This is a genomic window from Veillonella ratti (assembly GCF_003992115.1).
Lineage (GTDB): Bacteria > Bacillota > Negativicutes > Veillonellales > Veillonellaceae > Veillonella_A > Veillonella_A ratti.
In genome coordinates this window covers 1-55,689 of sequence record NZ_RQUX01000015.1, presented here as the reverse complement: position 1 = coordinate 55,689, position 55,689 = coordinate 1, and the positions used below count along the sequence as shown (strand labels likewise).

52 protein-coding genes and 4 tRNA genes are annotated in these 55,689 nt (G+C 43.0%); 11 read left to right on the top strand and 45 right to left on the bottom strand.

From position 1 onward, the window contains the following. Positions 1-199: 199 nt before the first annotated feature. The 10 genes from EO124_RS07445 to speC form a co-directional block, all read right to left on the bottom strand. Positions 200-275 (bottom strand) — tRNA-Val (locus EO124_RS07445). Between the two features lie 3 nt (positions 276-278). Further along, positions 279-353: transfer RNA gene (locus EO124_RS07440), tRNA-Glu, on the bottom strand. A 4-nt stretch (positions 354-357) separates the two neighbouring features. Next, positions 358-433 (bottom strand) — tRNA-Asn (locus tag EO124_RS07435). A gap of 384 nt (positions 434-817) precedes the next feature. Further along, positions 818-2,074, bottom strand: a complete 1,257-nt coding sequence (locus EO124_RS07430) for a Glu/Leu/Phe/Val family dehydrogenase (RefSeq protein ID WP_021841772.1) — start codon at positions 2,072-2,074, stop codon at positions 818-820. 332 nt (positions 2,075-2,406) lie between these two features. Continuing rightward, positions 2,407-3,162 carry an exodeoxyribonuclease III gene (locus tag EO124_RS07425; protein ID WP_021841771.1) on the bottom strand — a complete coding sequence of 252 codons (756 nt, stop codon included), beginning with the start codon at positions 3,160-3,162 and terminating at the stop codon, positions 2,407-2,409. Between the two features lie 82 nt (positions 3,163-3,244). Continuing rightward, a complete protein-coding gene (locus EO124_RS07420; protein WP_127058986.1) occupies positions 3,245-3,532 on the bottom strand; it encodes a hypothetical protein in 288 nt (95 codons plus the stop codon). A 30-nt stretch (positions 3,533-3,562) separates the two neighbouring features. Further along, the gene (locus EO124_RS07415) at positions 3,563-4,201 is read right to left on the bottom strand and encodes a DUF421 domain-containing protein (protein WP_206512554.1); all 639 of its coding nucleotides are present in this window, start codon (positions 4,199-4,201) and stop codon (positions 3,563-3,565) included. A gap of 8 nt (positions 4,202-4,209) precedes the next feature. Continuing rightward, positions 4,210-4,665 carry a DUF3290 domain-containing protein gene (locus EO124_RS07410; RefSeq protein ID WP_127058985.1) on the bottom strand — a complete coding sequence of 152 codons (456 nt, stop codon included), beginning with the start codon at positions 4,663-4,665 and terminating at the stop codon, positions 4,210-4,212. A 15-nt stretch (positions 4,666-4,680) separates the two neighbouring features. Next, the gene (locus EO124_RS07405) at positions 4,681-5,247 is read right to left on the bottom strand and encodes a TIGR01440 family protein (RefSeq protein WP_127058988.1); all 567 of its coding nucleotides are present in this window, start codon (positions 5,245-5,247) and stop codon (positions 4,681-4,683) included. 20 nt (positions 5,248-5,267) lie between these two features. Beyond that, complete coding sequence (gene speC, locus EO124_RS07400; RefSeq protein WP_127058984.1) at positions 5,268-7,484, bottom strand: ornithine decarboxylase; 2,217 nt, start codon at positions 7,482-7,484, stop codon at positions 5,268-5,270. 297 nt (positions 7,485-7,781) lie between these two features. On the opposite strand from speC, the gene hydA reads away from it, so the two are divergent. Beyond that, positions 7,782-9,182, top strand: a complete 1,401-nt coding sequence (hydA, locus tag EO124_RS07395; protein WP_127058983.1) for a dihydropyrimidinase — start codon at positions 7,782-7,784, stop codon at positions 9,180-9,182. 109 nt (positions 9,183-9,291) lie between these two features. On the opposite strand, the gene EO124_RS07390 is transcribed toward hydA, so the two are convergent. From EO124_RS07390 to EO124_RS07375, 4 genes are all read right to left on the bottom strand, one after another. Continuing rightward, positions 9,292-10,095, bottom strand: a complete 804-nt coding sequence (locus EO124_RS07390) for a MetQ/NlpA family ABC transporter substrate-binding protein (RefSeq protein WP_127058982.1) — start codon at positions 10,093-10,095, stop codon at positions 9,292-9,294. Between the two features lie 316 nt (positions 10,096-10,411). Beyond that, the gene (locus EO124_RS07385) at positions 10,412-11,872 is read right to left on the bottom strand and encodes an amino acid permease (protein ID WP_127058981.1); all 1,461 of its coding nucleotides are present in this window, start codon (positions 11,870-11,872) and stop codon (positions 10,412-10,414) included. Between the two features lie 88 nt (positions 11,873-11,960). Beyond that, the gene (ilvA, locus tag EO124_RS07380) at positions 11,961-13,175 is read right to left on the bottom strand and encodes a threonine ammonia-lyase (protein ID WP_127058980.1); all 1,215 of its coding nucleotides are present in this window, start codon (positions 13,173-13,175) and stop codon (positions 11,961-11,963) included. A 4-nt stretch (positions 13,176-13,179) separates the two neighbouring features. Further along, entirely contained in the window at positions 13,180-13,995 is an 816-nt protein-coding gene (locus EO124_RS07375) for a nitroreductase family protein (protein ID WP_127058979.1), read from the bottom strand. A gap of 632 nt (positions 13,996-14,627) precedes the next feature. On the opposite strand from EO124_RS07375, the gene EO124_RS07370 reads away from it, so the two are divergent. Beyond that, positions 14,628-15,257 (top strand): ABC transporter ATP-binding protein, encoded by a 630-nt coding sequence (locus tag EO124_RS07370; RefSeq protein ID WP_127058978.1) that lies wholly within the window; start codon positions 14,628-14,630, stop codon positions 15,255-15,257. Between the two features lie 32 nt (positions 15,258-15,289). Then, positions 15,290-16,057, top strand: coding sequence for an ABC transporter permease (locus tag EO124_RS07365; RefSeq protein WP_127058977.1), 768 nt, complete (start codon positions 15,290-15,292; stop codon positions 16,055-16,057). Between the two features lie 283 nt (positions 16,058-16,340). Here the strand turns inward: EO124_RS07365 and EO124_RS07360 are convergent, their stop codons facing one another. From EO124_RS07360 to EO124_RS07345, 4 genes are all read right to left on the bottom strand, one after another. Beyond that, positions 16,341-16,994, bottom strand: a complete 654-nt coding sequence (locus tag EO124_RS07360) for a hypothetical protein (protein WP_127058976.1) — start codon at positions 16,992-16,994, stop codon at positions 16,341-16,343. A 15-nt stretch (positions 16,995-17,009) separates the two neighbouring features. Continuing rightward, positions 17,010-17,507, bottom strand: coding sequence for a hypothetical protein (locus EO124_RS07355; protein WP_127058975.1), 498 nt, complete (start codon positions 17,505-17,507; stop codon positions 17,010-17,012). Beyond that, a complete protein-coding gene (locus tag EO124_RS07350; RefSeq protein WP_127058974.1) occupies positions 17,464-17,661 on the bottom strand; it encodes a hypothetical protein in 198 nt (65 codons plus the stop codon). The genes EO124_RS07355 and EO124_RS07350 overlap by 44 nt, the downstream gene beginning before the upstream one ends. A gap of 165 nt (positions 17,662-17,826) precedes the next feature. Then, positions 17,827-18,504: a Crp/Fnr family transcriptional regulator gene (locus EO124_RS07345; RefSeq protein WP_127058973.1), complete on the bottom strand. Its 678-nt coding sequence runs from the start codon at positions 18,502-18,504 to the stop codon at positions 17,827-17,829. A gap of 120 nt (positions 18,505-18,624) precedes the next feature. On the opposite strand from EO124_RS07345, the gene EO124_RS10200 reads away from it, so the two are divergent. Both EO124_RS10200 and EO124_RS07340 read left to right on the top strand, forming a co-directional pair. Continuing rightward, positions 18,625-18,789, top strand: coding sequence for a hypothetical protein (locus EO124_RS10200; RefSeq protein ID WP_164726583.1), 165 nt, complete (start codon positions 18,625-18,627; stop codon positions 18,787-18,789). Next, on the top strand, positions 18,773-19,519 hold the full coding sequence (locus EO124_RS07340) for an arginase family protein (RefSeq protein ID WP_164726582.1): 747 nt from the start codon (positions 18,773-18,775) through the stop codon (positions 19,517-19,519). The genes EO124_RS10200 and EO124_RS07340 overlap by 17 nt, the downstream gene beginning before the upstream one ends. Positions 19,520-19,699: 180 nt before the next feature. Here the strand turns inward: EO124_RS07340 and EO124_RS07335 are convergent, their stop codons facing one another. The 5 genes from EO124_RS07335 to EO124_RS07315 form a co-directional block, all read right to left on the bottom strand. Then, positions 19,700-23,983 (bottom strand): autotransporter domain-containing protein, encoded by a 4,284-nt coding sequence (locus EO124_RS07335; protein WP_164726581.1) that lies wholly within the window; start codon positions 23,981-23,983, stop codon positions 19,700-19,702. Between the two features lie 356 nt (positions 23,984-24,339). After that, a complete protein-coding gene (locus tag EO124_RS07330) occupies positions 24,340-25,770 on the bottom strand; it encodes a cation:dicarboxylate symporter family transporter (RefSeq protein ID WP_127058970.1) in 1,431 nt (476 codons plus the stop codon). Between the two features lie 297 nt (positions 25,771-26,067). Continuing rightward, positions 26,068-26,778 (bottom strand): LutC/YkgG family protein, encoded by a 711-nt coding sequence (locus EO124_RS07325; RefSeq protein ID WP_127058969.1) that lies wholly within the window; start codon positions 26,776-26,778, stop codon positions 26,068-26,070. A 12-nt stretch (positions 26,779-26,790) separates the two neighbouring features. Then, positions 26,791-28,227, bottom strand: a complete 1,437-nt coding sequence (locus EO124_RS07320; RefSeq protein ID WP_127058968.1) for a LutB/LldF family L-lactate oxidation iron-sulfur protein — start codon at positions 28,225-28,227, stop codon at positions 26,791-26,793. 19 nt (positions 28,228-28,246) lie between these two features. Next, entirely contained in the window at positions 28,247-28,984 is a 738-nt protein-coding gene (locus tag EO124_RS07315) for a (Fe-S)-binding protein (protein WP_127058967.1), read from the bottom strand. Positions 28,985-29,417: 433 nt separating this feature from the next. Here EO124_RS07315 and EO124_RS07310 point away from each other — a divergent pair, with 433 nt between their 5' ends. Genes EO124_RS07310 through EO124_RS07300 form a run of 3 tightly spaced genes read left to right on the top strand, consistent with a single transcriptional unit; the run spans position 29,418 to position 34,158 of the window. After that, positions 29,418-30,899: an S-layer homology domain-containing protein gene (locus EO124_RS07310; protein ID WP_127058966.1), complete on the top strand. Its 1,482-nt coding sequence runs from the start codon at positions 29,418-29,420 to the stop codon at positions 30,897-30,899. 13 nt (positions 30,900-30,912) lie between these two features. After that, positions 30,913-32,631 carry an ArnT family glycosyltransferase gene (locus tag EO124_RS07305; protein WP_127058965.1) on the top strand — a complete coding sequence of 573 codons (1,719 nt, stop codon included), beginning with the start codon at positions 30,913-30,915 and terminating at the stop codon, positions 32,629-32,631. A gap of 39 nt (positions 32,632-32,670) precedes the next feature. Beyond that, a complete protein-coding gene (locus EO124_RS07300) occupies positions 32,671-34,158 on the top strand; it encodes an S-layer homology domain-containing protein (protein WP_127058964.1) in 1,488 nt (495 codons plus the stop codon). An 873-nt stretch (positions 34,159-35,031) separates the two neighbouring features. Here EO124_RS07300 and EO124_RS07295 read toward each other — a convergent pair. The 13 genes from EO124_RS07295 to EO124_RS07235 all read right to left on the bottom strand — a co-directional run bounded on the left by EO124_RS07295 (position 35,032) and on the right by EO124_RS07235 (position 47,384). Beyond that, a complete protein-coding gene (locus EO124_RS07295; protein ID WP_021841966.1) occupies positions 35,032-36,207 on the bottom strand; it encodes an NAD(P)-dependent malic enzyme in 1,176 nt (391 codons plus the stop codon). A gap of 12 nt (positions 36,208-36,219) precedes the next feature. Continuing rightward, on the bottom strand, positions 36,220-37,002 hold the full coding sequence (gene speD, locus EO124_RS07290) for an adenosylmethionine decarboxylase (RefSeq protein ID WP_127058963.1): 783 nt from the start codon (positions 37,000-37,002) through the stop codon (positions 36,220-36,222). 142 nt (positions 37,003-37,144) lie between these two features. After that, on the bottom strand, positions 37,145-37,678 hold the full coding sequence (locus EO124_RS07285; protein ID WP_127058962.1) for a metallophosphoesterase family protein: 534 nt from the start codon (positions 37,676-37,678) through the stop codon (positions 37,145-37,147). A 144-nt stretch (positions 37,679-37,822) separates the two neighbouring features. Next, a complete protein-coding gene (locus EO124_RS07280) occupies positions 37,823-38,410 on the bottom strand; it encodes an XTP/dITP diphosphatase (RefSeq protein WP_127058961.1) in 588 nt (195 codons plus the stop codon). Positions 38,411-38,531: 121 nt separating this feature from the next. Next, positions 38,532-39,269, bottom strand: coding sequence for a ribonuclease PH (rph, locus tag EO124_RS07275; RefSeq protein WP_127058960.1), 738 nt, complete (start codon positions 39,267-39,269; stop codon positions 38,532-38,534). Between the two features lie 125 nt (positions 39,270-39,394). After that, positions 39,395-40,720 (bottom strand): histone deacetylase family protein, encoded by a 1,326-nt coding sequence (locus tag EO124_RS07270; protein WP_127058959.1) that lies wholly within the window; start codon positions 40,718-40,720, stop codon positions 39,395-39,397. Then, a complete protein-coding gene (locus EO124_RS07265) occupies positions 40,710-42,479 on the bottom strand; it encodes a hydantoinase/oxoprolinase family protein (RefSeq protein WP_127058958.1) in 1,770 nt (589 codons plus the stop codon). Before EO124_RS07265 ends, EO124_RS07270 begins: the two co-directional genes overlap by 11 nt. A gap of 170 nt (positions 42,480-42,649) precedes the next feature. Next, entirely contained in the window at positions 42,650-43,303 is a 654-nt protein-coding gene (locus EO124_RS07260; RefSeq protein ID WP_021841957.1) for a coenzyme F420-0:L-glutamate ligase, read from the bottom strand. Positions 43,304-43,316: 13 nt separating this feature from the next. Beyond that, positions 43,317-43,856 carry a hypothetical protein gene (locus tag EO124_RS07255; protein WP_127058987.1) on the bottom strand — a complete coding sequence of 180 codons (540 nt, stop codon included), beginning with the start codon at positions 43,854-43,856 and terminating at the stop codon, positions 43,317-43,319. Between the two features lie 25 nt (positions 43,857-43,881). Next, complete coding sequence (gene murI / locus EO124_RS07250; RefSeq protein ID WP_127058957.1) at positions 43,882-44,700, bottom strand: glutamate racemase; 819 nt, start codon at positions 44,698-44,700, stop codon at positions 43,882-43,884. Next, positions 44,693-45,115 (bottom strand): acyl-CoA thioesterase, encoded by a 423-nt coding sequence (locus EO124_RS07245; RefSeq protein ID WP_127058956.1) that lies wholly within the window; start codon positions 45,113-45,115, stop codon positions 44,693-44,695. Before EO124_RS07245 ends, murI begins: the two co-directional genes overlap by 8 nt. 129 nt (positions 45,116-45,244) lie before the next feature. Beyond that, the gene (locus tag EO124_RS07240) at positions 45,245-46,234 is read right to left on the bottom strand and encodes a molybdopterin-binding protein (protein WP_127058955.1); all 990 of its coding nucleotides are present in this window, start codon (positions 46,232-46,234) and stop codon (positions 45,245-45,247) included. 454 nt (positions 46,235-46,688) lie between these two features. After that, positions 46,689-47,384, bottom strand: coding sequence for a GntR family transcriptional regulator (locus tag EO124_RS07235; RefSeq protein ID WP_021841952.1), 696 nt, complete (start codon positions 47,382-47,384; stop codon positions 46,689-46,691). Between the two features lie 195 nt (positions 47,385-47,579). Between EO124_RS07235 and EO124_RS07230 the strand changes: the two genes are divergently transcribed. Next, complete coding sequence (locus EO124_RS07230) at positions 47,580-48,482, top strand: diacylglycerol/lipid kinase family protein (protein ID WP_127058954.1); 903 nt, start codon at positions 47,580-47,582, stop codon at positions 48,480-48,482. A 148-nt stretch (positions 48,483-48,630) separates the two neighbouring features. Here the strand turns inward: EO124_RS07230 and EO124_RS07225 are convergent, their stop codons facing one another. From EO124_RS07225 to EO124_RS07215, 3 genes are all read right to left on the bottom strand, one after another. After that, positions 48,631-49,053, bottom strand: coding sequence for a GNAT family N-acetyltransferase (locus EO124_RS07225; RefSeq protein ID WP_127058953.1), 423 nt, complete (start codon positions 49,051-49,053; stop codon positions 48,631-48,633). Between the two features lie 12 nt (positions 49,054-49,065). Continuing rightward, entirely contained in the window at positions 49,066-50,436 is a 1,371-nt protein-coding gene (locus tag EO124_RS07220) for an MFS transporter (protein WP_127058952.1), read from the bottom strand. 155 nt (positions 50,437-50,591) lie between these two features. After that, a complete protein-coding gene (locus EO124_RS07215) occupies positions 50,592-51,197 on the bottom strand; it encodes a beta-class carbonic anhydrase (protein ID WP_127058951.1) in 606 nt (201 codons plus the stop codon). 244 nt (positions 51,198-51,441) lie between these two features. Here EO124_RS07215 and EO124_RS07210 point away from each other — a divergent pair. Then, positions 51,442-51,515: transfer RNA gene (locus EO124_RS07210), tRNA-Gly, on the top strand. A 285-nt stretch (positions 51,516-51,800) separates the two neighbouring features. Here the strand turns inward: EO124_RS07210 and EO124_RS07205 are convergent. From EO124_RS07205 to EO124_RS07180, 6 genes are all read right to left on the bottom strand, one after another. Next, positions 51,801-52,331, bottom strand: coding sequence for a hypothetical protein (locus EO124_RS07205; RefSeq protein WP_127058950.1), 531 nt, complete (start codon positions 52,329-52,331; stop codon positions 51,801-51,803). A gap of 31 nt (positions 52,332-52,362) precedes the next feature. Further along, entirely contained in the window at positions 52,363-52,926 is a 564-nt protein-coding gene (locus tag EO124_RS07200; protein WP_127058949.1) for an N-acetylmuramoyl-L-alanine amidase family protein, read from the bottom strand. A gap of 7 nt (positions 52,927-52,933) precedes the next feature. After that, positions 52,934-53,122, bottom strand: a complete 189-nt coding sequence (locus tag EO124_RS07195) for a hypothetical protein (RefSeq protein WP_127058948.1) — start codon at positions 53,120-53,122, stop codon at positions 52,934-52,936. A gap of 140 nt (positions 53,123-53,262) precedes the next feature. Continuing rightward, complete coding sequence (locus EO124_RS07190) at positions 53,263-53,796, bottom strand: hypothetical protein (RefSeq protein WP_127058947.1); 534 nt, start codon at positions 53,794-53,796, stop codon at positions 53,263-53,265. A 6-nt stretch (positions 53,797-53,802) separates the two neighbouring features. After that, entirely contained in the window at positions 53,803-53,985 is a 183-nt protein-coding gene (locus tag EO124_RS07185; protein WP_127058946.1) for a hypothetical protein, read from the bottom strand. 11 nt (positions 53,986-53,996) lie between these two features. Beyond that, positions 53,997-54,419 carry a hypothetical protein gene (locus EO124_RS07180; RefSeq protein WP_127058945.1) on the bottom strand — a complete coding sequence of 141 codons (423 nt, stop codon included), beginning with the start codon at positions 54,417-54,419 and terminating at the stop codon, positions 53,997-53,999. A gap of 44 nt (positions 54,420-54,463) precedes the next feature. On the opposite strand from EO124_RS07180, the gene EO124_RS07175 reads away from it, so the two are divergent. Next, positions 54,464-55,453 carry a tyrosine-type recombinase/integrase gene (locus EO124_RS07175; RefSeq protein WP_206512553.1) on the top strand — a complete coding sequence of 330 codons (990 nt, stop codon included), beginning with the start codon at positions 54,464-54,466 and terminating at the stop codon, positions 55,451-55,453. The last annotated feature ends 236 nt before the right edge of the window (positions 55,454-55,689 follow it).

The window sequence follows — 55,689 nt, the reverse complement described above, 5'->3', positions numbered from 1 at the left end:
TTTTAAAAGACCGATAAGACTAGATAAATACTAGTCTCATCGGTCTAAAAACCAACTCAAAATGTCCTATAGGCCTAAACTTTTGTAAACTAAAAATTTAACACTCCATTTACGAATTATTTCTAATCTCCAAGGCACATTAATTTCTCATACAAAACAAAAAAGCACTTGATTTCTCAAGTGCTTTTTCATAAAATTCTGGTGGACGATGACAGGATCGAACTGCCGACATCCTGCTTGTAAGGCAGGCGCTCTCCCAGCTGAGCTAATCGTCCATATGGTGACCCGTGGGGGAATCGAACCCCCGATACCGCCGTGAAAGGGCGGTGTCTTAACCGCTTGACCAACGGGCCACATTGGCTCCCCGAGTAGGACTCGAACCTACGACCGATCGGTTAACAGCCGATTGCTCTACCGACTGAGCTATCGAGGAATGGTACAAGAGATATTTTATACTAAATTCAAAGTAAAAGCAAGTACTTTTTTATATATTTTTTACAAATTCTATACGCAATCTAAATACGTTGCAGAAGTCACATATTCCCCTATTTTTAATACATTTCTATGCTATGGTAATAATAGCTACGTAGCACAAGCGAATGGCGAATACCGAGTACCAAATACAAAATGCCGAATACAAAATGTCGACCGAGTCATAATGAGTGTAAAACGCATGGAGTAAACAAAAATAAAGCGGCCAGGCATTACTTACCTGACCGCTTTTACGCTGAGTATCCTTCTATTATTTTATCATTTACATCGGTGGCTACGCATAGCCGGTTTTAGACAGTCATACTGAGCGTTTTATAAGCTACAATCAGCCGTTGAAACCACGAAGTTTGCTTGCATCAACCAAACGTTTCAAAGCTACCATATAAGCAGCTAAACGAGGATATACTTTGTATTGCTGTTGCATTTCCCAAACTTCTTCAAAGCTCATCTTCATGTTCTTTTCGAGGCGAGCATTTACTTCGTCTTCATCCCAGTAGAAGCCGGCTTTGTTCTGTACCCATTCATAGTAAGAAGTTACTACGCCACCACCGTTTGCCAATACGTCAGGAATGATTTCGATGCCTTTTTCGAAGAAGTACAAGTCAGCTTCATTAGTTGTAGGGCCGTTAGCACCTTCCAAGATAGTTTTAGCTTTAACTTCTTTCATGTTGCTGCCGTTCAATTGGTTTTCCAAAGCAGCGAGATATAATACATCTACGTCAAGAAGTAATAATTCAGGATTAGGAATACGAGTCATGCCGGCTTCTTCGTAGCCTTCCAAAGAACGGCCATGAGAGTTGGCATATTCGTAAGCTTTTTCAACGTCGATACCGTTTTCATTATAAATGGAACCATGAACGTCGCCGATAGCTACAATTTTAGCGCCTTCACGATGCATCAATAAAGCACCAACGCTACCTACGTTACCGAAGCCTTGAACAGCGATGGTTACGTCGCTCATTTTCTTACCTTTCTTTTCAAGGTAGCTCTTCAACGTAAACATGCAGCCACGACCGGTTGCTTCGTTACGGCCTTTGGAGCCGCCAACGGCCAATGGTTTACCGGTTACAACGCCTGGGGACCATACGCCTTTTAATGTGGAGAATTCATCCACGATCCAAGCCATGATTTGAGGATTAGTGTTAACATCAGGAGCCGGTACGTCAGTATCAACGCCGATGATTGGCGCAATTTTACGAACAAAACCGCGAGTCAAGCGTTCTAATTCGCGTTGGCTCAATTTCTTAGGATCTACTTTGATGCCGCCTTTACCGCCACCGTATGGAAGGTGTGCGATAGAGTTTTTGATTGTCATCCAAGCTGCCAAAGCACGAACTTCATTTTCATCGGAATCAGGATGGAAACGGAGACCACCTTTAGCGGCGCCCATAATTGTACTATGCTGCGTACGATAACCGCTGAAAACTTCAATATGACCATCGTCCATTTGTACAGGAACGGCTACTTGCATTTCGCGTTCAGGATGACGGATAACTTCATAGTCGTTTCTCGTCAAGCCTAATTTTTCGGCCGCTTGGTCAAGTGTGTTAAGCATGTTTTCGTAGGGATTATAATTTGCCATAATAATCGTTTCTCCTTCTTACGCATACACTATTAAAATTTAAAAATTAAAAATCAACATTACTAATCCATGTCTTGTATACACTATACCACAGCACCGCCATAATAACTATTTATTTTTCATAAGAGGCATTTTTATCATAACTATTACGCATGATTTATAAAGGACAGAAAATAAAAGAGTCCGCCTTGATTTTTCGAGGCGAACTCTAACTATTTTTATGCATATATGATAATTCAATATAGCAAAAACACCATAAAATACGGTAATTTAGACCATTCTATAGATTATAAACCCATAGTTCCGGCAAAAAAGTATACCTTAACGGTTTATTAAAGATTAATTTCAAGTTCAACCGGACAATGATCGCTGCCGAAAATATCCGGATGAATTTTAGCTTCCACAATATCCTTATCGAGACGTGCGGAGGTAATGAAATAGTCAATTCTCCACCCTACGTTCCGATCGCGCGCTTTGCCCATATAGGACCACCAGCTGTACGCATCGGTCACGTCCGGATATAGTTTTCGGAAAGTATCGGTGAAACCCGCATCTAACAACTCCGTCATCTTTTCCCGTTCTTCATCGGTAAAGCCGGCGTTTCTACGATTTGTCTTCGGATTTTTTAAGTCAATTTCATTATGCGCTACATTTAAATCACCGCAAAGAATAACCGGTTTTTTCGCATCCAATTCCAACAAATAGGCGCGGAACGCGTCTTCCCAAGTCATGCGGTATTCCAAACGGGCCAATTCACGCTGGCTGTTCGGCGTGTAGCAAGTTACGAGATAGAAGTTATCGTATTCCGCCGTAATCACGCGCCCTTCCTGGTCGTGTTCTTCAATGCCGATACCGTTCGTTACATTTAACGGTTTTACACGTGTGAAAAGGGCCGTACCGCTGTACCCTTTTTTCACCGCGCTGTTCCAATACTGCTCATAGCCCGGCAATTCCAACTCGATTTGGTGCGGCTGCAACTTCGTTTCCTGAAGACAAAACATATCCGCATCAAGTTTTTCAAAACTTTCCATAAAACCTTTAGTGACCGCGGCACGCAGGCCGTTAACATTCCAAGAAATTAATTTCATCAAAGACTCCTTTCATCAGAAGCTGAGAGCTTCCTTAATAAGCATCCTGTAAGTACAGACTTTAGCTTATTCTTAACATCTATCATTTAACTTTATGTTCAACATCAACTGTCTTTTCTGTATTCGAATCAACTGTTTCACCCCGTGCAGCCGCTGCTTTGGCTGCTTCTTTAGCCGCTATTTCCGCCTCTTTACGGGCAAAATAGGCTTCTAATTTTTCACGGCGAGCCTTACGGGTTATTTCAAAAACAAACGAAAACAACAGCAATACAATGGCAATTAGATTTGTCGTCGTAAAACCGTGTCCGTAAATATGATACAAGATATAGAGAAATGCAATTATCAATAAAGCTCGCTGAAGTCCAACCATGACTAGCTCCTTTCATCGCCCCAAGTTAGATTAATCCTTCGCATATGGGGTTATAACCAACTCATCATGCACGAGCTCGGCCATATATATATCCGATGGTTGATAGCCTTGCTCTGCTACGCTCGTTTCTAACCACTCTCTATCTCTTTCAATTAATGACAATACATTCTCATTCACCTGTCCGTCAACAATGAGCGGATAGTGTACCGAATCTTCCCCAAACTTAACCACCGTCAATTGTCCGTTTTGTTCTAAAACGGCTCGTTTTACTTCGCCTACACGCGTTACCCCATTGGCGCGCAGTTTTAAATGTAAATCGCCGGCACTGACGCCGTTGCGCATACATTCTTCTACTTGAATTTTACCATAATCCACCACAATTGTAGGCGTACCGTCAACGATACGTTTCACATGATGATTATAGGCCGACAAATAGCGAAGTGCCATAACAACGATGGTCCAGCCAATGAGAATCAGCAAAAACTGCAGGACCCCAATGGACTCATTATAAATAACACCCCCTATAATACCACCAAGTACATAGTTCTGTACCTGGTCAATTGCCGAGTTTGGGGCCAAATTCCCCTTGCCCATTAAATTGATTTGCAGCACCAGACATAATATGCCGAGCACCAACTTTATCATAATCAACGTATAACCCGTTATCATGTTCGCTCTTACTCCTTCGCTACATCTATGACTTTAATCTGCGAATCTATCATGTGTACCTGCGTCAATGAATAGGCACCGTACCCTTTGATAAAATGGGCCCGATAAAAACGATTGCCAGCGCTGACTATTACATCATCATCCAGATGGGTGGAATTAACCTTCACATCTTCCTTGTTCGCGCCCAAACGCTCCGACACAGATACGATGAAACTTGCCATGCGACTGCTTTCTTCCGAGTTACGCATGGACGAATCATATTCGCTCCAGCGAATGCCCAGAATAAACACAATCAGTAACGATAATAGGATTGTCAAATCACGATAACGACTATTTAAACGATGACGCATGAATAAGATACTGACCCCCAACAGCGCCACCAAGAGTAAAAAAGATACACCATATTGTAAAAGGGCGTTAAACTGCCCTTGTTGCACGATATAGGCATAAGTGTAGAAATTCAAACGTACTCACCTCTGTTACATTAATGATTCATCGTAAACAGCGCGTGCGCCGCCGATATATTTAGGACGTACCCGACCGGCTGTCACATGAGCTTCCCCGATGGTTTTAACGGCCAAGCGAACCGGCACGGCCACAGGCTTCAAGTGCATGCCGCTTAAAGTGTCGCCAATATCGATAGCTGCATCAGCCGCCACCCGTTCAACGACAACGGGCTCTTTGAAATGTTTATAGGCTGCCATAGCGGTAGCTCCGCCTGCATGAAGTTGCGGTACGGCATTACAAATCGGCCAATTATGCTGCATAGCCACGGCTTTTTCCAAAACTAACGCACGGTTCAGATGTTCACAGCATTGAACCGCCAAGGCAATCCCCTGTGGTTCTAAAACGGCGGTTGCCGCCGCCACAATGGTTTCACCTACATCTGTGGTGGATTCTGTACCGATACGAGCACCGCGCACCTCACTGGTGGAGCAGCCCATAACGAGCAAATCGCCCGCTTGCAATTTGGCTACCGTCACAAGTTCACTGACAGCGATCGTCACAGCTTCACTGATTGAGGCTAATAATTGAGTTTCACTCATCGACGCTAAGTCTTCCTTCGTCATTCTATCACTTCTTTCGTTGCGGATTCTTTTAAAACATACGCATAGGCTCGCTTATAACCGGTTTCATCCGCTTCAATATATACACCTTGAAGCTCCGGTGCAAAACCCGGTAATTCATTAATGCCTTCTTCAAGGGCCACGAAATAATCACGAGCCGCCTCCGACCAAAGTTCGCCCGGTTGCACGCAGATAACGCCCGGCGGATACGGCAAGGCCCCTTCAAGCGCCATGCGGCCTACACAGTCCGCAATCGGAATCAATTCCCCTTCACCACGGACGAAATCTATATTCGCGGCCTGTGGTGTTTTCACATAGGTCGGGAGGTACTCTCGTTTAAATAATTGCTGTTGCAATTCGCTGACACGGCGCACTTTATAAAAATCATGCATTTCCTGACAAAGCTGACGAATTGTATAGCCGCGGTAACGGTCAATATTCTGCGTATATACGCTCGGCAATACATCTTGGAGCGATGCATCTTCATCGATGAGCTGCTCAAAACGCAATAATTTAGCAATAAGCGCATCCATTTTGGTGTACGATTCAGCCGGTGTGAGCAGGAATAAAATCGTATTAAGGTCACATTTCTCCGGCACGACCTGATGCTCGCGCAAATAATTTGCCAAAATTGTGGCTGGAATACCGAAGTCTTCGTATTCACCGGTCTCCATATCGATGCCCGGTGTTATGAGCTGGAATTTACAAGGATCGATGAAATATTGCCCTTCGCCGTAACCGCTGAAGGAATGCCATTTCGCATCCGGCTCAAAGGCAAAGTACGACACATCATCGGACATAACTTCCGTTTCACCGTCTTCCCACGCTTTACCGTGAACCGTCGGTGGCACGAGGGGCCGTAAATACTTACAATTGCGCAACACCGTTTTACGAGCTTCGATGCCCACCATAACGCAGTCGCGCCATAAAGCTCTGCCGCCTTCACCGGCGTGAATTTTCGCATTCACATCGAGGGCCGCAAAGAGCGGATAGAACGGCGACGTGGACGCATGCATCATAAAGGCGTTGTTAAAACGCTTCTGATTCACATAACGGGCCTGCCCGCGGATATGAGAATCCTTTTTGTGGATTTGCGATGTTTGTGAAAAACCCGCCATCTGTTTATGAACGGACTGGGTTACCAAAATGCCCGGATCGTCAGGACCGAGTTCCAAAAGGAGGGGCGAACAGTCTTTCATCATCGGAATGAATTGTTCATACCCCACCCAAGCTGAATCAAAAAGAATGTAGTCACATAAGTGACCGATTTTATCGACCACCTGACGGGCGTTATAAATCGTCCCGTCATAGGTACCGAGCTGAATCACGGCCAAACGAATCGGACGCTCTGCTTTGGCTTTTTCAGGATCACGCTCCGCAATGCGCTCACGGAGGAATGTTTCATCAAAACAAGCTTCCGGAATACCGCCGATGGAGCCGAACGGATTGCGCGCCGTTTCGAGATACACCGGAATAGCGCCGGCCTGAACTAACGCACCGTGCGACACGGATTTATGATTATTGCGGTCATAGAGTACAATGTCGCCGGGTGCCAACAATGCGTTGAGGACTACTTTATTAGAAGAGGACGTACCGTTAAGGACAAAATAGGTTTTGTCCGCATTAAATACCTGTGCCGCATGCTCCTGCGCCTCTAAAGCATAGCCTTCATGAATGAGCAAATCGCCCAGTTGAACGTCGGCATTACATAAATCACTGCGGAAAATATGCTCGCCGAAATAATCGTAAAAAGCGCGTCCCGCCGGATGCTTACGGAAAAACTGACCACCTTGATGGCCCGGACAGTCAAACTGGGAATTGCCCAACTCTACATAGCGTCTCAAAGAACGGAAAAACGGCGGTAACGAGCGATGCTCATAATTTTGAACAGCCGTTTCGAGGCGGCGAATGTAGAATTCACGTTCCGACGGCTCATCGTCTAATACCGCATAGGCATCGCGCAATACCGTATCCTCTGCCTGCGATACTTGGTTCGGACTCAAGCCTTCCATGCCGGTGCCGGTGCGCACTACAAATACGGGAATGTCAAACACCTTAACGGGTGTACTCTTTAATGTATCTATCTCGCAGTCACAAATAATAACTGCGCCCACGTTGGTAAAATCGGTTTGATGCGGCCGAATAACGTCACGTTTCGTCAATATACCGACTACTGATTCCGCATGCTCTGATACTACTACTTTTAACTCGGTCATATACAACCTCCTTTATCTTTACGCAAGCAGACTTCGCTGCCAGCCATATGTCTAATACAATCGCCGTGCCGTTAAATGTTGCCGGCAATCGCTACACGATACGTAGCCACTCATGTGGGCCACTTCATATTCAAAAAACTCTTACTATTTATTATACCCTATTTTTCTTCATTCGGTATATTTAATGCTTTGAATAAATCAACAAAAGGGGTATTATAAAGTTATATATACTCGTTATAAAACAATCATGACATTACACTTTCAAGAATCTATGCTATAGCAGAAAGGGTTTGCCTTATGAATATCATTATTGAAAACGGCCTTATTTGCACAGCCACCAATCATTTCGTCGGTGATATCGTGATTACCGGTAATACAATCAGTGCCGTTACCGACCCCCATACGGCGCGCCAACAAGTTAGCGGCGATTACGAAATCATTGACGCCACCGGCCACTATGTCGTGCCCGGCGGTATCGATCCGCATACTCATTTTGACTTGCAGCAATCGTCGAAGCATCGCGCCTGTGACGACTTTTTACATGGCGGCATCGCGGCGGCCTGCGGCGGTACAACCACCGTTATCGACCACATGGCCTTCGGCCCCGCCGGCTGTTCCTTACATCATCAGTTCGATGTATATCGCGAGCTCGCCAAAGATTGCCCTATCGACTACAGTTTTCATGGCGTTTTTCAACATGTTGATGATTCCATTTTAAAAGAAATCAATGAACTTGTGACAAACGAGGGCTTCCCATCCTTTAAAGCTTACACCACCTATGGTTCACCCATGCATGAACCGGAACTCTTTGCCTTGTTAGAGCGTTTAAAAGAATGTGGTGGCCTTTTGACCGTCCATGCCGAAGATGACACGATTACCAATACACTGCGTAATCGTTTGACCAAGGATGAACTCCTGCCTATCGGCCACGCCCTGACACGGCCTAATACGGCTGAGTCAATCAGTGTGAATACGGTTATCGGCCTTGCTCACGTTGTCGGTGACGCACCGGTCTACTTAGTGCATATGTCGGCTCACGAAAGTCTCAGCGAAATCCGCCTTGCCCGCCAAGAAGGACAAGCAAATATTTATGCCGAAACCTGTCCGCAGTATCTCTTCTTAACAGATGATAAGTTTAAAGACGGCGGTCCCATGGAAGGCATTAAATATATGCTGGCACCGCCCCTTCGTAAAAAAGAAGACCAAGACGCGTTGTGGCAGGGCTTACAGGACGGCACGGTTCAGGTCGTTGCCACCGACCATTGTCCATTTACCATTGCTGAAAAGCAAGCATATGTGAACGATTTCAGAAATTGTCCCGGTGGTATTAGTGGTGTAGAAGAACGCATGCCGCTCCTCTTTAGCGAAGGTGTTTTAAAGAAAAAACTGACGCCGGAACAATTTGTCCAAGTAACGGCTACCAATGCAGCCCGCATCTTCGGTATTCCGAATAAAGGTGATATCAAAGTGGGCTATGACGCAGATTTGGTTATCTTTAACCCTAATGAGGCCCGCACTTTCCAAAAGGATAATTTAAAAACAACCTGCCACTACTCCGCCTATGAGGGCATGACCGTCAACGCCACGGTTGCCAAAGTATTCCTCCGCGGCCAATTGATAGCCGAAAACAATACGTTCTGTGGCAAAAAAGGGTACGGTCAATTACTCAAACGACATATAGAAGCCGCTGACAAATAACCCTCGGTTTTACACCGACCATACTTTTAAACATCAAAAAAGCCCCGAAGCGATAGCAATTATCGCCTCAGGGCTTACTTTATTTTATGTGTGATTCAGCCTGCCTCAATTATTCAGCCGGTTCAATGGTACCTTTAAATTTATCGGCAATGAACTGCTTAATCGCCGGGGAGTGGTAAATCTCAGCAATTTTTTTATACGTAGGATTATCTTTATCCTTTTCACGAGCCGCTAAAACCATGACAGCCAACGGTTCATTCTTAGGTTCTAAGAAAATCCCCTGCTTAGCCACGTCAATACCGGCACTCATTACATAGTTCATCGGAATCGCTGCTACCGTCACATCATCAAGACTGCGTGGTAGTTGCGCTGCTTCCAATTCTCTGATTTGTAGATTTTTAGGATTGGACACAACATCAGCCGGCGTAGCTTTGAAACCCACACCTTCTTTTAAGGTAATAAGACCGGCTTTAGCCAATAAGGCTAAGCCGCGACCGCCATTGGTCGGATCGTTCGGAATAGCTACAACGGCGCCATCAGGAATCTCGTCAACACTTTTTACCGTGTTGCTGTATAAGCCCATGCGCATCAAAATCGTTTTGCCGATAGACACTAAATTAGCATTGTTGTTTTTGTTAAAGTTTTCCATGAACGGCACGTGCTGGTAACTGTTAAGGTCCAAATCACCTTCCGCCAACGCTTTATCCGGTGTTACATAATCGGAAAACTCCACAACTTTTACATTGATGCCTTGTTTGGCCGCTTCTTTAGCTACCGCATCAACTACTTCCGCATGCGGACCGGCTGTCGCACCGATACGAATTTCCTTTGAACCGGAATCAGTACCGCAACCGGCAATACCGATTGCCAAAATTCCCACCAACACAGGTGCTAACCATTTTTTTAGATTCATTTGTAAGACCTCTCTCTCATTTACACTGCCCTATGGGCCCCTCAAAAAGTATCTTGGCACTACATCTCGGTTTCTCAGTCCGGATGTAAGCAAACTCTCAACCCAACCGTTATACTAACAATGATAACGCCATTACAGTTCAGAGAGTTTTATAAACCCCACTTCGCCAAGCTTATTTATTATCCTACCACATAAACCAGAAATAAAAAAGTCCCACAATAACCTTTTTTTAGATTACTGTGAGACTTTTATGTTCTTCCCCATAGGGATTTCTATTGATAAGACTCTAAACGCTCTATTTAATCGAATTAAATGACTATTTAATAGCCGTTACCGAGCCTTCTGCTGCAGCAGATTCTTCACGAGCTGGACCACCGGCACCGAGTCCGTCTTCATGAACGAATTCTTCGTGAACAACCGGACGTTTATTCATGCCAAGGCCATAGTAGAACGCCGTAACAATAGCGATAAACAACCAACCTACCACTAAGGATACGCGCGTATCTTCATTCCAAATCATGCCGATAGTAACGAGTGCCAAGAAGCCCAAGCAGAAATAGTTGGAATATGGATACAATGGCGATTTGAACGGATGCTGATCCATGATTTCTTTGCCCCAACGTTCTCTAAACTTGCGCTGTGCTCCGGCTAATACAAACCAAGATACCATAGCAGGGAAAACGCTGGCACTATAAATATATAAGAACAATTTGGAGTCCGGAATTAAATAATTCAACACAACCCCGAATACTAAGGAAAGCATGGATACATAAATACCGTTGCGCGGTACGCCCGATTTAGATAATTTTGCAAAAATCTTAGGGGCCTGACCGTTTTTAGCCAACGTATACAACATACGACCACAGCTATAAATACCACTGTTGCAACCGGATAACGCGGCTGTCAAAACTACAAAGTTGATAATACCGGCAGCACTGGCAATCCCTACTTTAGAGAATGTCGTTACAAACGGACTGCCTACAAATCCCAGTTCATTCCAAGGATAAATACAAAGAATAATAAAAATAGCACCAACATAGAAAATCAAGATACGCCAAACAATGCCTTTAACCGCTTTAACCAAGGTGTGACGCGGATTCTGTGCTTCACCGGCTGTAATCCCTACCAATTCAACCCCTTGGAAGGCCGCCGCAACAACGCACATGGCCGCCAACATACCGCCGAAGCCATGCGGTGCAAACCCGCCATGTTCCCATAAATTGGAGAACCCGATAGGTACACCATCATTACCAAAGCCGAATAAAATCATCATCGCCCCGATAACGAGCATAAATACGATGGTCCCTACTTTAATCAAAGCAAACCAGAATTCAAATTCACCATAATATTTAACGGACGCAAGATTGGCTGCTACAATAATTGCCATAGCTACGAAAGCCGATACCCAATGGGGCAGTTCCGGGAACCAATAACTCATGTAAATCCCAACCGCCGTAACTTCGGCGAGCCCTACGGATATCCACATAAACCAGTAGCACCAAGCAGTTATATAACCGATATACGGTGAAATATAACGATAGCCATACGCTGCAAACGAACCCGGTACCGGCTCCAAATACAGCATTTCACCCATAATACGCATAATTAAAAACATTACGACCCCGGATAAAGCGTAACACAATAATACGGCCGGACCGGCTGTTTGTATCGTGCTGGCTGAACCCATAAATAAGCCTACCCCAATCGTACCGCCCAGGGCGATCATTTCCACGTGACGGGGTTTTAAATTACGCTCTAAGTTTTTTCCCGATTCCATATTTTTACTCCTACTCTATATTTCTAATTTGTCTCCTCTATATGTGTCATCTCCCTAAAACACTCTCCCTTTAACGCATGGCTCCTTGTTAGCGTAAAATAGCCGGGAAGCCATTGTCCGATAAGGTAGCCAAAAGACTGGTAACATGTTTTTCATTCATGGTTTCAATTTCCAAAGCTACATGAACATAGCCCACTTCAATATCGCGCTGACTGCGATCATGATAAATACTCAAAATATTGGCATTGCTGTCAGAGATTATGCTCGTAATTTTGGATAAAACATGCGGTTTATCTTGTACCACAACATCAAAATAAGCCCGACGCCATGTTTTAACAAGGCCGTTGTTGATGATGCGGTCAATCATGTTTACATCAATATTACCGCCGCTTACCATAGCCACTACGTTCTTGCCTTCAACGCCGGCAATTTTATGATTCATAAGCGCTGCTACCGGACAAGCGCCGGCACCTTCAGCCGCTGTTTTCACGCGTTCCAAAAGGAACAAAATAGCTTCGGCAATTTCCGCTTCACTAACGGTAACAATTTCATCCACATATTGCGACACGATGTCAAATGTCAACGTGCCCGGCGTGCCTACGGTAATCCCATCGGCCAAGCTCTTTAAGGCCGGCACGGTCGTAATTTTACGAAGTTCTACCGATTCCTTCATGGACGGCATATTCTGAGTCTGTACGCCGACGATGCGAATACTTGGTTTTAATTCCTTCGCTGCTACAGCAATACCGGAAATTAAACCGCCGCCACCGATTGGCACGACGATAACATCTGTTTCAGGCAATTTTTCAAGAATTTCCAAACCAATTGTGCCTTGACCGGCAATAACCAACGGGTCATCAAAAGGATGGCAGAAGGTATAGCCTTTCTCTTTTTGCAATTGGCAAGCCTTTTCATAACAATCGGCATAAAAATCACCGGCCAGCACTACGTCCGCACCATAACTTTTAGTGGCATCAATTTTGGCAATCGGTGCATTGGTAGGCATGCAAATCGTCGCTTTACAGCCATATTCCTTAGCAGCCAACGCCACGCCTTGCGCATGATTGCCGGCCGACGAAGCTACAATCCCACGAGCTCGTTCTTCCGGTGACAATGACGCTACCTTGTTATACGCACCGCGCAATTTGAACGAACCGGTACGTTGGAAGTTCTCCATTTTTAAATGGACTTCACAACCGCATTGTTCACTCAAAGAGGTAGAATGCATCATAGCCGTTCGCTGTGCAACCCCTTTCAGATGTTCTTGCGCTTCCCTAATCATTTCCAGTGTTACTAATGCCATGCGTTTAATCCTCCTCATCAAAGAAAACTCTCAGTGATTCTCTCTCAGGCATATAGCGGTACTTAAATTTAGGATATCCCACCATAATAGCTCCGGCAACCCTATACCCAGCCGGTAAATTAAGTAATTTCAGCAGTGGTTCATAGCCTACTTGTGCGCAAAATTCTACAAAACCGGACCAACAACTTCCCAGGCCTAAGGAAGGTGCCATTAATTCCGCATAAGAAAGGGCAAAATGACCGTTATCGCGGCCGCGTTCAATCAATTCATCCTTGCTTATGGACAGGACTAAAGCAGGTGCTTTATGTAAAATAAAATCACGCCCAGTCCGGTTATAACGCTTTGCATTATACGCATAAATTCGCATACGACTATTTTCTTTCCCCAATCCGCTCATCCAGTCCATCACGGCTTCGCTGATAGCGGCCAGCGTTTCCTTATTCTGAATCACTCGATACGAAATGCCTTGGCTATTGGAGCCGGTAGGTGCCATACGAGCCACATTCAAGAGTCTCGTAATTTGCTCCTTTGAAACCGGTGTATCACGGAATGTACGAATAGATCGGCGATAGCGGATAAACTTCTCTGCCTCTTCAGGACTTGGCACTTGGTAATCCCCAACCGGAATTTGATCGGCGCGCGGCGTTACTGTATAATCAATCGCATTTGTTGGACAAACTGCTACGCAATGTCCACAAGAAATACAACTGCCAAAACCGGCGGCCGGACCGTTTTCTTTCATAACCAATAATCCTGTCGGGCACTCTGCCACACACATTTTACACTGGATACATACATCTGTACGCACCGAAAAGCTCATCGTAAAGCCCTCCATTCGTAATATCACGACTAAATTATACTCCTAAATTTCAAATCTGTATATTCTATATGTACATCCCTCTTGCACAAAAGTATTTATCTCATTAAGTTATTTCATGCATGAGTTTTTAGGATAACCAAATAAATATAGTCTCTGTCAAATTGAATAAATATAGATTTTGCAAAACGTAAAAAAATAGCTTCAATTATATAAATTGAGAATACTTAAGTAATGCTAATAATCGAGCCCTTTGAAATCGAATAAATTCGTTCATTATCGCTCTGTAAGGTACCTCAATCATTAAATCATGATTTTGAGGATAGTTTCTAAGCATTATACGGCATCTCAAAATATAACCATAGCACGATTTGCCAAAAAATAAAAGGGTAAACTCATCTAATAAACCCCATAATTCAAATTCAGTTTTCTAAATTAAAAACTCTTCTTATTTAATCCTTTTTCTACACGACTGTTTTCTCACGGCTCGTATTCGCCTATCAATAAAAGCATAACTTTTTCAACTAAAATATGAAATACATTCTCAATTTTAAGTTGTGAATGATAAATTTATAATTTTTTAACTAGGTAATTTTGTTAAAATCAATTAGAATAAAGAGGAAAGGAGTCCTCTCATGACCTTAATAACGACCAAAGACTTAGTCTTTAACAACATGATTGAATACCCTGATATGACCATTGAAAAGGGCAAAATGACCTTTATTCAAGGTGCCAGCGGATCCGGCAAAAGCACCCTTTTCCGCTTGTTCAACGCCACTATTAATCCGTCACAAGGAACCATCTATTACAATAATGTAGATATCAGCACTATCAATGCCTTGGAATTGCGCCGTAAAATCCTACTGATTAATCAGCAAGTGTATCTCTTCGACGGCACTATTGCCGATAACTTCCGTCAATTTCATGGGTATCGAGGCTCTACGCCACCGGACGAAACAGCCATGAAAGAATTTCTTCACATTGCGGCGGCACCGTTTACGCCGGAACAAGATGTGGCCAGATTATCCGGTGGTGAAAAACAGCGTGTCTTTAACGCCATCATGCTTTCCTTCAATGCGGAGGTTTATATGTGGGATGAACCGAGTGCCGCCCTCGACTCACCGACAGCCACGACCTTCTTCACGCGCATGAAGGAATATATGGCCAAACACGACAAAACAACGTTGGTCATTTCTCATGACGACACACTCTATCCTAAATTCAGCGATGCTTTGATTGAACTTAAAAGTCGTCACGAAGTGTAAACATTCGGATCCATAAGATTGGAGTTTTTATTATGACTGAAGCTATTTCCATGCAATTAGGCGGATTCTTATCCATCTACTTATTGCTTCTCGTTATTGCCGGAATTTTCACATATTGTAAAATCCCGCAGACAAAATTTCTTTTGCTTGGCACCTTACAGATGACGGTGCAATTAATCATTGCCGGGTACGTGTTGCTCTACATTTTCCAAAACCCGTCACCGATTTTTGTCTTAACCTATCTGTCCTTGATGGTCGGCTTTGCCGTGGCTCGAACGCTTCGCAAAAATCCATGGCTTAACCGCAAATTCAAGTGGATTACTGCCTTATCCGTCATTGGCACCTGTGTCAGTATAACAAGCTTTATGTTGCTCGTCGTTATCCGCAAAGACATTTTAACGCCCCAATATGTCATTCCAATCAGCGGTATGCTCGTAAGTGCTACCATGAACGGTGCCACTTTGGCGTTAAAGTCATTTAAAGAAAACCTTGATTCTCACAAACAGCAAATCGAGGTACTCTTAAATATCGGCACACCGCCGGATAAGATACTGCATCCATTTGTGATACAGTCCTTAGAAACGGCTTTTTTACCCACCATGAACTCCATGGTGGGCATGGGGATTATCGCCCTCCCCGGTATGATGACCGGTCAGATTTTGGCCGGTGCTATGCCGAACGAAGCTGTGCTGTACCAGATTACCATCATGGTTGCCAACTGTACCACCGTGTGCTTATCATCGTTTTGTCTTTTATATTTCGGTGCACGCACACTCTGGAACGATAGGTATCAGTTATAACTAAGCACATCGGGCTCTTGCTCGGTAAAAAGAAGAAGGGTATTGCTCTCGGACTCCTGGTTCTACAAGAACAAAGTCGTCTACGAGCAATACCCTTCTTCTTTTTTGCGTTACGCCGTTCCCTCAGTACGTTAGTCATGACTGAGTTGCCGTGGGAAAGGCGATAAACTCAGTGTCCATATGAGCACCACTTCTTCTTTTTACGTTAGTCTGTGCCCTCCGTGCATTAGTCATAACTTAGGGGGAGGATAAATAAGGACTCTGGGGCCATATTCATTTCTTTTTATTTTTGCGTTAGAACATCATCGTTAAAGTTATACTGAGTGATGTTCCATTTATTGGTATCAACATATTTTTTTTGATAATCATCTTTTATCTGCTTTTGTACTTCTTCTTTCAACGGAGTTATGTCACCGTCTTTTAAACGCTGTAAAACGATGCTCCCACTTACCAGAGTATCATTTTTACTATCATAGGTATATTCAAGGCCATTTTTATCTACATATAAAACATTATCCCGTTCCGTCATGGTTAATGGCGCACTCTTACCCGTTACATCCATTAATTTATAATTAACGGATACATTAGGTAGTACACCGTTAACATCCGGCCCCTCCGGCAAAGATACCATATATCTTATATATGGATTAGGTGGAGTATACGCATCACGGTTCAACCAGCTATCTCCTTCAGTTCTATACCGATAATCTTTACTGTCAATCGTGTAGGTATGTTCTGTCTTTTTCTCAATAGTAATTACATAGAAGGTATCACTAAAGTCATTATTGAATAAGTTGTTTTTTTGAGGAGCTCCGATATACCCCCATGTACCCGAAAAGTCTTGTGAGCTTCCCAAACTGCCACAACCACTGAGAACAAGTATTAAAGCCATAGCCAAGGCCATCAACATATAGGTTACCTGTCGCTTCGTTTTCATAACAATCCCTCCTCCCTATACTGTGGCCTGACGACGACGATAGATTACATAGCCGATGCCTGCCAAAACAACAATGCCCAATGCGCCGCCGATAAGAAAACCGGAGCTGCCATCTTTTTTAAATTGGAAATAAATAGGATCGCCTGCGGCATAGATAACCGTGTCATCATCTTTCAAAATGCCCTTACCGATACTTTCCTTAATAATTTTGCCATCCACTTCAATGGTCGTAGCACCCGATGCCTTACCTAAATTAAAGGTGTACACATCAGAATCATCGCCGTATGGATAAATTACATTTATTTTAGCATCAGGATTACGTCCGAAAACGGCCGCACTCATCTTAGCCAGTTCATCTTTATTGGCAAATTTCGCTTCTAATTTCCACATTTGAGATTGTACCGTTGCACTGTCCCCTTTTAGTTCCTTCCCGTCAGGTCCGATAGCTTCAAGTTCTACTTTACTAATATCAATCAGCGCTTGCCCGTTTGAATTCTGGGTCACCGCGCTCAATAAATCCCCCCTTACTGATTGGTACCGGTGATTGAATCGTGGCCTTCCATTCTCCACTAAAGTCCGATTTCACCTCAATCTCCGAAGTAACTTGTGCACAACCTGCCGCCAGCAGCAAGCATAAAGCTAAACATAAGAACACTAACCGCTTCATACGCTCCACTCCTTACTAAAATAGAACAACAAATTAAATACTCCCTAAATACACATTTGTGCATTTTAAAACTTAATTTCATTATATCAGTTATTCTGTATCATTTGTAGCAGAATATCGATTCGCCTATTTTATATAATAGCTATAAGCAATTGTGGGGTTAATTCAGTCTAATCTTGTTTCACCGGAACAATAACGCATTAAGGTTTGGATGTTTAAAATCTTAATTTCTCTGCGGGCCGTATCAATGACGCCTTCTTCACGCAAGCGACCGATATGGCGGGTCAGATTAACGCGACTCATACCGACGAGTTCTGCCAATTCTTCTTGTGAAAAAACCAATATTCCCTGGCCCACTTCGCTTTGGGCATTGTGTAACAAAAGTATTACATTACACACTTTGACGAAGCCCGAGTTGTACTCCTGATGCGCTGTTTCAAAAAGCAAAAGATTTATATAGCGAGCATACGAATTTAACATGTATTTATTAATTTGTGGGTATGTATCCATTAATTGGCCAAATTCATCCCGTGAAAAGCGCCAAATTTTCATGGGCGTAATAGCTTCGGTCACCAAGGTTTGTTCAATTTTAAATTCCAATTCGTGAAAACCGGGGAAAATGGTACCTGAGCCATGATAGGATATAATCTTGCGCCGCCCCGATTCGTGTACCAAATAAGTTCTTGCAATGCCCGAATCTATATAGTTGATATACTGAACGTGCTCATCCGGTTGCCACAAAAATTCGCCGGTTTTAAGTTGTATTTCTTTATGTGGTTGAGCCTCAAATAAAGGTTTTAATTCAACGAAATCATTGGTAAAAATATACCGTGGTATTAACATGCTTTCACCTCAAATCGAAGATTGATTTTATAGTTTCACATTTATTTCTATTTTTTTGTTACCGTTATTATAGCATTTATTATCATTATTATAGCATTTTTCAAGGAGGTCTTGTTGACCATGAAATTACAATTCCCTACAGCTACCAATAAAACATTACAGCTCGTCTATCCCCAATGGCAAGGCGGAGCCAACCCGAACTATCAAGTAGGCGCCCAAGTCTTAGCGGCACTGCTCCCTACTTCGCCTAATACTGAAAAAAGTATATGTGCCGGTAGCCGATGAAAAAGCAACGCTCGCCGCTAATGAAGAGCAAGCCGTTCAAAACGTTTTTGCCGAAGAGATTCTCCTGCAACAACAGGCGGCGGCTCGTGAAATTCTTAAGGTTAAACAACCGCGAAAAATTATCACCATCGGCGGCGACTGTTCCATTTCGCAAGTACCTTTTGATTACTTGCACCAGCAATATCCGAATAATACGGCGATTCTATGGCTTGATGCCCATCCCGACATCATGACGCCTAAAGAGTTTGACCACGAACACGCCATGGTATTGGGTAACTTATTGGGCCATGGTGCTCCAAACTTTGCCAAAACCGTAAAGGCTCCGTTTAAAGCTAACCAAGTTCTGTATGCCGGCCTAATCGAATCCGGACTCTTGCCGCATGAAAAAAGCTTTATTGTTGAGCATTCCTTGTCCTATCTGACACCACAGGATTTAACCTCTGCCCAGCCTGTTAAAGATTGGCTTAAAGCTAATAAGATTGAACATGTTATGGTTCACCTGGATTTAGATGTTCTGAGTCCTACGGATTTCCGTAGCCTCCTCTGCAATAAACCGCATCAAGGTCCGGTAGAATACGCCGTTGGTGAAATGACCTTGGCAAACATAGTTCAAATTCTTCAAGCTGTTAGTGAAACTGCTGAACTCGTAGGTCTATCTATCGCCGAATACTTGCCGTGGGATATTATTAATCTACGAAACGGATTAAGCAAACTGGATATTTTCAAATAAAAGCTCATCACTTTATAAAAACACGATTATAAAAAACAAGGTTATATAAAACAATTAATACTATAAAAACATAAAAACCACTCTCCACAAAATGACCTGGTTCTTAAGAACTTTAGCCACTTTCAGAGAGTGGTTTTCTTTTTATTTAACTATTAACTATTAAACTATAAAATTTAACTATCAAAATTTAAGATTTACGCCGCCGCGGAAGCGATTAGCTTTCACACTGCTGCCTTTTTGATATTCATAGCCTAAGCTGTAGGTAACATTACCGTTAGATGCTTCAAGACCTAATTTACCGATGAAGCTGCCACGGTCGGTTAAGTCATAGGTGAAGCCATTGGCTACGCCGCCAAAGCTTACAGTCTGATCAACACTGCGACCGGAGTTCCAAACATAACCTAATTCAGCAATCGGTAACACATTCCAGTTACCACGTTGGAAGTTAGCACTGTATTTAACGCCCAATGGTACTAAGAACATATTTTTATCCGATTGATCATAGTTAAAGCCAAAGTTATTTGCATAATCATCAGTCTGAATACGTAAGAAACGAGCACCTACATATGGTACCAACGTAGCCGATTCACCGCGCGCAATGCGTTTTTCAGCACGTACACCAATGCTGAAGGCTTTTGTATCAGGCGAACCTTCAATACGGTTACCACTGTTATATTGGGTTACATCATTGCTACCGCTCAAGTAGGAGATATCGCCGATTAAAGCATAATCATCACGTTCCATACCGCCATACAAGCTAAGACCATAGAACTTGGAATCAGTTTTCGTAGTTGTAGCTAATGTATGCGCATCAACATCACCTTTCACATACGTGAAAGCTGCGCCTAAAGTACGACCTTCTTTATGGTAGAAGTCAGCACCGACTACAACACCGTTCAATTTGCTGTCATAATCAGCATCCATACCGCCCATAGCTAAGTCGGAAACGGAGTTTTTAGTATGAATTAACTGTGCCCATACGTCTTTATCATGGGTAAGATTATTCGCTAAAGACATGTGGTCCGTAATGGCTTCATGAGTAATACCGGAAACAGTATACGTATTGTGTGTAGCACCACTCAAGGCTGTTAAATTACCCAAGCTATTGAATGCATCAATTTGAGCTGCTTCGGTTGTATTCACTTTATCATCGGCAATCGCATTAACTAACTGATAAGCTTTAGAATCTGTATCACCGGCGAAAGCTTCATCAACAACATCACCAATAATAACTTTGCCGTCATAAATATCTTTAACGGAACTGGAAGTTGCTACGATATTATACGTTGTATTATCATCGCTTACCACACCGGTTAAGGAAACTAAGCGTTTATTGGTCAATAAGTTGTCATCTGTCCAGCTGTCTGTATCTACGCCGTCGATTTCTGCTTCGCCATCATTAATTAAAATGTGGTATGTATTACCTGCTACGGCATCGTCTACATACAATTTAGCACCTTCACCAATGGCTACTGTTTGTACACCACTTAACGCTGCCGTTTCAGTAATGGCACTACCGTCAACCATGGTAACAGAGTTATCTGCCGCACTAAATGTACCGGCTGCCAAAGTAGCTGCTGTAGCTTGCAATTCTGCATCAGTCATAGCGCCATCCATGTAAACAGCCCCGGCATCACCTAAGGATTGATTGCCTTTAATATAAAGAGCTGCCGTAATAGCATCTTCACCAAATGTTAAACCGGTTTTAGCAAACATAACTTTTGCATCGTTACCATCACCAATAGTTGCATAGGTATTCTGACCAACTAATAATTTACCATCGATAACATTGGTGCCTTCTTCAGCATCAGTGAAATCAACTGCTATTTCATTAGCCGCAACATCCCAAGATGGATCAAGAACTAGGCTACCACCGTTTAATTTTACGTTGGTAAATTTAGCGATTGCATTCTTATCTTCAGAGCCCACAGTTAAAGCGGTATCTTCGTCTTCAAGACTTAATGCACCTGTTACATTACCGACAATGGAGGAATCCGTACCTGTTACGGCTACACTTGAATTTAATTGACCGGCAGTAGCATCAATCGAACCATTGTTTAATGTTACCCCTTTAGAGACTGTAGCGTTACTTGCAACGCCTAAGGTACTGCCACTATTGACAGCTACAGCACCTGTTAAGTTTACACTTGTAGTGGCATTCGCACTGCTATTGCCCAATACTAATTTGGCCGTTGTATCTGCAGAACCATCTAAACCTACAATAATATTAAGATCTTTACTAGTTTTGCCGTCAACTAAAATAACATCGCCACCGTCTTGGCCACCAAGTGCTAAACTTTCATTGCCGGTAATAATTACGCCTTCAGAACCAGCTTGTAAGTTGATTGCACCTGCTGAGAATCCTTGTTTATTGTTACTGGAATCAGTAGCAACAATGCCATCCTGACCAATTGAATTAACAGGAACTTTACCATAAATAACTAAGTTTTTATTACCATCAACATTAATAGTTGCATTGTCATAGGATAATTCTAAATTAGAGTTTTGATTATCTCTTACATCAGTAAGTGTCAACGATTTATCCAATAATGAACCGGTCATAGTTAATGATGTTGTATCATAATCATCAGCAGTTTTTAAGGCGTTTAATGCTGCTCTTGCATACGCTAAAGAGTATTTATTTGCCGTAATCTCTACCGTGCCAGTTCTAAAAATAACCTTATCATCGGCAACATCTCTAACTTCTGTTGGTAATACCTTATTACCATTTTCAGTTATCGTAGTATCTCCTGCGTTTTCACCAAATAACTGGTCTGCCGTAGTAACTAAAATTCCATCTTCACCTAAAGTAAATCTACCTGTGCCAATTACATTTTGTTCAAAATTAGCTACATGAACACGAGCTCCATCTTCAATCCAAATATCACCATCAGGATTATTTAAATTATAAGTTCCAGTATAATTACCATATAAGAAAGCTACATCGGAACCGGCAATATTCAACTTATTGGTAAAGTTCATATTACCTTTGAAATTAATATCACCATCACCTGATACAGTACCTTCAATAGAATTCACATTTTCAAAATGGATAGCGCCACCTTCATGTGAAACAAAAGTACCAACAGCCGATTGTGTGTTTTTAATATAAGCTTCGCCCTTATCAAAAACTTCTAAATTGCCATTATAATTTTTTAAATTATTTAAATTGAGTGTGGCTGATTTAGGTGCATTATATTCTAAATCATTGTTGACAGCAACCGCTGCATTTAATGAATATTTTCCTTGTCCATCAACAGTTAATTCATTAGAATCATAATCAGTATCAGGGCTCGTTCCATTTACTATTTCTAATGCAAATTCGCTATCAGGAGTCATTGTTAAATCATTGTATAGATTTATTTGAGACTTTTTAGTCCCGCTAGCCACTACTTCATCAAGTGTTCCGCCATAATAATTAACCGTTGAATTTTCAACCGTAGCACTTTCTTCTAGGTCGCCAATACTTGCATCCTCATGGGCCGTATACCCTTCTAAAGCTAAATAGGCTACATGACCACCGTACAAATTGATAGTACTATTTTTTACGTTGGAAATAGTGTTCACATTATCAGCTTCATCTATATTTTCCAAGGACCCGTCGACAGGTCTATCCGACCAATAATCCTCTTCATCAGGCACTGTTAAGCGACCACCAAGGGCATAACCACCGGCTATAATTTCTAATCCATCACCGGAATAAACATTAATAGTCGATTCCGCTACATTAGCTGTACCGCCGGCCTGAGCCATGCTACCGCCAAAAACAGCCCCTAAATTTGTGGCATTACCTTCACCAATCGTAATATTGACTTTTTCGATCGTAGACTCTGCATTACCACCTATAGCTGCGCCACCGCCAAAAACGACATCGGTAGCATAATTATAAGAATTTTCCTCATCATCTTCTTCAGTAAAATCAGCCGGTCTGTACGCATCAATAAAATTACCGCCTTTTATCGTTACATTTACTGCTTTATCTGTAACGGATAATTTCCCCTCATCTGTATACAAGCCTGTCTGCTGAGCTACCGATCCGCCAAATACAGGCGCTGTAATGATACCACCGGATATCGTAACATTCGTATTTTCGGTAGAGCCGGTCACATCCCCGGTAAACGTGTGAAAACCGGTTATATAATGTCCGCCGATTACGGAGCGGCTCAATTCAACACCATCAGCTTCTTTAATTTCCTTGGCTAGAGTTCCTCCGGAAATAGCAATCGTTGTATTTACCGGTGCTTGGATGCTCTTATTTTCATTACCTGTAAAATTTTCTTTTGTTCCTCCTACAACACCATAATAAGTACCACTAGTAATCGTTGTAACTTTACTTGCATCAGCTGCCAATACCGGCTGACTATAGCTAAAGTACACGCCCCCTGTTAAACTAACTGCCATCAACGCTAACATAATTTTCTTGCTAAGTTTTAAATGTTTCTTGCCCGTTTTTGATTTCCCCACAGGACACATCCTTTCTGTCTATATGGCCTCCTATACCTAATCCCAGCCAATATAAACAAACAACAAAATATGTTCATGAAAAGCTCATGCATACTAAAATTTTATCATAATAAAGTATGCTGTACAATAAGATAAATAATGCGTTTTTTGAATTTTAACTCCTATTAATTATAAAGGTATTTATAACATCGAATTTCATATTGAAATTTTTCCTCATCGTTTATTAACCATTATTTTACACAGAAAAACTTCGTTAAATTAATTTTACACAACAAAAAACCTCGACAGATATCTCTGCCGAGGTTTTCTTTGTATGCTTATAACATTTTCTTGATGTTACAATTTACTTATTTTACTTAAGCAACTTCTGTGTCGCCACCGGTTTTATTGCTTACCGGACGGTCGATTGTGGAAGTATCGTTAAATGCTTCCTGGTCAAAAGTGCCCATAAGTTTATCTACCACAATGACATTGGTCATGGAACCACTTACGTTAAGCATGGTACGGCCCATGTCGATGATTGGGTCGATAGCCAATACCGGGGAGATGGAGCTGAAGAACGCACCAAGACCGGTACCGGACAAGGATACGGAAGCAGCCATAGTAGCTGTACCAGGCACACCGGCAATACCGATAGAACCTAAAGCGATTACGATAACACTCATGATGTACATGGTCATATCAAGCGGTACACCGGCAACGCTCGCAATGTATACGATACATAAAGCCGGGAATACACCCGCACAACCCTGCATACCTGCCGTTGTACCGAAGCTACCTACCGTATTGGCAGTCGCTGCGTTAACACCCAAACGTTTAGTCAAGGTATCTACCGTTAACGGTAATACACCCATACTGGAACGGGATGTGAAAGCCAAGAACAATGGAGCTCTTGCTTTACGGAAGTACATGATTGGGCTTACGCCGAAGATTGTTAAAAGTACAGCCTGTACAATCAACATGATGACTACGCCAACGTAGATCAATACGATGAAAAGACCCATATCGGCAATCGCCTGGAAGCCTTTTTGAGCCAACGTTGTTGCCAACAAGCCCAATACGCCGTAAGGCATAAGGCCGATGATGAAGTCTGCCACCCAGGAAATGATGAGGTGAAGTTCATCAAATAATTTAGTAACTAATTCGAGTTTGTCAGTGCCGGTTTGTTTAATCAAACGAGCAATACCGCCAATGATAACACCGAATACTACAACGGCGATAACGTTAGTTTCCGCCATGGCGCTAATCGGGTTATTCGGAATCAAGGCGCGTAACGTATCAACCACCGGTTTTACTTCACGCATCTTGGCAGGGGCACCGCCGGCGGCAATACCTTCACCCAAATGAGTTACGGAACCAAGCACAAGGCCTACTACAGCAGCGATGGCTACCATGACTAAGGCTACGAAAGCAGTAGAGCTGACTAATTTTTTCAAATCAGCGCCGCGTTCCATGTGCAAAATAACATGAATAATGGAAACAAATACCAATGGAATAACGAGCATACGGATTAAATCGATAAACCCGCCACCGATTAAGGAGAACCATTTAGTACTTTCCTTAATGTACACAACTTTCATAGGGTCGTCCGGGAACTGCGCAATAAATTGCACCACGAAGCCCAACACGGCGCCTAATAAGGTACCGATGATAACAAGGTTACCAAAGGCTGTTTGACGGCGTTGCAAGTAGTAAACAAACCCCAACATCGCTACAAACAAGATTAGAATACCGATGGTAATCGGATTGCTAACCATTAAAAACTCTTGGAAAAATGGAATATCCACTTTTTTCCCTCCTTACTGTATTCAATTGTGAATGTGACGATGATATTATAGCATAAGTTCTTTTAAATTCCTACTATTTCACAGGAATTATTTTCAAAATATTTCGATATATAAATTAGTCGATTTACATTGGCATAATACCGCACAACAGCAGGGCGAAACAGCGTTCATACAGCCATCTTTATCAGTACATTCACTAACCCTAAATTTTGTAAAATCTTTTGACGATATATCCCTATAAAAAAGTCCGACGTCATAGGGCACGATTTGTGCTTACGGCGTCGGACATTTCCTTACCTAGTCAACGAGAATAAACGTTACATTGATAGGACCATGAACCCCTACTACACGAACCAATTCGATATCGGCTGTGTTGGAAGGACCTGAAATATGAACCACATTGGATGGGAACCCTTCAGGATTTTCTTTATATACTTTGGTAAGAGCACGCATAGACTGCGTCATGCGAGGCACAATGTCAGAAGTACGGATAACCGCAATGTGACAAAGTGGCAACAAACCGATGGAACGACCGCTGGCTTCAAAGCTTGGTTGAATAACCGTTGCTGTTTCGGCAATCCCTAAGATTGGGAAGGTAATACCGATTTCAGCCACTTTGGCTTCGTCAATATTAGCTTGACGACCGGCGGATGGATTCCACTGATAGAATGTCGTATCCGCTTTATCTACCTTATCAAAGTTTTCTTTTAATTGGAATTTTTCAGCTTCTTCGCAGCAAGGATAAATTACTTTACCGCCACCGCGTTCTTCAATTTCTTTTAAGATTGTTTCGACTACATGCGCTTCATCAGTAGTTACAAATTTAGTACCTACTTTTTCACATTCCACTTTGAACATGTCTACAACTTGTTCGTGGGAAAGGTCGGAGTACATTGCCTCTTGAGGTCCTTTTTCATAAGGATATGGTGCTACGAAAGTAGGAATCTCTTTACGACCCAACGCATGAGAAATACGGCTAAAAAATGCTTTACGTTTTACATCATCCATTGTCTTGTCTCCTTACTTACGTTTGCTAGCTTCATATTCAGCATATACATCGCGGAATTTCTTGAGTTTCAATGTACCCATTTCTTTCGCTTTCATCCAGCCGCCAACTACCGGCAATAATTTAGTCCAATCGGCCATGTTACCGTTCTTACTCATGAGTTTCATGCCGATGGCACCTAACTTAGTACCATAGTCGAAGAGGAAGGAATTACTGAATACAGTAGCCACTGTTTTGAAAATAGCTTCTTCTGCTGCCGGACGAAGATGCGCTTTGTCGGCAATGTTAACGCGATGTTTCAAAAGTAATTCATGGAGTGGAATCTTAACCGGACAATGTTCCCAGCATTCGCCACACAAAGTGGAAGCGTATGGCAAATCGCCCGTTTTTTCATAACCAACCAATAATGGAGTCAATACCGCACCCATTGGACCCGGATAGATAGAGCCGTACGCATGGCCGGTGATATGACGATATACCGGACAGATATTCATACAAGCACCGCAACGGATACAACGAAGCATGGAGTTGAATTCGCCGCCCAAAATATTGGAACGACCATTATCGATGATAATGATGTGAAGTTCTTCTGGACCGTCGGCTTCACCAGGTTTGGCAGGACCGGTAATCATGGAGAAGTAGTTGGAAATCTTAGCGCCTACAGAGGAGCGAATTAAGAGTTCCATCATAATGTCAAGACCGGCAAAGTCAGGTACAAGACGTTCCATACCCATGAGACAAATCATAGTCTTAGGCATGGAGCTACTCATACGACCGTTACCTTCATTGGATACGATAGTAATAGTACCGGTTTCGGCTACGGCAAAGTTACAGCCGGTGAAGCCGATGTCGGCGCGCAAGAAACGATCGCGAATACGTTTACGTACGAAACGAGTCATTTCTTCCGGATCTTCCGTACCTTCATAGCCGAGTTTGTCGTGGAACGTTTCACGAATACGTTCACGAGCAAAGTGCAACGCAGGTACTACGATATGGGATGGTGGATTCCAGTCAGCTGTCTGCAAAATGAATTCGGCCAAGTCAGTTTCGTTAACTTCCACGCCTTCTTTCATTAATGCTTCGTTAAGGCTGATTTCTTCGGATACCATAGTTTTGCCTTTTACGACCATTTTGGCGTTCTTGGCACGAACTACTTCCATTACATATTCATTTGCTTCTTCAGCTGTATGAGCAAAGTGCACTTTCGCACCGGCTTTAGTAGCGTTTTCAGCAAATTGGTTTAAATAATAGTCGAGGTTGCTTAATACATGATCACGAAGTTCAGCCGCTTCTTCACGGAAATCTTCCCATTCAGGTACTTGATCAACCAACGCTTTACGTTTTGCATAGAATACATCTTGCGCTTTTTGGATGGCCTTTACCTTAAAGTCATTGGCAAGAACATCCTCAACACGTTTTTTAAACGGGCGTTCATCGTATAAAATAGCCATGTTCAGTTCCTCCTAACGACTAGCGGGAATTCAATAATTCCGCAATGTGCATTACTTTGATGCGACGATCGATTTCGCCGTCTTTATAAAGACGATCAAGCATACCTTCAATATTCATGAGACAAGCTTGGTCACCACCGGCTACTACATTAGCGCCGGAGTTGTAAATATTCATTGCTTTTTCGCGAGTCATAACAGCAGAAATCTCAGGCTGTTTAACCGTAAACGTACCGCCGAAACCACAGCAGCCTTCCGCGCGATTCATTGGCAAATATTCTAGACCTTTAATATTTTCCAATAATTTCATAGGTGGTTCCTTGATACCCATGAGACGTGTTACGTGACAAGATTTGTGGTACGTAACTTTGTCGTTAAATGTTGCACCTACGTCAGTTACGCCTAATACATTCACGATAAATTCGGTGAATTCATAAATGCGTTCACTGACTTTGGCGGCACGAGCCATCCATTCAGGTTCGTCGGCCAAAATATGACGGTATTCGTCACGAATGGCGAAGGCACAAGAACCGGACATACTCACGATATATTCTGCGTTTTCGAAGACTTCAATTGTATTCTTGATAGCCCCTTTAGCCGCATCATTATACCCGGAGTTCACGAACATCTGTCCGCAGCATACTTGCTTTTTAGGTACTGTGATATCACAGCCTAACCGTTCTAATACCTGTACGCCGGCCATCCCCACGTGGGGATAAAACATGTCAATCAAACATTGTGAAAATAAATGAATTTTCATTTCCTCACATCCTCAACTTTCCTACGTACTTACACTTACTAGATTACCCACACTTGCGTATACTTCCCATTTTTTTCAACATTAAACGGTCTATATTGTATATTCGCACGGAAATCATCACTATTATTATATAGAATAACAAATATAATGTCCAAAGAATTGCGATATTGGCAAACGCCCTATGTCATATGCATTTTACGAATGCTTGAAATAGGATTTAGTAAAATATTTGTATACAGAACGTAATTATTTGAATAGTGAATCTCATTACCGCTAAACCGACCCTTTATCTCTTTAAAGGCCCCGTGGTTCGTGATATAATCAATGTATTAAGGGTATTTTTTTTTATATTCGTAAAATTAATAATAAAGTGCATGCTTTATCAAGGTTAAAACCGTTTTTTAACAACCTGTATCAGAAAGGGGTCTCATTTATGACATCACGTTCTTTACGTTTAGCCGTTCTCGTGGCTACACTTTTAACAACAACTACCTACACCGGCTTCGCCGCCGATGCAGACAACACTACGGCGTCTACCGCCACAACGGCTGCAGTAACAACAACCGCTACGGATAGCGATTCCATTGACACTGTAACGACTGCCACTACTTCGACCGTTCAAACTAAAGCGTTAACCGAAGCGGACAAAGAAAAAGCGCAGTTAGTTAAATCGATGAACGAAAAAGCAGCTGCCCGGGCTGCCGAGGAAGACGCCAAAGGTTTTAAAGATGTAAAAAATCATTGGGCTGCCATACCAATCAACGTGATGCTTGAAGATGGTATCTTATCCGGCAACGGTCAAGGGGAATTCAAACCGGATGACGCTTTAAAAACTGTCGATGCAGCCGCGCTTTACAATAAGCTCATTGCTCATGACAAAGCGCAACAAGCCGCCAAAGCAGCTAAAAGCAGTCAAAACAAAAAGAACACTAAAAACACTACTACCGTTAAAGACGTAACCGGTGAAGAATTATTGGCTCCATTCAAAAATCAGGAAACGTTAACGCGTGAAGAGTTTGCTGAAACAGCAGCCAAATACTTGGCTTACAAAGACGAACTTACCGTAGCTTCCATTAAGAGCAAAACGAAAGCTAAAGAATATAAACCAAATATCGTAGTAGCGCCTGACGAAGTGAACTTCCCTGACGAAAAGAAAATCGACAGCGATTATAAATCCTCCGTTACCACTTTGGCCAGCCGCGGCATCATCGCTTCCGGCGGTGACGACAATTACTTCCGTCCAACCGAAGACATTACCCGTGCCGAAGCGGTTGCCATGTTATTCCGCATTGAAAAAGGTATGACCGTATCCCCGGCAACAAGCACTAAAGCGAGCGATACAAATGCTAAGACTACCAACAGTGCAACCGGCGACAAAACAGCCGCTACAACTGCCAAAAACCCTACCACCGGTAATGTAACCGCTAAAAAGACCAGCGAATTAGAAGCGCAGTCTGATCTTGAAAATAAAGTTTTCAAAAAATTAAACAACCTCTACAAAACACCGGGCAATTTCCAAAACTACGGCGTAATGTACTGGCAAAACGATGTGTTACATGTAGCCTTCAAGAGCGATGAAGATCTTGCTCAATTCGAAGACATTTTAGCTAAAAACGACAAAGATAAACCAGCCAGCGAAACATTGGCTAATCGTGTTCATTTAGAAACAACCCAATACAGCCAGGCTGAATATGACCGTATTGAAAACAACTTCCGTACGTTCTACGCTCAAAAACAGCCGGCCGGCACTATCTTGGGGGCTTATCCAAGCGTAGCTCACAATCAGCTTATTGTCCGCGTTGACAAAGGTTTCGATTATATGAATGATTCCATCCGTAATGCGTTCGGCAACAAGGTTCACGTTTTCTTGGTTACCGACAATGCCGACTCCACTACTGATACTACTAAGAATTAATTAAGGAGTAGCCATGTTTGCAACACCTTTCACGCGCCGCGATTATCTCTACCTGGCCGCCATCGGAATCTGGCTCTTATTCGCCTACGGGCTCTTCGCTTGGAACTTTCCCATAACCGACACGGTAGAATCCAATTATGCCTTAAGTGCCGTCAATATGCTGCAACATCAAAGCTATCTGTCTCCCATGATTTACGATCAGTACTGGTATGACAAACCAATTTTCACCTATTGGCTCTTAATGACGTCCTTCAGCCTATTCGGCATTTCGGATTTTGCGGCGCGCATGCCGTTCATCCTTTGTGCCGCCCTGAACGGCATGTTTATGTATTATGGCATGCGCCTCATCGCTAAGCGTCGTGATTTAGCTTTATGGTGCGCCATTATGCTGGGCACTTCGTTAGAATTTTGGTATATCAGTCATGCTATTTTGACAGATGGTTATTTATTCCTGTTCACTCAAGGAATTCTCTACTTTGCTTATTTAGGTCTGCGCGGCCGGCATGTAACACGCCATATGATGCTGGCCTACGCCTCGGCGGGTCTTGCTGTTTTGACAAAAGGACCGGTTGGCCTCATCCTGCCCGGCCTTATTCTCATAGCCTATGTCGCTCTTTTCCAGCGCGATGCACTCACGTGGCGGCGCTTATTCCACCCATTGGGCCTGCTCGCCTTTGCTGTAGTCGCCTTGCCTTGGTACATCCTAATGTACAGCTACCACGGCATGGCCTTTATCGAAGAGTTCTTGGGGCTCCATAATGTAGTGCGTGCCACAATACCGGAACATCCGGAACAAAACTGGTGGTACCTCTACCTGGTGCTCTGGCCGGTGTCCCTATTACCGTGGACAGGCCTCACTATTTACGAGCTCATCTATGGTGAACGCAATTCTTGGTTCAAATACCTTTTAACTTGGGGACTCGGCGTATTTATTTTTTATAACCTCATGGCCACCAAGTATATTACCTACACATTCTTGTGTATCATTCCGTTTATCATCTTGACTGCGCAAGGCTATATTCGTTTAAAAGGCCATCTTTTGCGAAATATCCCACCTCGAGAAGTTAAAGTTATCGCCATGGCACCGGACAGCGATTTCTGTTGGCCCCCGCAGCAAACAAAATCGTATAGCAAAAATCTGCTCGTCCTACTACCAGCTTTCCTCTTAGTGGCTATAGCCATCATCGGTGTTTGGCTTGGCAGTCGCACCCAACCGGATGTGGATTCGTCACAACTTAGCATGGCTTTAAGTATCGGTGCCGTGCTCTGCGCCTTGCCCCTTTTATACGCTCTTATCAGGCCACATATCTGCCGGAGTATAAAAGCCGTCGCCATAAGCACCAGCATTCTCTATGTATTATTACTCTGTGCTTTACCGCCAATCGTGGATGATGCTTCTACCGAAAAACTGGCTGATACCTTAGCCTTACGGCCAACTACGCAGATGTACTACTATCGCGATTATCGCACATCCCTCGTGTATTACACGGGCCATTCAGTAACACAAATCATACCGGATCCGGACGCGGAAACCATCTGGGATAAAGGCAAAAATGTAATGCCCGTATTGTCTGAAGCGGATACTGAAAAAGCCATTCAAGGTCAAACGGATTATTTTATCTTCGTGCCGAAGAAATATAAAGCTGATTTCTTAAAAACTTCTCTTAGTCAGCATACGACTGAATTCTATCAGGTGGAAAATATTATAGTTTTCAAACCGAAAGCACAATAGTTACAAACGATTTACAAAACCCAATTTTGGAGGAGTACCATGTCTAAATTTTTTACCACAAAGTCCCTCGCCGTACTTTGTGCCCTAGTGCTCACCGGCGCAGGGGCTCAGGCCGACACCGTAACGGTAACCGGCCCCGATGCTGCCGTAAGTGACGATTATACCCCTGTTCGTGTTGTCAAAGAATCGACAGACAACGAAACAACCTTTAGCCCTTTGGTGTTAAAATATTACACCACTAACAATACGGCCCAAGCCGTAGGTGAAGCCGCTAAAGCCGCCGTCCCAGAAAAAAACGGCGAAACGTCAGAATCTGATAAAAGCGTCAAAACCATAGACGCAAAAACAGACGCTATTCCGGAAACGACTAAAAAAGGCGCTGACACAGCTAACACAGCTAACACCAAAAAAAGTGCCGAAAAAAGCACTTCAACTGACAACACCTTAGGCAACGGCACGTATAAGCCTTTTACCTTTAGCATCGCCACAAACTCCTCCCGTGTTTTTGAAGACGCTCGCAAATATACTTTTGTAGACATTCCTGCCGATTACTGGGCTGCCAAAGCCATCGCGGTTATGACAAACCAACAATTGATTTCCGGCTACAGCGACAATACATTCCGTCCAGAAAAACCAATCAGCCGTGAAGAAGTAGCGTCATTATTCAGTAATTTAATCTCCGGCGAATCCTCTGTTATGCTCTCCAGTTCGTTCAAAGACATCACGTCCGATCGTTGGTCCGCTAATGCTATTGAACGGGTGGCTCAACTGAATATTATCAGCGGTTATGGCGATAATACCTATCGTCCGGAACAATTCATGTCCCGTCAAGAATTCGCCGTAGTAGCGGATAATTACATTCACTATCTGGGCTACAACACCGATGACCAAGCCGCTATGGAGGCTATCCATTATACTGACCAGAAGTTCATCGCCCCATGGGCTCAATCGGCCGTACGTGAACTGGCAGCTTTAGGTTTCCTTCATTACCAACCGCGCTTATTATTTAGTCCTGAAAAATACATTACCCGTGCCGAAGCAACGGAAATTATGTATCGCGTTACAAACAGTAGTGCTGCCGTGGCCTTACGCGAAAAAATCTTACACCAACAGGTAGAGAATAAAATGCTCAATTTAATTAACCAAACATTCGGTAAAGAGTATGTATTCCGCACCCATGGCGCCATGTATTGGCAGGACAATAAATTGGTAGCTGCCTTAAAAAACGAAAATGATGTTCAAAAATTAGGCGCCGCTCTTGCGTTTTCTAAAGATAGCGATTTGCGTAACAATACCCTAGTAACAACAGGCGTCATGAACGAAATTGAACTGGGCAAACTACAAACCGAAGCCGCTTACTACTATAACCAACAGGAACCAACCGGCTCCATATTATCCGCCGCACCAAATAAAAATGCGTCAGGGTTAATTTTGGTGGTTGACCAATTAAGCACAGAAAGCCAAAAAGCGATGGCGAAAAAATTTGGCTCCAAGGCAACGATAACGGTTGCCGAAGAAGCAAACTAAGTGTACTGCTCGAAAAACGATTGGCTCGATGAGCTAATAAAGAGACTATATTTAAGCGAGTGAGCTAAATAAACCCTTTAATAAAAAGAAGGTTTACGCTTTCCAATATGCGCTCTCCTATTTGAGCGAGAATTAATCAATAAAACACATTACTAACATGAAAAAGAAGACCTACTCCCTTCCCCGCTGTTTCACACCAAGGGGACCCCTTTGGAGTAGGTCTTCTTTTTCATTGTTTATATCACAGTACCTATTATTATATGTTATCTCGCTCAAATATCACCAACGCCATAAATGCCAATAACGTAAACCTTCTTTTTAATTTCATAGAGCCTCTGTACCAGCCTCACTCGCTTAAATAACATAGCTTCAATTAAAGCTATTCGAGCCAATCTTTTTCATCGCAAAAACACTTAACTCGCCACCTTCGGCAACGGTTATCTACTAAATGGAGTCCGAATTTTTCTGCCGGTTAGCGCAATTTAAATGCTTGTCTGTAAGATAATTGCTCAATCCACCAAAATTATTGTGTATTTGAGTGAGAATACTATCATAAACACGTTATAACATAAGAAGATCTTATCTTCCTCCTCCCCAACCTTTTGGCGGAAGGGCGGAGAGAATAAAAAGGCCGTATCTTATACGGCGCTTTAGCGATCAGAGACCGGAAGTGCGATGTGAGATGAGGGGATGGCACTAATTTACACTAACATAAACAAAAGACCGCCTATCTCTTATGAAGCGACTTTTGCTGCGTGCAGCCCAGGAGCAAATAAGAGATAGGCGGTCTTTATTTAGTTGTAATAAGAAAAGCCCTCATCTCACAGAAGCACTTCACTAACGATAGCTCAGCGCCGGTAAGATACAACCTTTTTATTTTTTACGCGCTACGCCCGTTTTCACGGCCACGTCCGCAACGGCTTTAGCTACTGCTAGTGGAACGCGTTCATCGAATGCGTTAGCAACTACATAATCTTCACGAAGATCTTCGTCAGCTACAAGGTTAGCCAAGGCATCGGCAGCAGCCAATTTCATTTCATCATTGATTTTAGATGCGTGAACGTCGATAGCACCGCGGAACAAACCAGGGAATACGTTTACGTTGTTAATCTGGTTTGGTGCATCACTGCGGCCGGTACCCATAACGCGTACGCCGCAAGCTTTCGCATCGTCATACATAGCTTCCGGATTTGGGTTAGCCATAGCAAATACGATGGAGTCTTTTGCTAAGTTTTTCAAAATTTCAGGTGTAAAAGCACCGGCTGCGGACACGCCGAGCAATACGTCAGCGCCTTTAGCCACTTCAGCCAATGTGCCTGTTTTTTCTTCCTGACCCAACAATTTGATTAATTCAGCTTGTAAGGAATCAAGGCGTTTGTAGTTTTTGTTGAGTACGCCGGAACTTACCATCAAGGTAATGTCGCGAGCGCCTGCCAAGTACAACAAACGAGCAATGTTAGCACCGGCTGCACCGGCACCGTTTACAACGATTTTAACTTTGGTAAGGTCTTTTTTTACAAGACGAAGAGCAGCTTTAACGCCGGCCAAGCATGCGATAGCTGTACCGTGTTGGTCGTCGTGGAATACCGGAATTTCAAGCTCTTCTTTTAAGCGGTTTTCAATTTCATAGCATTTAGGCGAGGAAATATCTTCCAAATTAATGCCGGCAAAGTTTTTCTGCAATAATTTAACAGTGCGGATGATTTCTTCTGTGTCTTCCGTATCAATTACGATTGGCACACAGTCTACATTACCGAAACGTTTGAAAAGTAAAGATTTACCTTCCATTACCGGCATAGCAGCCGCTGCCCCGATATTGCCAAGGCCGAGTACACGAGTCCCGTCAGATACAACCGCCACCATGTTACCGCGGCAAGTTAAATCAAAAGACAACTCTTCATTGTCTTTAATGCGAAGGCAAGGTTCAGCAACCCCCGGCGTATACGCTACGGATAAATCGTGAGCATCCTTCAAAGGATATTTTGTACCGGTTGTCAAAAAACCACCTAATTCTAATTTCTTTTGTACTGCTTCTTCGCGTACGTCCATGTAATTCCCCTCCTATTGTTTTAATGTTGGTAGATTTCTACCATAAAAAATTTCTGCCATTTCCTGTTTCAATAATTGGTTAATATGCTTGCGTTCTTTTGGCGTCAAATCATCTTCCGTAATCCCAAAAAGGTAATTATTGATGTCATATTCTTTGAGCATCATTTTTGTATGGAAGATGTTTTCCTGATACACATTCACATCAATCATGTTATACAAGTTTTTGGTTTTTGCATCAATATAGTTCTGAATAGAGTTGATGCGATGATCAATATAAAGTTTTTTGCCTTGTACATCGCGTGTAAAGCCACGTACTCGGTAGTCAAGGCTGATAATGTCCGAATCAAAACTGCCAATCAAGTAATTTAGAGCTTTGAGCGGCGAAATTTGACCGCAAGTGGACACGTCAATATCGGCGCGGAACGTGCTGATACCGCGATACGGATGACTTTCCGGATAGGTGTGAACCGTCAAATGGCTTTTGTCCAAATGGCATACCACATCTTCCTTATGAATTTCTTCTTCCGAAATCAAAATAGTCACACTGGCGCCTTGCGGATCATAATCCTGCTTGGCCACGTTAAGTACGTTAGCACCAATAATATGAGACACTTCTGTCAAAATATCCGTTAGCCGTTGTGCATTATACACTTCATCAATGTATTCAATATACTGCCGTTTTTCAGCTTCGGTATTCGTATAGCAAATATCATAAATGTTAAAACTCAATGTCTTTGTTAAGTTGTTAAAACCGTATAATTTCATCTTTTTAATCGGTTTCACGGATGTCTCCATAATATTTTGTACACCTTCCTCATTCAATACTTATTCCTATATTTCATTATATCGAAACTCTTCATCGTATTCAATACTTTCGATATCTTATTTTATAATATTCATGTAAAAATCTAATTGATAATCGGCATTTAAGTAAAAACTACTTAATAACCGGCGGCTCCCACGGCTGTTCTTTTAAATAATAGAAACGACCCGTGAAAAAACCGTCCTCATAAGTAGCCACCGCAAAGGTACCGCCCGACTTATCCCGCGGCAGTGCGGGACTCCCCGGATTGATAAAAAGCCCATGACCGTCACTGTACTGACTGTGATGATGACTGTGCCCCGCAATGCACAAGGTGGCCCCCATACTTTCACCGAGGGACAACACTTCCTGAATGCGATTATACGGCAAAAACTGATCCCCATGAGTCATATAAATATATGTGTCCTTAAAAGGAATCAGCTGTTCGCGCGGCTCTAAGGGCCGTTGACGGTCATTATTACCGCGAACCGCCAATACGGGCACACTCGTTTGCTTAGCCATATAGCGTGCATCATCGCCATAATCGCCGGCATGGAGCCATAATTCAATAGGCCAATCAGCGGTAGCTGCCAAAATCTCATCAATTTTGTTCAAATAACCGTGGGTATCACTAATAATACCCACACAACTGGCTGCTTGTGCGCTCATAGAGCCCCTCTTTCTCTTTATTATAAATATACTATTGTTTGTTGCTTACTTTATTTGTTTGTTGCTTCCTTTAATTGCTTGTTACCTATTTTATTACTTGTTGCTTATTTTATTGCTTGTTGCTTATTTTTATTGGCTTATTACTTACTGTGATTTCAACTTTTCAAGTAACTCTTTTAACGCTAAACCGCGATGGCTGATGGCATTTTTTTCGTCCATGGATAACTGTGCCATCGTTTTTGCAAACTGCGGTAAGTAAAAATACGGGTCGTAACCAAAGCCCCCGTCGCCTACGGCCTCTGTCTGAATTAATCCTTCACAATAGCCCGTTGCCGTCAGTTCACGACCGTCCGGATAGGCCAACACGAGTTCGCATACATAGCGAGCCGTTCTTTTTTCAAAAGGCACGTCTTTAACAGATTCAATGAGCTTATGATTATTCGCCTCATCATCGCATTGAGGGCCCGCATAACGCGCCGAATATACGCCCGGTGCGCCATCAAGCACATCAACAGCGAGACCGCTGTCATCTGCCAGGCATGGCAAGCCGCAAGCCTCCATGTAATATTGCGCTTTAATGCGTGCGTTAGCCAAAAAAGTCGTGCCCGTTTCTTCCGGTTCCGGCACCTTCACAACCTCACCGATACTTACTGCCTCAATACCGACTGTTTCAAGGGCTGCTTTAAATTCACGCAACTTCCCCTTATTATGGGTTGCCACAACGATTTTCATATATTACTCCTACAAAAACCTCATAATTTGATACGTGTAATACGCTACCTTAGTATTAATATCCCATCCACTGTTAACTTAGCATTAATAACTTAGACGGCGCTAACTTAACATCAATCGCTTAGGCGCCCGTACCGATATATTTTGCTTCATCACCGAGGGCTTCTTTTTGAGCCGCCATCAAAGTATCGGTAGCGGATTCTGCCAAGTCTAACAACGTATTAAGCTCAATGCGACTGAACGTACCATGTTCACCGGTACCCTGTACCTCGATTAAATTGCCGGAGCCCGTACGAACTACGTTCATATCCACAATAGCTTGGCTGTCTTCTTCATAACATAAGTCCGTAACCGGTCCTTCTTGACCGATACCAACGGAAATGGCCGCACAATAATCGCGAATCGGATACATACCTTCGCCCTCATACATCGTATTTACCGCGTCAACCATAGCGACAAAAGCACCGGTAATAGCCGCCGTACGTGTACCACCGTCAGCCTGCAACACGTCGCAATCAAGAGTAATCGTTCGTTCACCGAGAGCTTCCAAATCAACTACGGCACGTAATGCACGGCCGATAAGGCGCTGAATTTCAACGGTACGACCGGTCTGTTTGCCTTTGGCCGCTTCACGGCTGTTACGAGTCTGAGTAGCACGTGGCAGTAACGAATATTCCGCCGTTACCCAACCACGGCCTTCGCCCTTCATAAAACGAGGTACTTTTTCTTCGATAGTGGCATTGCAAAGGACCTTCGTATTGCCGAATTCAATTAATACCGAACCTTCCGCATAGGCCGTAAAATGGCGTGTAATTTTAATAGGCCGAACAGCCTTTGGATTTCTTCCGTCAATTCTCATGTTTGTCACTCCTATTTGGGTTGGTCACCCCTATTTCGTATTCATTTTCTATTATATCATATATTAAGGCTCTCATATTATAGGCTTCTTACCTATACACTATCCAAACATAACTATTAACTATTTTACAAATCCTCCTGTACATCCTTCATAGGATCCACTACCACATAACGGTCTGCGTTACCGGCTTTTTTAGCTGCCAAGGTCGCGTCATAAGCATCTCTACGACATTCGTCATCGGCCTGCCAAGGAATGAACGTAGCATACACATGTTGCGAACCGAATGGGCCGCCATCGCTGCGAGAGTCAATGCTCATATACCCCACCTTATCCGGATAGAGGCGGATTTTTTCATCACGGTATTCCGAAATACCCGTTTCATCATAATAAATCTGACGGCGATCTTGCCAAAAATCACCTAAACCCAAAAGCGCATCCACTTGCATTTCGTGACGGCGATGCCACTGGTCGGCCCATTTTCTGATAATATCATCAATACGGCGCGTCACATCAGGGCGCTGGCGATTTGTATCTTCGTCAAACGCCGGTTCCACTACCTGGCTGTAATCGAGGCCTGCCATGGAAAGCACAATACCCGTATTTACATACGGCAACGCTTCTTGCACTGAATAGCCGCCTTCAAGGACAGCAATATCGGCTTTTAAAATATCCGTAAGCCGCGCATAGCCTTTAGCGGTAACCATCATGTTCGCCAGGGGATCACTGAAATGATTGTCCTGACCGGCTGAGTTAATGACAATATCCGGTTTAAAATCATTGAGCATAGGCATAACCAGATTCTGCAGTACTTTGAGCATTCCTTCATCGCCCGTGCCCGGCGGGAGCGGAATATTTACGGTTGCACCGACCGCTTGAGGCCCACCATATTCATACATAAAACCGGTACCCGGATATAAGGTGCGACCGTCTTGATGGAAGGAGATAAATAAAGTATCCGGATCATGATAAAAAATATCTTGTGTCCCATCACCATGGTGAACATCTGTATCCACGATGGCAATGCGGCGCACGCCGTAATGGCGGCGCAAATAAGCAATCATAATGGCTTCCACATTGACCGTACAGAAACCGCGAATGCCGTGCACCATTTTCATAGCGTGATGTCCCGGTGGGCGCACCAGTGAAAAGGCCCGTGTCACTTCACCGCGCATAACTGCTTCCGCCGCGGCAATGGCGCCGCCAACCGATACACGATGTGCTTCAGTCACCCATTTTTTCAAAGAAGGGGCTCCCACATGGACCCGTTCTATGTCCTGCCAAGAAGCTAATAACGGATTATATTCACGAATAGCCGGATGTTCCAAGAGGCCTTCTTCCAATAGTTGATCTCGCGTATATAGCAAGCGTTCTTGCCGTTCCGGATGGGTCGGCGAAATTTTCCAGTCAAAGGCCGGGAAAAATACGAGGCCCAAAGTATTCTTATTGTACATATTCACTCACCCCCGGTTCCAATTGAGCTTTCACGGTAATTAAACGATGCATAGACTGCCAACCTTCAATAATCGGCACGTCTTCTACCAAAATAATATGTCCTGACGGCGCATTCGTAAGGCCTAAGTCGCCTGCCGCCTTTTGCAAATAGTCTAACGCTAACGACTCGGCTTGCGCCGCGGTCTGTACCGATCTTTGTTTTTCGTGAATGCCCAATTCCGGTACTACCAAAACTCCTTTAGCCGTATCTACATGTACCGTAAGCATCAAGGTTTCACGGGCCACTGCGGCACCAACCGCATTGGCTACCGGTGCATTCTGCGGAATCTGAACCGGCAAGGCTAAGCGTTCACTCACAAATGGGGCCAGCGTTACAGCTGTACCGCCTACGGCCACCAGTTTTTCCGGTTTAAAGATCTTCGGTTCTACAATATCGCGCACCACATAAATAGGAAGTTTATTTTCTCGCTGCACCGAAGCCGCTATGCCGTCGGTAATTACCGTAACAGCTGCCGCTACAATGTCTTTGGCAAACGCTATAACAGCACCGTTAGCTATACCTGCAGCAGCATTGCCCGCGGTTATACCTGCAGTCGCATCGCCCGCAGCTATAGCCGTATTATCTGTATCGGCAACATCGTTACCGGTCCCCGCAACATAACCCTGAGGCGCTTTTCTCAACAAATTAGCCAGCCCCTGCCAAGCCTTATCTGTATCGCCATAATTAGCTTTGCCCAGCACAATGAGGGCGTCCCCCAGCGTTGGCACGGTGCCGCCCAATACGAGGGATGGACCCAATCTGTCAGGACCTACGGTCAATTTACCGTTTTCATCAAAAGCAACGGCTGATTCGCCGCCGATGCCTACGGAGCTTACCGCAAAGGAGCGCACGGCGCTTGGATAATTACGTATCATCGCACCGCCGCGAGCCATCATAGGCACACCGTTTTCCCACAACGAAATATCGGTAGTGGTCCCACCCATATCGAGGGCAACCGTCATATCTTTAGGCATAGAGCGAAGGGCCGCCATCCCCAAAACACTGGCCGCCGGTCCCGTAAAGGCCGTTTCAACGGGGCTTGCCTTCATTCGTTCTAACGGCAACGAACCGCCATCGGCTTTTAATATGTATATAGGCGCCGTCAAGCCATAGCGAGCCAAGGCTGCTTTAACGGCTTCACTGAAGTCTTCAAAGGTGCCCTGCACAGCACTGTTAAAAAAAGCACTCACGGTGCGGCGCGGGAAGTTTAAGGAACCGCTTAATTCGGCACCGGCCGATACCGTTTCATAGCCGGCTCCCAATAATTCTTCTTTTAAGGCTTGTTCCAATTTTGGATTACGCACGCTGAATTTGGCCGATACAGCGGCTCGTGCATTTTGTTTTTCGCCGGGAATTTGGTCCAGCTCACGCTGTCTCAAAGGAGCTGCCAATGAACCGCGATGGTCCGTATAACCGCTAAGTACAATTGGTGTTACCGGCAACATGGGCCGAATATCCATTCCAGGACCCGGAATCACATATAAATCAACCGGATCAACTTGATTCATGACGAGTGCATTCGTTACAATCGTCGTGGACAAAGTAACCCGTGTCACTTTTGAAGGCTCAATAGCAGTCGCTACACCGGCCAAAGCGGCTTCAATCCCTTCCATCAAATTTGGTTTGGTGGTGCGGCATTTATGACTTTTTAAAATCCGTCCCTCATCTACGACTACGGCATCCGTAAAGGTACCGCCTACGTCAAGACCTACTAACATAGGAACAACTCCTTTCCCTGAGCTCCGCTATTTAATAGCAATAATACGTTAACTATATCATTGATACATCATATATATATATATAATCTCGGAATAGTTTAACCACAAACTCTCTATATATAGTGTAACAAGGTTTTTAACAAACAAAAAGAGGCCCTAAGGCCTCCTTTTTATTTTCGCTCCGAAATGGAGGCGAAGTTTTTAATAATAACGATTGGCGTCATCTGATCATCATTACCAAACGGATTGTCAATCAAAATGCGCGCAATGCGTTTAGGATCCATGCCACGGCTGTGACCGAGGACGGCAGCGCGTTTCAAGTCATTAACGTCAGCTACCACGGCACCGTAACTGCCGGTGCGTTGTACAATGCGTTCCGCCACTTTATCCGCGTCTTTCGGACCATACACAATGTGTTTATCGAACGGCGGCATTGTCCCCGTAACGTCATCCGTAAGTGCGGCAGCACGGGAAATTTGGTAAAAAACGCCGTCTTTGCGGAATATTTTAGCGATGGCCCCCAAAATAAAGGCGCCAAATACCTTCCATTTACCGTCAAGTTCCATTGCGGACTGCATGCCGTACACGGAGCTCATAGAGCCCTCAGCCGGTACAAAACGGCACAACAAGCGAGCCTGCCACGTAGGACGAAGCTCTTCCGGACGGGTGATGCGTCCCTGCGTAATCGCTACTACAGATTCCGCCACACATACAATATCTTCCGGCCCGATATCTTTGCCGGCATAATGCATAATTGCTTCTACAATATCATCTCGATGGGTCAGTATACGAGTATGAACCGGTACTAATTCTAAATTTGCCATGGTTACCTACCTCCTACTGCCGCATAGCATGCTGTAATTCTTCAGCTGTCAAAATTAAACGATTTTTAGAAATATGCCAATCACTGCGACCGACAACCTGGTATACAATATCAATATTCATATCAGGAAAACCTACCAAGTCTTTGCGAATATTGCCCGTTTTTGCATTCAAAATAAGGCGCAAGCGAACAGTGCCGCCTTTGCGCGGTTCGATAATAACAGATTTCCAATACCCGTCATGACGTTCTTCCGACGCATCGGTCGTCCACGACGTAATGGATACCTGATCAAACTGTTCCTGCGGCAACAAATGACGTGGATATAAGTCCATGATAGTACCGTTTTGACGGCCTTTATTTACAAACGGAATATCCGACACCAAGGTTACCTGATTAAAACTAATGTCTTCCACTTCAAATTGTGTACGACGTTTAGGTAACATGACAATTTCTTCATTCCCCTGTTTCCAGGCAAAAATTCGAAACGCCACAAATAGAACGGCAACGATGAAAACAATCGTTACGATTATGTTAACTAATGTGTAAAAATACATATCCATATACTGCTCCCTTATAGTTTTATAGTGTAATAATCCGAACGTTGAAATCTTCCGGCGGAATCAATATTGAAGTCATACGCTCAGCCAATTCTTTGTCTTTGGTAAAACAAATATCCAGCTTGCCTTTAGCCGACTGCGCATTCAAGAGTTGCTTCGCCGCCAATATATCTTTCACTTCTTCAGCTGTTTCATAGGCCGGGTCGATAAATGTCTTATTGCCGCCCGACATGTGTTGCATCAAATCCATCAAAAACGGAAAATGTGTACACCCCAAAACGACTGTATCAGAACCGCTCTTTATAATCGGATCTAAGTACTGTTGCAGCGATGAATGAACAATATGGTCATCCAAGTGGCCCTGCTCAATGAGATGTGCCAAATCAGGGCAAGCCTGTTCCCATACAGCAACAGCAGGCTGTAACTCAAGCGCTTCTTCAATATGTTTGTGACTATCAATAGTAGCCTTGGTAGCCATAACGGCAATCTTCTGAGTCTGACTCGTATCAATAGCGGTCCGCACACCTTTGGCCATACCTACCACCGGAAAGTCAAAGGTAGCTTGTAATTCATCCAAGGCCACCACGGAAAAGGTGTTGCACGCAACCACCGCCATCTTCACAGGCACCTTGGCTAAAAAATGACCGATATTCATAGCAATCTGACTGATTTCTTCCTTAGGCCGATTGCCAACCGGATTATTCATATTGTCGCCAACAAAAATAAAGTCTTCATGAGGAAACATTCGTCGCAATACGGCTAATACGGTTAATCCCCCGACGCCGGAGTCAAAAACTCCGATAGGTCTTTTAGAGGCCTCGGCTGCGGCTGCTTTACTCATGACTCTTTCTCTCCTTTATGGTGCGGCTAATTGGCTCATAATAGGTATCGCTTAAGCGAATTACCTTCCCCGTCGCCTTATCGGTGAACACATTCTGCGTCTCACCGGTTGCAATCAATGCACCATCCGCTTCACGCACTATACGATACGTAAAAACACATTGAGCTCGTGTTACTTTGGTCGGCGTCACTTCAACGGTCAACACATCATCAAAGCGAGCCGGCTCCTTATATTCACAAGCTACTTTTGTAATCGGGAACACAATCCCGTTATCCATCATATCCCACAGGGAAATGCCACAGGTTCTGAAAAATTCCACCCGGCCTAACTCAAACCATCGCAAGTGATTGGTATGGTGAGCTACTTCCATCATATCAGTTTCATAAAATCGTACCTGCAATGATGTGGTAAACATATACTCATTTCACCTCTCATTACTATAAAATAATTCACCCTTCATTGTACGCCACCAATAGGTGGCTGTCAAACTATTGTAACGTACCTTGCCTTAGAACTATGCATTCGCCGTACCGCTCAAAAACGCTTATTGTAAGCCCCCATGACCCAAAGCAATGCAGTCAGCTTTCGTAATCGGATCATCCGATGCCAAACGTGGCAAAAAGACATCAAAGGCCGTCGGTTTACTGAATAAAACACCGCCCGGCAGACCTACAAGCGGGGTACCGTCACTCATATAGGCTATGCATACCATGGATCCCGGTAAAACCGGCAAGCCATACGTCACCACATGAGTCGCGCTCTTGGCAATCGCACCCGGCGTCAAATCATCTGGATCCACACTCATGCCGCCGGTGCAGAAAATAATATCCGCCCCTGCGTCTTTTACCGCTTTAATAGCGGCCATAATTTTATCCGTATCATCAATAACAATCTCATGCGCTACGATGTTCATCCCAAACGGCTCTGTCCGTTCTTCAATAATCGGGCGGAACGCATCTTGAATGCGACCTCTGGCCACTTCCGAGCCGGTCGTTACAAGACCGATACGTTTTCTCACAAAAGGTTTTACCGTAAGGAGCGGTTGACCTTGCCAAATAGCCTTAGCCTGTTCAAGTTGCACTTTAGGAAGCCACAAAGGGATGCAACGCATACCGGCTAATTTATCACCGCGCTTAACCGCCGTATTAGTGAATTTGGTAACGATTGTAAGGTCACCGATACTGTTAACCGCCTGCAATCGGGCCACATCAATTTTGAGCATCCCATCCCAGGCTGCAAACGCCTCAATTTTACCTTCACGGACATCAGATGCATAAATACTGTCATTATCTAACAAGGAATATAATCCCACCGCTACATCTTCTTCGTGCAATGTATCGGCCAATATCGCTTCATCGCCCGGTTCCTGCACAAAGATGTGCTCCTTGCCTAATTCCAAAAAAGCCGGAATATCTTCTTCACGAATGACGTGACCTCGACGAAACGGTGTATCTTTAACTTCGCCAATGACTATACGCGCTATATCATGACATAAAACTTGGCCGACAGCTTCCTCAACGGCTACTTTTTTCATGAAAACCTCCTCTATAAATCATATGTTACAACAAAAACTCAAGCTACTTGAATCTCATCAAAACATAATCTATACGAAACTATATATTTTAATTAAAAACAGACTCTCATTGTCCTCTACCAAAACACTTTCATTCATTTAATTAAGTATTTAAGCTTAAATCCTTTTTAAACGCACAAAAGCCTCGGCATATGCCGAGGCTTTTGTGCTTGAGAAAAAAGAGAGAGAGAACATTTGAATCACATTCAAATGTTAAGGGGCTTTGGGGGGTGCCCCGAGATATGACTCTGTGGTCACATCCTGAAATGATTATAGCAAACTGTAAGAAAAAAGTAAACAGTTGTTATGCAAATTTTGCACTTTTTTCATGCAAATTTTTTAAATTTGTCTATCCGGTGCAAACTTCATCTTACAAAACGCTTTTATCAAGTTCCCAACTCCGGCATCAAAAGTCTTATAAACCAAATTTCTTGGCTCGTAAATCGGCATGTGCTTTTTTAAATACAAAAGCATTGCGAATATGTTTACGCATCGCCTGTTCGGCTGCTTCACCATCGTGATTTCGAATAGCGGCCATAATTTCATCATGCTCCCGATTACAAGAGTCGGTACGGGCTTGATCCATGGTACTGATGTACATGTCACGATTTACCATTTCACGGAACTCGCCCAAATAATCCATAACCCGTTCATTTTGTGAGAAGAAAGAGATTAACGTATGCAAACGACTGTTGATTTGAACACGCTCTTCCGCATCCGTCGTAGCAGAACCGGCATCACAAAGAGCCTGTAATTCTTCAATCTGTTCATCCGTGCACAATTCGGCACATAAACGAGCACCCAATCCTTCCATCACTTCACGGCACTGATACATGCCGATAATTTCTTCCGGTGTATACCCTTTAACCGTTACACCTTTCCAAGGTTTGATGACTACCAAATTGTCCTTAGCCAATTTACGAAACGCTTCGCGAACCGGTGTGGCACTTACATTAAGCTGTTCCGCAATTTTCACTTCATTCAGCTTCACCTGTGGTTTCAACGCGCCCGTCAAAATAGCTTGTTTTAATGTAACATATACCTGTTCGCTCAATGGCAAACGGCCAATGGAATCAATAGAATTAAGATGATATTCTTCTTGTTTACCCATAGTAAATCCTCTACTTTCGCGAATAGCACTCAGCCTACTCTTTGTAGTGACAGTCAATCTTTAGTATACTATAATGTATAAATACTTTATAATAGATATTACAAGGCTGTATGCTTATTTTCTGCAGACTATATTAATCTAATTATAAAGGTAAGATCTGCAAAGCGTCAACTAAAATACAACGGGAGAACATATATGAGTCGCTGTTTAGTTATAATAAATCCTGTCTCAGGCGGAGGCCGTGCCACCCAGTATGCCATGGAGCTGCAATGGCAACTAAGCACCCTCTTTGATCATATGGAAATTAAATTTACCACCAAAGCCGGAGATGCGACCCGATTTGCCAAATATGCCACAGAGCACGGCTACGACGCCGTATTCTGCATGGGCGGTGACGGCACCATTAATGAAACGGTAAACGGTATCGCCCAAGGTGGCGGTAAAGCCAAGTTTGGCTTTGTACCGGTAGGTACGGTCAACGATATGTCGCGCGCCCTCGGCATTCCACTGGAACCGTTAGCCGCTATTCGCGCGTTAAAAAACAGTAAAATCCGCCGCGTCGATATCGGTCGCTGCAACGATCAATATTTTTGTAACAACATTGCCGCCGGCGTTATTCCTAAAGTAGTAGAAGAAGTAACCCCTAAAGAAAAACAACTCCTTGGCCCTTTGGCCTACTTTGTAAAAGGGGGCCAAGCCCTTTTCACCACTAAGGATTACAGTTTTCACATTCAAACGGATGACCACGATTTTACCATCCGCTCGCCATTGGTAATCGCATTACTTACCAATGTAGTATCCAGTTTTGAAAAATTCATGCCGCAGGCTTCGGTTGATGACGGCTATATGCGCATCATCATCTTTAAAGAATATTTCATCATGGACATATTGCGTATCTTACCGCTTATCTTACGCGGATCGATTTACACCTCGAAATACGTAACGATTTTAAAAGTGCGCAAAGCCAAAATCACCTTGCTCGACGACATCGAATTGCCTACCAATATGGATGGCAATAAGGGGCCGCTCATGCCGGTTGATTTAGAAGTACTGCCGGGCTTTTTGCAAGTCTATGTGCCAAACAAAAAAGACAAATAAACGCTAAGCCTATAGCGAACCCGCATTAAAACTTCAATCAATACATATAAAAACGCCGTTCAACTCGTACTGAACGGCGTTTATTTATTTCCATATTAGCTTGAACGTTGCACGTTACATCTCCCGTAGCGGCTTGTTGCCGAGGCACTTATTTATACATCCAAACATGCGGACAACCTTCCTCGTCAAATACTTCGCCGGCCGCCGTATAACCGAGCGTTTCATAAAAACCTTTGGCCTGCACTTGGGCGGCTAACTTAGTTTTAATACCACCCATGACACGAATAAAGTCTTCCGCGGCCAAGAGAATCTTAGCTCCCAGTTGCTGTCCGCGGTGCGTTTTCATAACAGCCACACGGCCGATAATAAACGTGGACGCCTCATCTTTATCTCTAAAAAAGCGACACGTACAAACTGGTTCGTTTTCAATAAAGCCTACCAAATGAGCGGCTTCCATATCATCTATTTCGTCAAACTCTTCTTGAAAGCCCTGTTCCTCTACGAATACGGCTTGGCGAATCGCGCGCGCCTCAGCCGGCAATTCAGAATAGATTTCTACTTTCCACGTCATACTGTAACTCCTTTATTTATTCCGAATCATAGACGGAATAATACCTACTACACAAAACGCCATAAATACCATTAAACTGTATTGAATATTAGCCAACAATATAGCCTTATCTACATTAGCAATAGCCGTTCCGGCTGCCCCCGTATTACGGGCCAAAATGGAGGCCACAATCGCCATGCTAAGCACCTGCCCCAACAGACGAACTGTACTGATGACAGAACTGGCCATGCCAAAATAAGCGGGCGGCACCGAGCCCATAATAGCGTTATTATTCGGTGCCGAGAACATGGCAAACCCGATGCCCACAATAATCAAGGCTGTAATAATAAGGGCCGTCGATGAAAGATTCATAGCCGTCCACATCACGAGGAGCCCTACGGCAATAACGCCCATCCCGGTGGATGCCAAAACGGCCGATCCGTAACGGTCGGATAAGGAACCCATAACCGGCGACAAGGCGGCCATTACAATGGATTGAACCAATAGGAACCAACCGGCTGCTTCCGAATCATAGCCCATAATCATCTGCAAATATAGGGATAATAAAAAGCCAATCGCAAAGGTAGCGCTATAATTCAACATGGATGCCAAATTAGAAAACGCAAACGTCTTGTTTTCCAGAAAAATACGAACCGGCAAGAGCGGTTTGGCCGCACGAGCTTCGTACCAAATATATATAATCGTCGTCACAATACCGGCTCCGAAAATATACTTAGCTACCGGCAATTTTACAATCTCCGATAATCCGTAAAGCCCCATAACCAACGATGCGGCGTACAGCAAAATACTAATCGGATTCATATAGCCCTGCTCTTTATTAACCCAATCTTCTTTCATAAAAAGGATGGTCATTATGGTCGCAATCATACCGAGAAACGCGATAAAGTAAAAAATGCTTTGCCAGCCGAAGCGATAGTTCAAAAAGCCGCCGATAACCGGTCCCACCGCCAAGCCGATATACACCACCGCTACGTTCATACCCATAGCCCAGCCGCGCCGTTCCGGCGGAAACACTAAGGCAATAATCGCAGTACCCGTAGAGAACAGCATGGCTGCCGCAATCCCCTGCAACCCGCGCAAGACCATGAGCCAATGAATAGTCGGCGCAAAATGGATAACCAACGAGCTCAACGTAAATAATATGGTACCGATTAAAAAAACTTTCTTTTTGCCGATGCGATTTCCCAGTTGACCCATGGGCACCGTAAAAATGGCGCAGGTCAATAGGAATGTTTCAATAACCCAACTGAGCTCCGACGTACCGGCATGAAACTCGCGGCCGATATCCGGCAAGGACATATTCAAGGAACTGCCGCAAAATGGCGTCAAAAACGACGCAATCATGACGATGATTAATATTTGATTACTTCTGTTGACAGCCAAATTAAAACCTCCCAATCGTACTGTTTCACTGCCAGAACAAAAACCTATACCTTAATCCCATAGTCTTGCCGGACACCCCGGCAAAACTATACAGCTTCGAACCGAATCTTAATTTTTTAAATTAACAACAGGGGCAAACCGCCATATTGTGAACATTAGCAACAGCTACAAACTGCCATAGAGTCAAGTTCTGCATGAGGCTTATTACCGTCTACCAATAAAGTCAGCTTACTGGTATAAGGGTTTAACATGAGACCATGGATTTTAACATCATTTGGAATGAGTGGATTCTGACGAAGCTGTGCTACCGCTTTAATTACATTCTGTTCAGAATGACAGAAATTATTGGCCCAGCGATCCATTTCACAACGAATCATGGTAATCGCTTCCGGCGAAATACCGCGGTCAATCATGCGCTTAGACAATTCATCGGGACAAGTCTTTTCCATGCCGCAATCTTCATGACCGACAATGAAAATTTCTTTGGCCCCCAATTCGTAAATACTTACCACAAGACTGCGAATAACATCACTGAACACATCGGTAATGCAGTTACCGGCTACGCGAATCACATTGGCATCGCCGCGGTCGATCCCCATCGTGCGTTCCAATAAATCAACCAGACGCGTATCCATACAAGTCAAAATGGCAATATGACGTTGCGGTGTCTTAGGGGACGGCATCCCCGCTTCACCGTATTCTTTAATAATATCAGCCACATAGGCTTCATTAGCTTTTAAAACTTCTTCTAATAATGACATGTCAGCCACCTCCATAATGGAATACTACTTCACTATAACTATATCACAGATTTTCGATGTTGGTATCTAAAAAATTTTAATAAATACAAAAAAACACCGACAACGCCATATCGAGTGACACACTAATAATAGATGCTAATACGACTAGACTATTTTTACAGATGTATAGTCGACAATCTCCGATTCCGACTACAAACTATTTACAAACCTTTACAAACTTGATAAAATGAACGAGTACAAACATGCGGCCGTAGTTCATCGGTAGAACGACGGCTTCCCAAGCCGTAGAGGTGGGTTCGATTCCCATCGGCCGCTCCAACCTTAAAATTATTTCTTTGAAATATTGCACTATATTGCAATGTATTGCAAATGTAGACAAAATAAGCATTTATGGCAAACTTGATATTTTATATTATTGCATGATATTGAAGACATTTGCCCCCATTTTGCCCCCATAAGTGCCCCCATGAGATTTTTGAATTGTAACTTCATATTAAATAAAAAAGTGCCCACAGAGTTAGAATTAATCTAGCTTTGTGGGCTTTTCTTTTTCTATGCATGATTAACGATTCATACACCGAGATAAATGGATCACCGTACCTTTCACCATTGCTTTACCGTGTACAAAATTGTTGTTCCTTTTATTTTACTTCCTTCTAACTGTACCATACCTTCAATTCTCCCTGATTGATATGCAACAGTAGGGTATATCTTTTCATCAATATATGTAACCCCTACTTTTACTTTATGCTCTTTGGCCAAGTTAATTTTATAAACATCAACAACTTGCTTTGTATCATTTGATGTAACTATTGTTCTATCTGTCTTTTCCAATACAGCCTTTGGTAAATTACCATTATTATCTTTAATTGCTTTATCTGTAGTAGCTGCTGCTTTTTCTAAATTTGGTGCTACTACATAAAATTGTTCATCTGGACTTCTCTTTTCTGTATTTATAATTTCATGCCTGATATCACTAGACGTATTAGGACTTACATTAATACTTTTAGCAAAATCATCTACCGGTGCATATCTTACTACATAATTTGTAATTACCTTTGATTCTGTTTTTACCTCTTCCTTATTTATAATAATAGCATAACATACAACAACCACCACTAATATAATAGTCATATATATAATAGGCTGCCAATACTGCTTAATCTTAGACCATATACTGTACCACATAATCAGTTACACCCCTTGCCAATGCCTTAGCTGCTTCATCTTGATTGTTTTCATTTCGTAACCACTCTTCTTCTTTCGGATTACTGATAAAAGGCAGTTCAAAGAGTGCTGCCGGCATTGCCGTATTATTGAGTACATATAATCCGGCTTCCTTATCAACATCACCATCAGACCAATCTGCACGCACATCAAGACTTGGGAATGTACTTGCCATTTGATTAATCAAACATGTAGCAAAGTTATCTGAATTAGTCCAACCACGACTAGTATATACTTCAATGCCTTTAGCTGTATCATTGAAAGAATTACAATGAATAGATAGGAATAAATCATAGTTCCCTTGATTAGCCGTTTGGCAAATTAATTCTAATGAATCATTCTGAATATAATCTGCTTGTACACCTGCTGCAATTAGGTACTGCTGTATTAATGCTCCAACATTAGCAACAACATCGCTCTCACGTAATCCTGTCGGGCCAACAGCCCCTGGATCTGGATTTCCATTTGGTGCATGTCCTGCATTTACTAATACTCTTACCATATTAAAATCATCCTTTCTTATTATCATCTTTTTCAAAATCATCTGGAATCCCATTATGATTTACATCAACAATAGACTTAGCTAGTGCTAAGACTGCCCCTATAACGCCAGCGGATAACATGCTTGAACCTAAATTAATGCCTAGCGGCATAAATTTATAAATAATATCAGGCTTGTAATCAAAAAACACTGCCATGATATACATCATGACAGTGCATATATAAGGTGTTACGGCTATTGCAAAGAATGTAATAATCGACCACGTAAGCCTAATACTTCGTATAGTTTTTAACGGTATGTCTTTTATAGTTCCATACATCCTTTTAAATAGTTCTTTCAATTTTTGATAACCCTTTCTAGCAAACTTATTAAGCGTTCTATTACTACAATATTCTTGGCGTCTAATGCTCTAAGCTTTTCAACAATGCTACTTAATTCATAAACGATAGGACAGTACATGAAAAATTGTGACAATAGAATATCTGTACGTATCCCTAATGTTTCTGTATCAGGCGCCAACATCATTAGTAAGGACAAAATAAAAAACCAAGGGTATTGCTTAACCAGCTTTTGAAACGTTGCCATGCGCAAGCCTTTGCTTGCAAGGAACCGTTTCGCCCTTCCATCGACTGCTACCGTTTCCCACCCACGCCAGATTAATGCTAATAATATATTTAACAATGTACCATCACGATTAGTTGCCTTGTTATATTCTGTGGCTTCAATTAGCATTCGTAAGAACGTATCAATGCACACTAATATTACAACTAAAATCATAGTATTTAATGTATCAATCAAAATATTAGTTGTAATTACCTGTTCTAAATATATCAATACTTGCTCTATTGGTGGGGTGCTTGAAAACATCATTTGATACTACGCCCCTTTCTCAACAGTCACATCATCAGCAACATCTTGCCCTGCTTCTTCCGCTTCTTTTGCTTGTAACTCCTCAATATCGTTATAAATATCTACTAATAAGTTATGCACGCACTCTTTGTCTGGACAACGGCCATTTTTTAATAATTCATTAGCGCAATAATCACAATACTTTTTCATTTTGATTCCCCCTAACCTTTAACCGCTTTTAATTCTTTAGCCATATTCAACATATTTTGCTTATATTCATTCTGTAGCTTTTCAATTACTGCTTGATTACCCGTTAGTGTGGCGGTTAATATTTTATCTTTTAACGCCTCATCGAGTACATTATATTTATTCTTAATTTCTTCAACGGACTGCACCTTGATTTCAGATTCTGTTGGCGGAATTGGTGTAAGATCAACTACCTTGCCATCTTTATATGCCTTATCCTGTATCAATGCATCAAATATAGTGCCATCATCTTCAATATAATAGCAATCTGGATATTCCGTTTTTGCCAGTTCAAGCAGGTCTTTCATGCTTTTCTTGTGTACGCCTAGCAAATAAGAGGTTACTTTAGTGCGTTCACCATTCACATTTTCTTTACTTAGTACAATTAAAAATTTCATAATTAATTATTCCTTTCTTTTTAATCAACAAGGGGGTTATTATTATGAGATTACCTAATAACTACGGACAAATTTGTAAATTATCTGGTCAAAGGCGTCGCCCATATATGGTGCGTAAAACAATAGCTTACGATAATAATGGCCGTGCTATTTATCACATCGTCGGCTATTATGCCACTAAACCTGATGCCTTGGATGCGCTGTCAAAATTTAACAATCAAGATATTCCTGAACCAAGCATTACTTTAGGCAAGATATATAAGGCTTGGTTTCCAACCCATTCAAAACATGTCAGTACCTCAACGGCCAATGGCTATATCAATAGCTTGAAGCATTTAGGTGCTGTTGCTACTATGCCAATTGATAGCATTAAATATAGACAATTACAAAACATAATGGATAATATGCTCAATGTTGGCCTATCCTATGCCAGCTTAAAAAAAGTTAGATCATTGATACATCAACTATATAACTTTGCTGTAATAAATGAATGGGCTGATAAAAACTTAGCCACCTACCTTACCATAGGAAGAAATACACCCGTCCGCCCGCATAAGCCTTTTACTACTGCACAAATCAACAAGCTATGGCATTGTCAAAATCCCCATGCCTATTTACCACTTATAATGCTTTACAGTGGCATGCGCTCAACAGAGTTACGGCATTTAAAGCGTACAGATATTAATATTAAGCAAAAATACTTTGATATTAAAACGTCCAAGACTAAATCAGGAATCAGGATAATACCAATACATGAACGAATATGGCCACTCATACAGTCACTACTATCAAATAACACTAAATATTTACTTGGTGATACTATCCCAACCTATGCACAAATATCACGCAAATTCAAATCAGTTATGCGTGATATTAATGCAAAGCATACAACGCATGATTGTAGGCACACCTTTGCCACATTGCTAGATAATGCTAATGCCAATTACAACGCTAAGCGTCGGCTACTTGGCCACGCTGCTAACAATGTAAACAGATGGCGTATACACGCACAAAGCCTTGCTACAGCTGCGTAAAGCCATAAAACTGCTAAAATGATGTTGCGTATACGTTGCGTATAGCACGTATGACAACAGCCTATAAACCTATGTATTATCTAGCTTTATCATGTTGCAAGTTTGTTTAGTATCATATAATTCTCACGCCTAGAATATTATTTTTTAGGCGTTTTTATTTATCCAAGGTATAAAAATTACTGGAACTACTGGCAGCGCGTTAAATAATAATTACTCAGAAGGTACAAAAAATATTA

Excerpts from the sequence above, each read along its gene's own strand:
- EO124_RS07305 (WP_127058965.1), top strand. The coding sequence starts at position 30,913 with ATGTTTGCAACACCTTTCACGCGCCGCGATTATCTCTACCTGGCCGCC.
- EO124_RS07185 (WP_127058946.1), bottom strand. The coding sequence starts at position 53,985 with ATGAAAAAGTATTGTGATTATTGCGCTAATGAATTATTAAAAAATGGC.
- EO124_RS07310 (WP_127058966.1), top strand. The coding sequence starts at position 29,418 with ATGACATCACGTTCTTTACGTTTAGCCGTTCTCGTGGCTACACTTTTA.
- EO124_RS07425 (WP_021841771.1), bottom strand. The coding sequence starts at position 3,162 with ATGAAATTAATTTCTTGGAATGTTAACGGCCTGCGTGCCGCGGTCACT.
- EO124_RS07300 (WP_127058964.1), top strand. The coding sequence starts at position 32,671 with ATGTCTAAATTTTTTACCACAAAGTCCCTCGCCGTACTTTGTGCCCTA.
- EO124_RS07345 (WP_127058973.1), bottom strand. The coding sequence starts at position 18,504 with ATGTTAATACCACGGTATATTTTTACCAATGATTTCGTTGAATTAAAA.
- EO124_RS07420 (WP_127058986.1), bottom strand. The coding sequence starts at position 3,532 with ATGGTTGGACTTCAGCGAGCTTTATTGATAATTGCATTTCTCTATATC.
- EO124_RS10200 (WP_164726583.1), top strand. The coding sequence starts at position 18,625 with ATGAAATTACAATTCCCTACAGCTACCAATAAAACATTACAGCTCGTC.
- murI (WP_127058957.1), bottom strand. The coding sequence starts at position 44,700 with ATGAGTAAAGCAGCCGCAGCCGAGGCCTCTAAAAGACCTATCGGAGTT.
- EO124_RS07270 (WP_127058959.1), bottom strand. The coding sequence starts at position 40,720 with ATGTACAATAAGAATACTTTGGGCCTCGTATTTTTCCCGGCCTTTGAC.
- EO124_RS07215 (WP_127058951.1), bottom strand. The coding sequence starts at position 51,197 with ATGTCATTATTAGAAGAAGTTTTAAAAGCTAATGAAGCCTATGTGGCT.
- EO124_RS07205 (WP_127058950.1), bottom strand. The coding sequence starts at position 52,331 with ATGACTATTATATTAGTGGTGGTTGTTGTATGTTATGCTATTATTATA.
- speC (WP_127058984.1), bottom strand. The coding sequence starts at position 7,484 with ATGACCGAGTTAAAAGTAGTAGTATCAGAGCATGCGGAATCAGTAGTC.
- EO124_RS07240 (WP_127058955.1), bottom strand. The coding sequence starts at position 46,234 with ATGAAAAAAGTAGCCGTTGAGGAAGCTGTCGGCCAAGTTTTATGTCAT.
- EO124_RS07225 (WP_127058953.1), bottom strand. The coding sequence starts at position 49,053 with ATGACGTGGAAAGTAGAAATCTATTCTGAATTGCCGGCTGAGGCGCGC.
- EO124_RS07195 (WP_127058948.1), bottom strand. The coding sequence starts at position 53,122 with ATGGCAGTGTTTTTTGATTACAAGCCTGATATTATTTATAAATTTATG.
- EO124_RS07430 (WP_021841772.1), bottom strand. The coding sequence starts at position 2,074 with ATGGCAAATTATAATCCCTACGAAAACATGCTTAACACACTTGACCAA.
- EO124_RS07320 (WP_127058968.1), bottom strand. The coding sequence starts at position 28,227 with ATGGCTATTTTATACGATGAACGCCCGTTTAAAAAACGTGTTGAGGAT.
- EO124_RS07265 (WP_127058958.1), bottom strand. The coding sequence starts at position 42,479 with ATGTTAGTAGGTCTTGACGTAGGCGGTACCTTTACGGATGCCGTAGTC.
- EO124_RS07365 (WP_127058977.1), top strand. The coding sequence starts at position 15,290 with ATGACTGAAGCTATTTCCATGCAATTAGGCGGATTCTTATCCATCTAC.
- EO124_RS07255 (WP_127058987.1), bottom strand. The coding sequence starts at position 43,856 with ATGTATTTTTACACATTAGTTAACATAATCGTAACGATTGTTTTCATC.
- EO124_RS07415 (WP_206512554.1), bottom strand. The coding sequence starts at position 4,201 with ATGATAACGGGTTATACGTTGATTATGATAAAGTTGGTGCTCGGCATA.
- EO124_RS07325 (WP_127058969.1), bottom strand. The coding sequence starts at position 26,778 with ATGGATGATGTAAAACGTAAAGCATTTTTTAGCCGTATTTCTCATGCG.
- EO124_RS07260 (WP_021841957.1), bottom strand. The coding sequence starts at position 43,303 with ATGGCAAATTTAGAATTAGTACCGGTTCATACTCGTATACTGACCCAT.
- ilvA (WP_127058980.1), bottom strand. The coding sequence starts at position 13,175 with ATGGCATTAGTAACACTGGAAATGATTAGGGAAGCGCAAGAACATCTG.
- EO124_RS07200 (WP_127058949.1), bottom strand. The coding sequence starts at position 52,926 with ATGGTAAGAGTATTAGTAAATGCAGGACATGCACCAAATGGAAATCCA.
- speD (WP_127058963.1), bottom strand. The coding sequence starts at position 37,002 with ATGGAGACATCCGTGAAACCGATTAAAAAGATGAAATTATACGGTTTT.
- EO124_RS07235 (WP_021841952.1), bottom strand. The coding sequence starts at position 47,384 with ATGGGTAAACAAGAAGAATATCATCTTAATTCTATTGATTCCATTGGC.
- EO124_RS07370 (WP_127058978.1), top strand. The coding sequence starts at position 14,628 with ATGACCTTAATAACGACCAAAGACTTAGTCTTTAACAACATGATTGAA.
- EO124_RS07385 (WP_127058981.1), bottom strand. The coding sequence starts at position 11,872 with ATGGAATCGGGAAAAAACTTAGAGCGTAATTTAAAACCCCGTCACGTG.
- EO124_RS07390 (WP_127058982.1), bottom strand. The coding sequence starts at position 10,095 with ATGAATCTAAAAAAATGGTTAGCACCTGTGTTGGTGGGAATTTTGGCA.
- EO124_RS07315 (WP_127058967.1), bottom strand. The coding sequence starts at position 28,984 with ATGAAAATTCATTTATTTTCACAATGTTTGATTGACATGTTTTATCCC.
- EO124_RS07280 (WP_127058961.1), bottom strand. The coding sequence starts at position 38,410 with ATGAAAATCGTTGTGGCAACCCATAATAAGGGGAAGTTGCGTGAATTT.
- EO124_RS07190 (WP_127058947.1), bottom strand. The coding sequence starts at position 53,796 with ATGATGTTTTCAAGCACCCCACCAATAGAGCAAGTATTGATATATTTA.
- EO124_RS07245 (WP_127058956.1), bottom strand. The coding sequence starts at position 45,115 with ATGTTTACCACATCATTGCAGGTACGATTTTATGAAACTGATATGATG.
- rph (WP_127058960.1), bottom strand. The coding sequence starts at position 39,269 with ATGAGAATTGACGGAAGAAATCCAAAGGCTGTTCGGCCTATTAAAATT.
- EO124_RS07360 (WP_127058976.1), bottom strand. The coding sequence starts at position 16,994 with ATGAAAACGAAGCGACAGGTAACCTATATGTTGATGGCCTTGGCTATG.
- EO124_RS07230 (WP_127058954.1), top strand. The coding sequence starts at position 47,580 with ATGAGTCGCTGTTTAGTTATAATAAATCCTGTCTCAGGCGGAGGCCGT.
- EO124_RS07350 (WP_127058974.1), bottom strand. The coding sequence starts at position 17,661 with ATGAAGCGGTTAGTGTTCTTATGTTTAGCTTTATGCTTGCTGCTGGCG.
- EO124_RS07295 (WP_021841966.1), bottom strand. The coding sequence starts at position 36,207 with ATGGACGTACGCGAAGAAGCAGTACAAAAGAAATTAGAATTAGGTGGT.
- hydA (WP_127058983.1), top strand. The coding sequence starts at position 7,782 with ATGAATATCATTATTGAAAACGGCCTTATTTGCACAGCCACCAATCAT.
- EO124_RS07180 (WP_127058945.1), bottom strand. The coding sequence starts at position 54,419 with ATGAAATTTTTAATTGTACTAAGTAAAGAAAATGTGAATGGTGAACGC.
- EO124_RS07175 (WP_206512553.1), top strand. The coding sequence starts at position 54,464 with ATGAGATTACCTAATAACTACGGACAAATTTGTAAATTATCTGGTCAA.
- EO124_RS07285 (WP_127058962.1), bottom strand. The coding sequence starts at position 37,678 with ATGAGCGCACAAGCAGCCAGTTGTGTGGGTATTATTAGTGATACCCAC.
- EO124_RS07375 (WP_127058979.1), bottom strand. The coding sequence starts at position 13,995 with ATGAGCTTTTCGGTGCGTACAGATGTATGTATCCAGTGTAAAATGTGT.
- EO124_RS07405 (WP_127058988.1), bottom strand. The coding sequence starts at position 5,247 with ATGAGTGAAACTCAATTATTAGCCTCAATCAGTGAAGCTGTGACGATC.